This is a genomic window from Klebsiella sp. GB_Kp047, from assembly GCF_040065235.1.
GTDB lineage: Bacteria > Pseudomonadota > Gammaproteobacteria > Enterobacterales > Enterobacteriaceae > Klebsiella > Klebsiella quasipneumoniae.
Window position 1 is genome coordinate 57,672 of record NZ_JBEAJG010000005.1, and the last position, 49,625, is coordinate 107,296.

Here is a 49,625-nt window from a genome sequence, read left to right on the forward strand (position 1 = left end):
GAATTCTTGAGCCAGCAGATGGCTCATCAGCTTGGCGGCCCCACTGAGGTGCGGGTGGAGGTCAATAAAAGCTCCCCCGTGGTGTGGCTGAAGACCTGGCTCTCGCCCAATATTTGGGTGCGGGTGCCGCTGACCGAGATCCATCAGGGCGACTTCTCGCCGCTGTTCCGCTATACCCTGGCGATCATGCTGCTGGCGATAGGCGGCGCCTGGCTGTTTATCCGTATTCAGAACCGCCCGCTGGTGGATCTGGAGCATGCGGCGCTGCAGGTCGGGCGCGGCATTATTCCGCCGCCGCTGCGTGAGTATGGCGCCTCCGAAGTGCGTTCGGTGACGCGCGCCTTCAACCACATGGCCGCGGGCGTGAAGCAGCTGGCCGACGACCGTACGCTGCTGATGGCTGGGGTCAGCCATGATTTACGGACTCCGCTGACCCGCATTCGTCTGGCCACCGAGATGATGGGCGAGCAGGACGGCTATCTCGCGGAGTCGATCAACAAAGATATCGAAGAGTGCAACGCCATCATCGAGCAGTTTATCGACTATCTGCGCACCGGGCAGGAGATGCCGATGGAGCTGGCGGATCTGAATGCGGTGCTGGGGGAAGTGATCGCAGCGGAGAGCGGCTATGAGCGGGAGATCGCTACCGCCCTGCAGGCCGGCGAAATTCCGGTACGCATGCATCCTCTGTCTATCAAGCGCGCGCTGGCGAATATGGTGGTCAACGCGGCCCGCTATGGCAATGGCTGGATCAAGGTCAGCAGCGGCAGCGAAGCGAGCCGGGCCTGGTTCCAGGTAGAAGATGACGGACCGGGGATTAAACCTGAGCAGCGAGAGCACCTGTTTCAGCCGTTTGTACGCGGCGACAGCGCCCGCAGCACCAGCGGCACCGGGCTGGGGTTGGCGATTGTTCAGCGTATTATCGATAATCACAACGGGCGGCTGGAGATTGGCTCCAGCGAACGCGGCGGGTTACTGATCCGCGCCTGGCTGCCGGTGCACCGGGTACTGGCGCCGATGAAACCGGCCAAAGAGAGCTGATCGCGCCCGCGGTTGGTTGGTCAGAACGTTGCACAATAAAAAGCCGGGCAAGCCCGGCTTTTTCATCTTTGTGCCCGTTAGCGCTGCGGCCCTGCCGCCACCAGCGCGGCGCCCGCTGGCGTATCGGTATACTTCTCAAAGTTCTCAATAAACAGCTTCGCCAGCTGATCGGCTTTTTCCTGCCACTGCTCCGGGGAACCATAGGTGCTGCGCGGATCGAGGATCTGGGGATCCACGCCCGGGAGGGCCGTCGGGATCTGCAGGTTAAACATCGGCAGGGTAAAGGTCTCCGCGTTGTCCAGCGAGCCATTGAGGATGGCGTCGATGATGGCGCGGGTATCTTTAATCGAGATGCGCTTGCCGGTGCCGTTCCAGCCGGTATTGACCAGATAAGCCTGCGCGCCGGCCGCCTGCATGCGTTTGACCAGCACTTCGGCGTACTGCGTCGGGTGCAGCGACAGGAAGGCGGCGCCGAAGCAGGCGGAGAAAGTTGGCGTGGGTTCGGTCACGCCGCGCTCGGTGCCGGCCAGTTTGGCGGTAAACCCGGACAGGAAATGGTACTGCGTCTGATCGGCGGTCAGGCGGGAGACCGGTGGCAGTACGCCGAACGCATCGGCCGTCAGGAAGATCACTTTGGTGGCGTGACCCGCTTTGGAGACCGGTTTGACGATATTATCGATATGGTCGATGGGGTAGGAGACGCGGGTGTTTTCGGTCTTTGAGCCGTCATCGAAATCGATTGTCCCGTCGGCGCGCACTACTACGTTTTCCAGCAGGGCGTTGCGGCGAATGGCGTGATAGATATCCGGCTCGGCCGCTTCAGAGAGCTTGATGGTCTTGGCGTAGCAGCCCCCTTCGAAGTTAAACACCCCGTCGTCATCCCAGCCATGTTCGTCATCGCCAATCAGGCGGCGTTTCGGGTCGGTGGAGAGGGTGGTTTTGCCGGTGCCTGAGAGGCCGAAGAAAATGGCGACATCGCCTTTCTCGCCCACGTTGGCAGAACAGTGCATGGAGGCGATGCCCTTCAGCGGCAGCAGGTAGTTCATGATCGAGAACATCCCTTTCTTCATCTCGCCGCCGTACCAGGTGCCGCCGATCAGCTGAATGCGCTCGGTGAGGTTGAAAGCGATGAAGTTTTCCGAGTTCAGGCCCTGCTCTTTCCACTGCGGGTTGGTGCACTTCGCGCCGTTCATCACGATGAAGTCGGGCGTGAATTCCGCCAGCTCTTCGTCGCTCGGGCGGATGAACATGTTTTTAACGAAGTGCGCCTGCCAGGCCACTTCGGTAATGAAACGTACGCTGAGACGGGTATCGGCGTTAGCGCCGCAGAAGGCGTCGACGATAAACAGGCGTTTACCGGACAGCTGCTGTGTTACCAGCCCTTTCAGATGCTGCCAGGTTTCCTGCGAAAGCGGCTTGTTGTCGTTTTTACCCTTGCCTTTATCGGACCACCAGACGGTATCGCGGGTGGTGTCGTCGCGCACGAGGTACTTATCTTTCGGAGAACGACCGGTAAAAATGCCCGTGTCGACGGCGATAGCACCGAGACTGGTTAATACGCCACGTTCGTAGCCTTCCAGGTTGGGGTCGAGCTCTTCCTGAAACAACATGTCGTAGCTGGGATTGTGGACGATATCCTGAACGTCATTGATACCATAAGCCTTGAGATCCTGCGGGGTTAAACCATGATTAACGCGCATGTCACTGCTCCTTAGCCAAGATGTACTGCTGTAAATTGTAGGGTTTATTACCGGGTATTGACCGCGACCAGGCTCATAGATTTACGTATCTCGACATTCTTCAGAATGACGAAAAAAACGGTGACTCCTGTCACGAAGTGAAGTGGATTATCTCAGGAAATGGCTGGATGGTGGGGTTAGATGTTTCTCAATGGTTAAAAAGTAATTAAAAAAACTACTGAAATGTGAATGTAATCGCTTTCCTGGAATAAAATTACGTAACTCTTTCAGCGAAAATCGATTCAACTCGTGAATAAATAAAAGTCAGACACCGGGCGACAAACCACATCGCCGCCCGGTGCCTGAAGAAGAAGTGAGGATTAATGGACCTGCGGATCGGCCGGAGAGGCGTTATTACGGATCTCGGCGATGTCCATGGCGTTGAAGATATAGTGGTTACCGCAGTAGTCGCAGTGCATATCAATCTCGCCTTCGTCGGCAAGGATGCTATCTATCTCTTCGTCCGGCAGGGTTTTCAGCGCGCCGGCGCAGCGTTCGCGGGAGCAGGTGCACTTGAACTCCACGCTCTGCGGATCGTAGACCGTGACTTCTTCTTCATGGTACAGACGCCACAGCACATCGTTCGCCGGCAGGGTGAACAGCTCTTCAGCCTTGATGGTCTCGGTGAGCGTCGCCAGGTGCTCAAAGTCGGCAGTCTGGGCATCCTGCGCCGGCATCACCTGCAGCAGCATCCCGCCCGCCATCGGCTGACCTTCATGTTCGCCGGTGCGGATAATAAGGCGCGTCGGCAGCTGCTCTGAACGCTGGAAGTAATCTTCCAGGCAGGCGGCCAGCGTATCGCCTTCCAGACCGACCACGCCCTGATAACGCTCACCCTCTTCCGGGGAGATGGTGATGACCAGATAGCCGTTGCCGACCATCGCTTTCAGATCCGCATCGTCCGCAATCTCGCCCTGCACGCGCGCGACGCCGCGCAGCTGCTGCTGGTTATTGCCATTGATGACCGCCAGCTGTAAAGGCCCATCGCCCTGCAGCTGCACGGTGATGTCGCCGGCAAATTTCAGCGTCGCAGTCAGCAGACTGGTGGCGACCAGCAGCTCCGCCAGCACCGTTTTCACCGGCTGGGGATAAGTGTGATTCGCCAGAATCTGTTCCAGGGTTTCCGACACCGTCACCAGCTCGCCGCGCACGGCATAGTTTTCAAACAGATAACGATGTAATTGATCGTGTTGAGTCATAATCATCTCTCTTTCTGGCGCGAGTTACTCACTCTCGCCGTGTTTAAATCTCATCAGGTCGCGGCGCTCTTTCTTGTCCGGACGTCTGTCAGGGTGCGGCATGGTCAGGGCGTTCATTTTGCGCGCCAGGGCCATTTTTTCACGCTTCTCGATACTCTCAGCCGTCTCTTCATACAGGGTGACGGCTTCGCTTGCCGGGCGGCGCTGTTCGGTGATACCGACGATGCGCACCGTCCGCTCGTCGTTGCCCTGACGCAGCGTTAGCATGGCGTCCAGTTCGACGATTTTCCCGGGCTTGCTGCGTTGTCCGTTGTAATGCACCTTGCCGCCTTCAATCATCTCTCGCGCCAGCGCGCGGGTCTTGTAAAAGCGGGCGGCCCAAAGCCATTTGTCCAGTCTGACGGTTTCGGTAGGCTTCTCTTTCATCGCCTCTCCTTCGGGGTAAGCGAAGGGATCAGTCGTCGGTAATCATTCAGCCCCGGATGGCGCAGATACTGCTTTTCCGCCAGCCCGGAGTCGGGATTGGTAATGCCCAGGCAGTAACGAATGCCAAACTCCCTCGCGGCATCCAGAATTGCCTCGCTGTCGTCGACAAACAGCGTTTTATGCGCCTCAAGGCCGGTTTCCTCCGCCACGGCGCGCCACAGACGCTGATCCTCTTTCGGATAACCAAATGTGTGGGTGGAAAGTAATAAATCAAGGTGCGCATCCAGGCCGGTGTGTTTGAGTTTCACCGCCAGATTGTGGGGATGGGCATTGGTCAACAGAATACGTCGCTTACCGCTGGCCTTGAGCGCATCAAGGAACGGCACGGTATCCTCACGCAGCGTGGCGCGCGGACCCTGTTCGCTGGTCATCGCACAAATATCCAAACCCAGGCGCTCGCTCCAGTAATCCAGACAGTACCAGTTTAGCGTATGCTGCACGGCGTGATACTCCTGGTGCATGGCCTCTTTCGCCTGTTGCAGATTGAGGCCGCGGGCGGCCCCCCAGGTTTCCGGCACCAGCGTTTGCCAGAAATAGTTGTCGAAAGCGAGATCCAGGAGCGTGCCGTCCATATCCAGCAGAACGGTATCGACCTCCTGCCAGGCGATATCAAAATGCATGATGACTCTCCAGCGAGCGGGAAATGGGCGACAGGGTATCACACCCTGTCGCCGGGAAAATTAATCTTGCGGGTCAGACGAGGGGAGCAGCACCGGGTTCAGGCAGCTTTCGTAATATTTCTGAATCTCTTCCATACGCTGGCGATGGCGTTGATAACGACGCAGCGTCTGCACCCCGTGGTAAGCCATGCATCCCACCATCGACAGCAGCAGCAGGGTGATTCCCAGATAGCGCCACAGGCCGCTGCGGTCAGGAATGCGGTGCAGGTTGATATGCTGAGTGCCGTTGGCGTCAGTAAACAGATTGGTGACTATCCCTTCGGCATGGAAGGGGGTATGCATCAGCATACCGGCCAGCCGCCGCAGTTCCCCCCACTGCTCATGCGCCGGGTAATCATACAGGCTCACCGCCGGCCACGGCTGATTGACCAGCACGCTACCTTCGTCGCTGGCGATGACGAAGCCGCCCGGGGCCGGGCTGTTGAGCGCCTGCGCCGCCCGCGAGGTTTCACGCATGACAAAGGGGGCGGTTGAGGTGGTCACCAGATTCTCCAGCGACTCGGCGCTGACTGGCCGCAGCAGCACGTTCACGCCATCCAGTTTCCCGGCGGACGCACGCTTAGTTAACGTCTCCCAGTTACGGGTATTGCCGAGATTAACCAGCGCATTCTTCAGCCGCAGGCAATCATCGGCAGCGGAACAGAGATCGTTGGTTTTCTGAACGATATCGCCGAAATCATCCAGTAGCACCATGCCAGATTTCTGAATGGCGGAGCGCAGCGCCGGGCTGACGCGGGAGTCGTCGTCGGTTTCCGGGTGCAGCTGACGCTGGACGGACTGCATCAGAGCGGTCGCTTTGCTGACAATGTCAGACTCCGGCAGCGGCAGAGGAGGGGCATCGTTCCACACAATCTGCGAACAATCGAAAGGCAGGAACGGCGAATCCTCTTTGGCCGTCCAGCTGCCCGGCGTGCGGATGTTGCACATCCCGGTGCCGGTCAGGCGCAGCGTATCGCCAATGCGCACATGGGCCTTTTCCAGCTGGCTGACGGTCGTGGCTTCAATGGTCTGCGCCCCCTTCAGCCACGACAGGGTGAACTTAAACGGCATATTCAGCGGTACGCTGGCCCATAGCATGATTACCACCACCAGGGCGCCGGCGGCGATAATCGCGCTGCGCAGCCAGTACTGCAGCGGGAAGTTTTTCACTTCATCATGAAGCGACAAGTAGCGTCCCTGACGGGCTACATGGCGGTTGAGATAGATATCAATATCGGTCTGCTGTCCGAGGTCCTGGGCGATCCAGGGCTGCCAGTGGCGCGGATAGATGAGATCGATAATGCCCAGCGAGATATTATTGATATGCTCCTGATCGTTTTCGCCAAACAGCCCCCAGCGCTTAGGGACGCCGCGCAGGCAATGGATTTCGCGCAGCGAGGCGCGGCGCGGCGGGGCATAGATCCCCAATAGGCCGGCGGCGAGCAGCAGCAAACCGGCGGCCACCAGCCATGGGGTAAAGACGGCAGGCCCAATCAGACTGAAATAAAAGAACAGGAAAGAGGCGACGATCAGGATCGCTTCGCGCAGACCATCCGGGCGGTTCAGGGCGTGTTCTTCCGGGCTTTCCCGACGGATCTGCCGCAACTCTACCTGTTCGCTCTCTTCGCCGCGAATTGAGGCCTGGGTGGCCGAGGCGCGTTCCAGCGCGTAGCTTTGCGCTTCCTGACGATAGTCGCTCAGGGTATGGCCGTTAAGGGTGATAACCAGCGGCAGGCTGTCGGTGGGGATCAGCTCGACGCTGTTTTCATCGTTGATATGCTGTTCCCAGAACGGCGGCAGATGTACCTCCACCGAATCGAGAAAATAGCGCCATTTATTCGGCGCGTCGGTAGTGATCCCGTAGCGGGTGATGGCTCGCGTCACCCCATAGACGGTATCGCTCTGTTCGTTTAGCGCCAGAGCGACGGGCGCGCTGGTGGCGCCGGACGCGGGAACCTGCTGGGCGCGGCTCAGTTCGGCAAGATACTTTTCGATGGCCTGGCGCTCATCGGCCGCGATCGGCCGCGTGGTGGCATCGCTAAAGGCGTGCAGTAGAGGGAGCCGGCGGCGTCTGGCGTGCGTGCGATACCACCATCCAATGAGCAATACGCAGATTAGCAGAGCTGTAAGGAATATCAGAAAGGTGCCCATGCCCATCCCATCATAGTTATATTTTTCTTACGAAATCGTCGGTGAACGTGAAGACTAACGTCAAGCTGCAGTGTTAGCGGCGCACCTGCTTGCAGGGTAGTAAATATGTCATGCAGCAGCGTATTAGCTTACCAAAAACGTTAAAGGCCAGAAATCGGTAAATTCTCAAAGAGAATTCAAGCTATTGACTTTTTTATCTTTATTACTTTTCCCTTTGCAGGGAAAAGGTTACAACTCTGTAAATAAGTAGCGATTTGGATTGCCGAAAGCGTGTTGCGTATCGCACAATGACTGCTTAATCACAGCATAGACCGATGACAATGAGCAAATCATTACAAAAACCCACCATTCTCAATGTTGAAACTGTCGCCCGTTCGCGCCTCTTTAATGTCGAAAGCGTCGATCTGGAATTCAGCAACGGTGTGCGTCGCGTTTATGAACGTATGCGGCCTTCCACCCGCGAAGCGGTGATGATTGTGCCGATTGTTGATGATCATATTATTTTGATTCGCGAGTATGCCGTCGGGACGGAATCCTACGAACTGGGCTTCTCCAAAGGGCTGATTGATCCGGGTGAAACCGTGGATGAAGCGGCCAATCGCGAGCTGAAAGAAGAGGTTGGCTTCGGCGCCAATAAGCTGACGTTTCTGAAGAAGCTCAGTATGGCTCCCTCTTACTTCTCCAGCAAAATGAACATCCTGGTGGCGGAAGATCTCTATCCGGAGTCGCTGCCGGGCGATGAGCCCGAGCCGCTGCCGCAGGTGCGCTGGCCGCTGGCGCAGTTGATGTCGCTGCTGGATGAAGAAGATTTTAACGAGGCCCGCAACGTTAGTGCGCTGTTTTTAGTGCGGGAATGGTTGCAGGCCCAGGGCCGACTCTGAACGAGCGTTTACGCTAAGCAGCAATAAAAAAGCGCCCGCAGGCGCTTTTTTTGTCAGAACAGCTCGTGGGTTTCACCGCCGCCGTCAGTCAGGGTGGTGCCCACCTCATGGACCGCCTGCTGCGTGGGCTGGGTACCCTCAATAAAGTATTCCGCCCGGCTGTTGCCACCGTTCGCCAGCTGACCGGTGCTGCGATCGATATTCACCGTGACGATTCCCGGCGGCGGCGTTAATGGCTCTTCCGGAACGCCTTCCAGCACGCTCTTCATAAAGCTGTCCCAGGCCGGCTGGGCGCTTTTGGCGCCGCCTTCGTAGCCGGAGATCTGATCTTTAATCGCCCCCGATGCGGTGGTCCGGCCAAGATCGCGACGATGATCGTCAAAGCCGATCCAAACCGAGGTCACCACGCCCGGTCCGTAGCCTGAGAACCAGGCGTCCTTCGAGCTGTTGGTGGTCCCGGTTTTGCCGCCGATGTCATGCCGCTGCAGGTCACGTCCGGCGCGCCAGCCGGTTCCCATCCAGCCCGGTTCGCCAAAGATGTTGCTGTTCAGCGCGCTCTTGATCAGGAAGGCCAGCGGGGTGTTGATCACATGCGGCGCGTATTCCTGGGCGCCGCTCTGCGCCACCAGTGACTGATTGGCCTGCTCCAGCTGCGGCTGCGGCGGCACGGTGCCATTCTGCGGTTCCGTCGAGGTGGCGACATCTTCCACATCTTTGTTTTCCAGCACGTTGGATTTTGGCGTATCGCCGTAAATCACCGGTAAATCACACTGCGGGCAGGCGATTTTCGGACGCTCTTCGAAGAGGACCCCGCCCTGATCGTTCTCAATCTTACTGATAAAGAACGGGTTCACCAGGAAGCCGCCGTTGGCCATCACCGAATAACCGCGGGCGACCTGCAGAGGCGTAAAGGAGGCGGAGCCCAGCGCCAGTGATTCGGTGTGGACAATGTTTTGCGCCGGGAAGCCAAAGCGCTGCAAATACTCGGCGGCATAGTCAACGCCCATGGCGCGCATGGCGCGCACCATGACCACGTTTTTCGACTGCCCCAGGCCCTGGCGTAAACGAATCGGACCGGCATACTGCGGCGGCGAGTTTTTCGGCCGCCAGTCGGAACCGGCTCCGGCGTCCCAGCGCGAGATTGGCACATCGTTGAGCATGCTTGCCAGAGTTAAGCCTTTATCCATCGCAGCCGTGTAGAGGAATGGCTTGATGTTGGAGCCGACCTGGCGCAGCGCCTGAGTGGCGCGGTTGAACTTGCTCTGGTTAAAGTCAAACCCACCGACAAGGGCGATAATCGCGCCGTTTTGCGGGTTAATGGAGACCAATGCCGAGTTGACGTCCGGGACCTGCGACAGCCACCAGCTGTCTCCCACTTTGCGAACCCAGATCTGCTGCCCGGCCTGCACGACGTCGTTGACTTTACGCGGGGTTGCCCCCTGCTGCGTATCGGAGATAAAGCGGCGAGCCCAGCGCACGCCGTCCATCGTCAGCGAAACGGAGTCGCCGTTAGCCAACAGCGCGACAGCCTCCTGGGCATTCGCGGAGGTGACCACCGCAGGAGAAAGCGGGCCAAAGCCAGGCTGGCGCTTCAGGGCGTCAACGATCTTTTTCGCCTCCCACGGCGTTTCGCCGACCTTCCACAGCACGCTGGCCGGGCCGCGGTAGCCGTGACGCATATCGTAATCCAGCACGTTATTGCGGACCGCCTGCTGGGCCGCCTGCTGGTTTTTGCGGGTAATCGTGGTGTACACCCGGTAGCCATCTTCGTAGGCCTGCTCGCCGTAGCGATTCACCATCTCCTGGCGCACCATTTCGCTCAGATAGGGCGCGGAGAAGGCGATTTTCGGCGCGTGGTAGCTGGCGTCGATGGGTTCGCTGCGCGCCTCATCGTATTGCGCCTGGGTGATGTACCCCTCGCTCAGCATACGCGACAGCACCACGTTGCGCCGGGCTGTGGCGCGATCCATCGAATAGAGCGGGTTAAAAGTGGACGGGGCTTTCGGCAGACCGGCAATCACCGCCATTTCGCTGAGGGTCAGCTGGTCGATAGGTTTGCCAAAATAGACCTGCGCCGCGGCGCCGACGCCATAGGCGCGGTAGCCGAGGTAAATCTTGTTCAGGTACAGCTCAAGGATTTCATCTTTGTTCAGCAGCTGCTCGATGCGGATAGCCAGAAAGGCCTCTTTAATCTTACGCATCAACGTCTTCTCGGGGCTGAGGAAGAAGTTACGCGCTAACTGCTGGGTGATGGTGCTGGCGCCCTGCGAGGCGTGGCCTGAAAACATCGCCACGCTGGCTGCGCGGAAAATACCCACCGGATCGACGCCGTGATGCTCATAGAAACGACTGTCTTCGGTAGCGATAAACGCTTTCACCAGCTCGGGGGGAATTTGCTGCAACGTGACAGGGATACGGCGCTTTTCGCCGTACTGCGCAATAAGCTCACCGTCGGCGCTATAGACCTGCATCGGGATCTGCAAACGCACATCCTTCAGGGTTGCGACGTCGGGGAGTTGCGGCTCTATGTATTTGTAGAGGCCAAAAATCGAGCCTGCTCCCAGCAGTACGCAACAGACTGCAAGGATCAATAGATACTTTACGAACTTCACCGGTGTTTTCCCATTTAGTTTTATTTGGGCAGTTTATAAACAAACGCGCGGTAGTATAAAGGCAAGCCAGGTGCATTGATATAGCCGGACAGTTTTGCCGGATAAGGAGATCGTAAGCATGGCTTTCAGAAACTGGCGGATCGGAATGCATATCCAACAAGATAGCATTGCCATTGTCGCGCTACTGTTTGAGCGCTCACACTGGGCGCTGCGCCGCTGGTGGCGCATTCCGTTGCCGCCAGGCCTGGTGCGGCAGGGGATGGTGGCGGACGTCAGCGCCCTCGGCTCACGGCTGGCCGCCTGGCGGCGGGAGCTACCGGTACAGCATCAGATCAATATCGCCTTCCCCGCAGCTCGCACGCTGCAAAAACGCGTGCCTTATCCCCAGTTCGCCCTGCGAGAGCGGGAACAGGCGACGTGGATAGCCAGCGCCATGACCCAGCAGCTGGCGATGCCCGCCTCCTCTCTCTGTATTGATTATGCGCCCACCTCGCGAAATGACGGCTGGCAGGTTACGGCGGCGCAGCGGCTGGATATCAATGTTCTGCGGGAGCTGGCAGGGCGGCTGCGCCTGCGGGTAGCTGCCATCGTACCGGATGCCAGTGCGCTCGGCGCTTTTTTCCCCTGGGTGACGGCAGCAGAGCAAGGCCTGGCGTGGCGGGATGAAAAGCACTGGCTATGGGCGACCCATGAGGCCTGGGGCTGTGACGCCTGCGATGCGATAGGGTCCTTGAGCCAGCTGGCGGGGCAGCTTCAGGTTCCTCTGCGCTTGTGCGCTGACGCGGGCGACGAGGCCAGTCGTTTTGATGTCTGGCAGGTGGTTCACCGCCGGCAGCCTCCGCTGCCAGCCGACGGCGATCGCTACGCCATTGCCCTTGGGCTGGCGCTGGGGGGCGGGCGCCATGACGCATGTCGTTAATCTTCTCCCCTGGCGTGACCTGCGTCGCCGCCAGCGCCTGCGCTACACCCTGTTGTTAGCCATCGGTATCGTGCTGCTGGCGGGGATGACCCTGCTGGTGGGGCGAACGGCTGGTCTACAGCGCGACGCCCTGGCGAGGCTCCACGCGACGGCCGACGCAGCGCTGCTCGCCTCGCTCAAACAACGTGAACAGGCGATGCGCGAAGCGTGGCAGCAGCATCAACGCCAGCGCGAGCAGCACCAGCGCAGATCGACGATCGCCGCCTGGCAACCCCGACTAATGGCGCTCGCGGCGGACCTGCCTGCTCAGGCATGGCTGACGCGGCTGGAGTACCAGGGGGCGCGCCTGACGCTGGATGGCCTGGCCCTCAACCTGCAGGCGCTGGCTGGAGTGGAGGCTTCTCTGGCCAGCGTCACGGGATTCGCGCCGGCTAAAGCCGGCGGAACGCAGCGCGACGCCGAGGGGCGCTGGCGGTTCAGTTTCACCCTGTCGGGAGCGCGCGCCGATGAGGATTAATACCCTGCGCACCCGGGCGGGGCTGCTGATCCTGCTCGCGATGGGGCTGACGGGGGGCGGCGTGGCGCTCTGGCGCGATGCCCAGCCGCCGCTGGCGGCGCTGTCCCGCGATGGCGCTCTGCAAACGCAGTGGCGGCGGATCATGGCGCTGCGCATCCCTGACGGTGAAAGAGCCGGGGAGCGCATCGACAAGCAGCCGTTCTCGCCCATAGCCATTCCGCTCGCCGGGGCGAAGCTAATCGCCTGGCATCCGCAGGGGAGCGGCGGCGAGATGGAGCTGGCTCTCTCCTGGCCGACGGTACCCGCTCTGTTTTCATGGCTGGCGCGCAGCGGGATGAACCCGCGTTCGTTCTCTCTGGAGCGCGAGGGGCAGGCGCTGCGCATGCGGCTGCAGCTGGAGGCGGAAGATGGTCGGTAAATGCTGGGTTTTGCTGTGGTTGCCGCTGTCGCTGCTGGCGGTCGAGCGCGATCCTTTTCAGCCGGTTGAGGATCCCTGCCGCGCGGCGCAGCTGTCGCAATGGCGTTATGGCGGCGCGGCCGGCGATGGTGCAGGCTGGATGGGTTTTTTGCAGGACGGAAGCGGCACGTGGCGACGGGTGCGCCTGGATGACCAATTGCCCACGGGCTGGCGGGTGAACCGGCTGACGGACAGTGAACTGGACATCGTCACGCCTCCGGGATGTGAACCGCCAGCGTGGCGCTGGCAACGTAAAGGAAAACAAGATGATGCGATGGATAAGCCTGCTTTTGCTGCTACCGCTGGCGGTGGTCGCCGCGCGAAATGATAAGCCGGTTTCGCTGGTCGTTGACGACGCGCCAGTGGCCCAGGTGCTGCAAGCCCTGGCCGAAATGAACCAGAAGAATCTCGTTGTCGCACCGGACGTCAGCGGCACGCTCTCCCTGCGCCTGCAGAAGGTTCCCTGGACCCAGGCGCTGCGGGCAGTGGCGGATAGCGCAGGCCTCTCTTTGCAACAGCAGGGAACGGTCATCTACGCACATACGCAGGCCTGGCAAAAGGCCAACCTGGCGCAGCGCGAAGCGGAACAGGCGAAACGTCTGCAGAACCTGCCGCTGCGGGCGGAGAGCGTGACCCTGCACTATGCCGATGCCGAGGAGCTGGCTAAAAGCGGCGGTAAGTTGCTTAGCGCCCGGGGAAACCTGATGGCGGACAAGCGGACCAATCGGCTGCTGATCCGCGATGATGCCCGCCATCTGCCGGCGCTGAAGGCCTGGGCGCAGGAGATGGATCTGCCGGTCGGACAGGTGGAGCTGGCCGCCCATATCGTGTCAATGAGCGAAACCAGCCTGCGTGAACTGGGGGTGAAATGGCGGCTGGCGGAGGCTGAAAGCACGCCAGGATCCGGGCGCATTACCACCCTAAGCAGCGATCTGTCAGTTAACGACGCCAGCACCCGCGCAGGCTTTAACATCGGCAAAATTAACGGGCGCTTGCTTGAGCTGGAGCTTTCCGCGCTGGAGCGCAAGCAGCAGGTCGAGATTATCGCCAGTCCTCGTTTGCTCGCCTCTCATATGCAGCCCGCCAGCATCAAGCAGGGGAGCGAGATCCCCTATCAGGTCGCCAGCGGTGAAAGCGGCGCCACGTCGGTGGAGTTTAAAGAGGCGGTGCTGGGCATGGAGGTGACGCCGACGGTGCTGCAGCAGGGGAGAGTGCGGTTGAAGCTGCGAATAAGCGAGAACACGCCAGGCCAGGTGCTGAAGCAGGATAACGGCGAGGCGCTGGCCATTGATAAACAGGAGATCGAGACCCTGGTGGAAGTCCGCAGCGGCGAGACCCTGGCGTTGGGCGGCATCTTTTCGCAGAAAAACAAAACCGCCCGCGACAGCGTCCCGCTGCTTGGCGATATCCCGGTGCTGGGGCGTCTGTTTCGCCGCGACGGGAAAGATAATGAACGCCGTGAACTGGTTGTCTTTATTACGCCACGGATTCTGGCAGTACGTTAAGCAGGTTTTTCATGCTAAACACGTTTCAGGTGTTTGACGTGAGGACGGATTTAGCATACAAGGGGTACCGATTTGAGAGTCGGGTACGACATCAATCCTCCCTTTATTGTCCGGCGATTTTATTCAGTTGCCAAACCAGCCGGAGTATTGAGATAATTTTTAGTCTGACTCTCGCTCTATTGCATATGAGGTTTCAGTTCATGCCCTGCGGCGCTGGGTGTCTGCGAAGCGGGTTTATCATTAACGAATAGTCTTAGTAGTACCGAAAAAATGGCAGAGAAACGCAATATCTTTCTGGTTGGGCCCATGGGTGCCGGCAAAAGCACTATTGGGCGCCAGTTAGCCCAACAGCTCAACATGGAATTTTACGATTCCGATCAAGAGATTGAGAAACGCACTGGCGCTGATGTGGGCTGGGTCTTCGATGTTGAAGGCGAAGAAGGCTTCCGCGACCGTGAAGAAAAAATTATCAATGAGTTGACGGAAAAACAGGGAATTGTGCTGGCGACTGGCGGCGGCTCTGTAAAATCCCGTGAAACGCGTAACCGTCTCTCCGCCCGCGGCGTGGTGGTCTACCTGGAAACAACGATCGAGAAGCAGTTGGCCCGTACGCAGCGCGATAAAAAGCGTCCTTTGCTACAAGTCGATGCGCCGCCTCGTGAAGTACTGGAAGCGCTGGCTGACGAGCGTAACCCGCTGTATGAAGAGATCGCCGATGTGACTATCCGCACAGACGATCAGAGTGCGAAAGTCGTCGCGAACCAGATTATTCATATGCTGGAAAGCAACTGATTCTGGCTTAATAAAAGTGCGTCAGAGTAAAAGTCACTGAGGTGGATGTCGCGTTATGGAGAGGCTTACTGTTACCCTCGGGGAACGTAGTTACCCGATTACCATCGCGGCTGGTTTGTTCAACGATCCAGCTTCCTTCCTGCCACTTAAGTCGGGCGACCAGGCTATGCTGGTCACCAACGAAACGCTGGCGCCGCTTTATCTGGATACCGTCCGCTCTGCGCTTGAGCAGGCAGGGGTCAACGTTGACAGCGTAGTCCTGCCCGACGGCGAGCAGTATAAAAGCCTGGCGGTGATGGATACCGTATTTACCGCGCTGTTGCAAAAACCCCATGGCCGCGACACCACGCTGGTGGCGCTCGGCGGCGGTGTTATCGGTGATTTAACCGGTTTCGCCGCGGCAAGCTATCAGCGCGGCGTGCGTTTTATCCAGGTCCCTACCACCCTGCTGTCGCAGGTCGACTCGTCGGTCGGCGGCAAAACCGCAGTGAACCACCCTCTCGGCAAAAACATGATTGGCGCCTTCTGGCAGCCGGTTTCCGTGGTGGTTGATCTTAACTGTCTGAAGACGCTGCCGAAGCGCGAACTCGCTTCCGGACTGGCTGAGGTCATTAAGTATGGGGTGATCCTCGACGGCGCCTTCTTCAGCTGGCTGGAAAACAACATTGATGCCTTGCTGGCGTTGGATGAAAAGGCCATGGCGTACTGCATTCGCCGTTGCTGTGAGCTGAAAGCGGAAGTTGTGGCTGCCGACGAGCGTGAAACCGGGTTACGTGCTTTACTCAATCTTGGACATACCTTCGGCCATGCTATCGAAGCGGAAATGGGCTACGGTAACTGGCTGCACGGCGAAGCGGTGGCGGCAGGTATGGTGATGGCGGCGCATACGTCCGAACGGCTGGGGCAGTTCCGCGCGCAGGATACTCAGCGCCTTATCGATCTGCTCAAGCGTGCAGGCTTACCGGTACGCGGCCCGCAGGAAATGCGTGCGCAGGCGTATTTGCCCCATATGATGCGCGATAAGAAAGTACTGGCTGGCGAAATGCGGCTGGTGCTCCCGCTCGCAATAGGAAGCAGCGAGCTGCGCGGCGGAGTGCCGCACGATGTGGTTCTTGGCGCGATTGCTGACACTCAGCAGGCGCAACAATAAGAAGGTCTGGCCGCGTTCGCGCGGCGTTATCATTTCGGGTGATGTGCAATAATCGTGAGCATAAGCCTTTTAGTGGGGTGTTAAATGGATGATTTCAAACCAGAAGACGATATGAAAGCCGATCGCAACGATCGTCGTGCTGGTCGTTCCCGTCAGTCTTCCGAGCGTGATGCCGATCCGCAGATCAATTTTGACGATGTCGATCTTGATGCCGATGAAGGCCGTCCGACGCGCGCCGGCAAGGCCCGTCGTGAGCGTGAAGAGGAAGAATTCGAAGAAGAACTGGATGCGGAAGATGAGGAGATGCTCGAAGAGCAGCCTGTAGAGCGTCGTCCGCGTAAGCGTAAAAAAGCGCCGGCGAAACCCGCTTCCCGCCAGTACATCATGATGGGCGTGGGCATTCTGGTACTGTTGCTGTTAATCGTGGGTATCGGTTCCGCGCTGAAATCGCCATCTTCTTCCAGCCAGCAGACCGCTTCCGGCGAGAAGAGCATTAATCTGTCTGACGACCAGTCCACCAGCACGCCAGCTGCCGGCCAGGATCAGACTGCCGCCAATACCACCACACAGCAGGACGTCACGGTACCGCCTATTGCCGCGAACCCGACCCAGGGCCAGGCCGCGGCAGAGCCGCAGGGCCAGCAGCGCGTTGAAGTTCAGGGCGATCTGAATAATGCGTTGACCCAGCAGCAGGGCCAGCTGGACGGCGCCGTAGCTAACTCGACGCTGCCAACTGAACCGGCAACCGTCGCGCCGATCCGTAATGGCGCCAGTGGCACCGCGGCGCCGCGCCAGACGACCGAACGTCAGACGGCGGCAACGCCGCGTCCTGCTGAGCGTAAGCACACCGTCATCGAAGCGAAGCCGCAGCCGAAACCACAGGCGGTGGCAAAAGCGCCGGTAGAAACGAAGTCGGTTCAGCCGAAGCATGTTGAAAGCGCGGCGACCACTGCCCCGGCGAAAACGACCGTCGCGGAAAGCAAACCGGTAGCCACCGCGCAGAGTAAACCTGCAGCACCAGCAACCACGACCACTGCTGCGCCAGCCGCAACGGCGGCCGCGGCAGCGCCGGCGGCGAAGAGCGGTAAAACGGCAGGCGACGTCAGCTCGATGAAATCTGCGCCGTCGGGTAACTATACCCTGCAGCTCAGCAGCTCCTCTAACTATGAAAACCTGAACAACTGGGCGAAGAAAGAGAAGCTGGACAGATATGTTGTCTATGAAACATCGCGTAACGGCCAACCGTGGTACGTGCTGGTGAGCGGTATCTATTCATCGAAAGATGAAGCGAAACGCGCGGTCACCTCGCTGCCGCCGGACGTGCAGGCGAAAAATCCATGGGCAAAACCACTGCATCAGGTTCAGGCTGATCTGAAATAATGCCGTGGGGTAGTCTTAAGCGCAGGATGCTGTCGGAGCTTTCTCCACAGCCGGAGAACGTGTAATTAGTTAGGCAGCATGAAAAAGAATCGCGCTTTTCTAAAGTGGGCAGGGGGGAAGTACCCCCTGCTTGACGATATTAAAAAGCATTTGCCGGAAGGTGAGTGCTTAATCGAGCCCTTTGTGGGCGCCGGGTCGGTATTTCTCAATACCGACTTTTCTCGTTATATCCTCGCGGATATCAACAGTGATTTAATCGGCCTGTACAACATCGTCAAATTGCGCACCGACGAGTACGTCGCTGCCGCCCGCGAGATGTTTACCCCGGAAAATAACGTCGCTGAGCGCTACTACCAGTACCGTGATGAGTTCAATCAGAGCCAGGACCCGCTGCGTCGCGCGGTGCTGTTCCTGTATCTGAACCGTCACGGTTACAACGGCCTGTGTCGCTACAATTTGCGCGGCGAGTTCAATGTGCCGTTTGGCCGCTATAAGAAGCCCTATTTCCCCGAGGCTGAGCTCTATCATTTTGCCGACAAGGCGCAAAACGCTGAGTTTTACTGCGAATCTTATGAAGAGTGCATGCAGCGTGCGGATAGCCGCACGGTGGTGTATTGCGATCCGCCCTATGCGCCGTTGACGGCGACGGCGAACTTTACCGCCTACCACACCAACAGCTTCAACCTGGAGCAACAGGTGCTGCTGGCGCAAAAGGCGGAGTCGCTGATGAAGAAACGGATCCCGGTGCTGATTTCCAACCACCGCACGCCGTTGACGCAGGAGTGGTATAAAAACGCGGCAGAAACGCATATTGTGAAGGTTCGGCGCAGCATCAGCAGCAACGGTGGTACGCGTAAAAAGGTGGACGAGCTCTTAGCGCTCTACCGTCCGCCTAAGACCAAATAAATTTCAAGGAGATGCGGATGAAGCAGTATTTGATTGCCCCTTCGATTCTGTCGGCTGATTTTGCCCGTCTGGGTGAGGATACCGCGAAGGCGCTGGCGGCGGGTGCGGATGTCGTGCACTTCGACGTCATGGACAACCACTACGTGCCGAACCTGACGATTGGCCCGATGGTGCTGAAGTCGCTGCGTAACTACGGTATTACCGCGCCGATCGACGTCCACCTGATGGTGAAGCCGGTCGACCGCATCATTCCTGATTTTGCCGAAGCTGGCGCCAGCATCATCACCTTCCACCCGGAAGCCTCCGAACACGTCGACCGCAGCCTGCAGCTTATCAAAGAGCACGGCTGTAAAGCGGGCCTGGTGTTTAACCCCGCGACGCCGCTGAGCTATCTCGATTATGTGATGGATAAACTGGACGTGATCCTGCTGATGTCGGTTAACCCGGGCTTTGGCGGCCAGTCCTTTATTCCCCAGACGCTGGATAAACTACGTGAAGTGCGCCAGCGCATCGATGCGTCCGGCTACGACATCCGTCTGGAAGTGGATGGCGGGGTGAAAGCGAGCAATATCGGCGAAATCGCCGCGGCGGGCGCGGATATGTTCGTTGCCGGTTCGGCGATCTTCGGCCAGCCGGACTACAAGAAAGTGATTGATCAAATGCGTAGTGAATTAGCGAAGGTGAGTCATGGATAAATTACAGGCGATCCGCGGCATCGCGTTTGATCTCGACGGCACGCTGGTGGACAGCGCGCCGGGTCTGACCGCCGCCGTTGATAACGCCCTCTACGCCCTGGAACTGCCGGTGGCGGGAGAAGAGCGCGTCGTAACCTGGATCGGCAACGGCGCCGATGTCCTGATGGAGCGGGCGCTGAGCTGGGCTCGCCACGAGCGTGCCACGTTACGTGCGGCGATGGGCAAGCCTTCCGTCGACGATCATGATATTCCGCAAGACGAACAGCTGCGCATTTTGCGTAAACTGTTTGACCGCTATTACGCCGAAGCGGCGGAAGAGGGCAGTTTCCTGTTTCCGGCAGTGGCCGATACGCTCGGCGCGCTGCAGGGCAAAGGTCTGCCGCTGGCGCTGGTGACCAATAAGCCGACGCCGTTCGTCGCCCCGCTGCTGGACGCGCTCGATATTGCGAAATATTTTACCGTGGTGATCGGCGGCGATGACGTCCAGAACAAAAAGCCGCATCCGGAACCGCTGCTGCTGGTAGCGCAAAAGCTCGGCCTGACGCCGGAGGCGCTGCTGTTCGTCGGCGATTCACGTAATGATATTCAGGCGGCCAAAGCGGCTGGCTGCTGCTCGGTTGGCCTGACCTACGGTTATAACTATGGCGAACCGCTTGCGCTGAGCGAGCCGGACTATCTCTTCGACCAGTTTAATGAACTCTTACCCGCTCTCGGGTTACCGCACAGTGAAACTCAGGAATTGAAACATGACTAAGCCCATCGTTTTTAGTGGCGCACAGCCCTCAGGTGAACTGACCATTGGCAACTACATGGGTGCGCTGCGTCAGTGGGTAAACATGCAGGACGATTACCACTGCATCTATTGCATCGTGGACCAGCACGCCATCACCGTGCGCCAGGATCCGCAGCAGCTGCGTAAGGCGACGCTGGACACCCTGGCGCTGTATCTGGCCTGCGGCATCGACCCGCAGAAAAGTACTATCTTTGTTCAGTCGCACGTGCCGGAACACGCCCAGTTAGGCTGGGCGCTGAACTGCTACACCTATTTCGGCGAACTGAGCCGCATGACCCAGTTTAAAGACAAGTCCGCGCGCTACGCGGAGAACATCAACGCCGGTCTGTTTGATTATCCGGTACTGATGGCCGCTGACATCCTGCTGTACCAGACCAACCAGGTTCCGGTGGGCGAAGATCAGAAACAGCACCTTGAACTGAGTCGCGATATCGCCCAGCGTTTTAACGCCATCTACGGCGATATTTTTAAAGTGCCTGAGCCGTTTATCCCTAAATCCGGCGCGCGCGTGATGTCGCTGCTGGAGCCGACGAAAAAGATGTCCAAGTCCGACGACAACCGCAACAACGTCATCGGCCTGCTGGAAGACCCGAAATCGGTGGTCAAGAAGATCAAACGTGCGGTCACCGACTCCGACGAGCCGCCGGTGGTGCGCTACGACCTGAAAGAGAAAGCGGGCGTCTCCAACCTGCTGGATATCCTCTCCGCGGTCACCGGGAAAACCATTCCTGAGCTGGAGCAGCACTTCGAAGGCAAAATGTATGGCCACCTGAAAGGCGAAGTCGCCGAAGCGGTATCGGGCATGCTGATTGACCTGCAGGAGCGCTATCACCGTTTCCGTAACGACGAAGCGTTTCTCAATCAGGTGATGAAAGACGGTGCAGAAAAGGCCAGCGCGCGGGCTTCTCAAACCCTGAGAGCGGTATACGAAGCGATTGGCTTTGTCGCCAAGCCGTAAGCGACGCAACAGCTAAACAGGGCGGGATTATCCCGCCCTTTTTTATGCCTGTCGTTCACGCCGCGAGGCGAAGGTTAGTGGTTTGAGAACCAGTTAAGTTTATCCCGCAGGCCGACCACGCGGCCGACAATGATCAGCGCCGGGCTGGCCATCTGCTGCGCCAGAATATCCAGCTGTCCTAAGGTGCCGCTGACCACTTTTTGCGTCACGGCGGTGCCGTTCTCGACGATGGCGGCAGGCATATCTTCCGCCATGCCGTGGGCGATAAGCTTCTCGCGGATCGCCGGCGCCTGGTTCAGACCCATGTAGAACACCAGGGTCTGCTTCTCCACCGCCAGGTTCGCCCAGTCCAGCTCGCCGCCGGTTTTCAGATGGCCGGTGACCAGGCGCACGCCCTGGGCGAAATCGCGATGGGTCAACGGGATCCCCGAGTAGGCGGAGCAGCCGGAGGCGGCGGTGATGCCTGGCACAACCGAGAAGGGGATGCCCGCCTCGCAGAGGGTCTCCAGCTCCTCTCCGCCGCGGCCAAAGATAAAGGGATCGCCGCCTTTCAGCCGGACCACGCGTCTTCCTTTTTGCGCTTCGCGCAGCAGGATCTGGTTGATCTCCTCCTGAGGCACGCAGTGATAGCCTGAGCGCTTGCCAACGAACACCCGGTCGGCATCGCGGCGCACCAGATTCATGATGTCGTCGGAGACCAGTCGGTCATAGACCACCACGTCGGCCTGCTGGATCTGCTGCAGGCCTTTGAGCGTGAGCAGCCCGGCGTCACCGGGGCCGGCGCCAACCAGGACGACCTCGCCGCGATGCTCTAACGGCTCGGTCAGCAGTTGCTCGGTGGTATCCGCCACCGCCTGCCGATCGTCATTGGCCAGCGACTGCGCCAGGCGGTCGTTAACGAACAGCTTCTCCCAGAACCGTCGGCGTTCGCCTACGGTGGCAAACTGCTGCTTGACGCGAGCGCGCAGATGGCCGGCGTAGCGGGCCAGCTGACCAAGATGCAGGGGTAAGATTGACTCCAGCTTCTCGCGCAGCAGGCGCGCCAGCACCGGTGATGTCCCGCCCGAGGAGACGGCGACCATCAGCGGCGAGCGGTCGATGATCGACGGCATGATAAAGCTGGCCTGGCGCGGGGCATCCACCACGTTACAGAAAATACGCCGCGCTTCGGCCGCGTCGCTGACCTGCTGGTTCACCGTTTCATTATCGGTAGCGGCGATGGCCAGCCAGCAGTTGTCCAGCAGCGAGGGGATAAACTCCCCCTGCACCAGGGTCAGCATCTGTGAATCGGCCCACACCTGAAACTGAGGGGTAAAGTCGAGCGCATTGACCGTGACGTTTGCGCCAGCATCCAACAGCAGACGGGCCTTGCGTTCGGCGACATCCCCGCCGCCAACCAGTAAACAATCCCGCTGGCGTAACTGGCAGAATATGGGTAAGTGATCCACAGAATAACCTCATAAAAATAAGGGGTAGAAAGTGAGTGGTCGTAGAATAGCAGCAAAGGTAATACAAAACATGCGACATATCCCGCACTCATGCGCTGTCGGTCAGAAGTGTTACTTATATCTCCCCCCGTGACCGGGGGGAGGAAGCGGGACTCACGCTTTAAGCTGAACGTGGCCGTCTTTTACCCGGGCGTCGAAACGGGCGATAGAGTGGCTGGCATCTTCCATACACAGGCCATCGCTCAGGCGAAAGCGCTGCTTTTTCAGCGGGCTGGCAACCCACAGGGCGCCGTCATGCTCGGCGATAATTCCGCGAGACAGTACGCTGGCGTTAAAGAACGGATCAATGTTGCTGATGGCGAACACCCTGTCGTCATGGTACGGACGGAAGATCGCCACCTGCTGCTGACCGAGCAGGGCGCAGACGCCGGTGGCGGGCAGGATGTCGTCAATTTTGCAGATGTTTACCCACTGGCTCATGCTTTTTCCTCCACCAGAGTAACCGGGATACGCTCATACGGCGTGGCCGGGCGATGCTGGTCACGTTCCGGCACCACCTGAACGTTCGGGTCGCGCTGGTCGCTGTTGATAAAGTGTTTGAAGCGAGTCTGCGCCGCCGGGTTATTGACGGTCTCGGTCCACTCGCAGGCGAAGGCGGCGCGCAGGCGAGCCAGCTCCTCTTCCAGATGGTCGTTCAGACCGAGCTTGTCATCGATGATCACGCTGCGCAGATAGTCGATCCCGCCTTCCATGTTGTCCAGCCACGGCGCGGTGCGGGTCAGCTTATCGGCGGTGCGGATGTAGAACATCATAAAGCGGTCGAGATACGTAATCAGCGTCTCGCGATCGAGGTCCGCGGCCAGCAGATCGGCGTGGCGCGGCTTCATCCCCCCGTTACCGCATACGTACAGGTTCCAGCCTTTCTCGGTGGCGATGATCCCGACGTCTTTGCCCTGGGCTTCCGCGCATTCGCGGGTACAGCCGGAGACGCCGAACTTCATTTTGTGCGGGGTGCGGATGCCTTTGTAGCGGTTTTCCAGTTCGACGCCGAAGCCGACGCTGTCGCCGACCCCGTAGCGGCACCAGGTGCTGCCGACGCAGGTTTTCGCCATCCGCAGCGCTTTGGCGTAGGCGTGGCCGGTTTCGAAGCCCGCTTCAATCAGCTGCCGCCAGATCTCCGGCAGGTCGTCTTTCTGCGCGCCAAACAGGCCGATGCGCTGGGAGCCGGTGATTTTGGTGTACAGATTGAATTCACGAGCGATACGGCCCACGGCGACCAGCCCTTCCGGGGTGATTTCGCCGCCCGCGGAGCGCGGAATGACCGAGTAGGTGCCATCTTTCTGGATGTTGGCGAGGAAGTTGTCGTTGGTGTCCTGCAGCGGCGTGTGCTGAGGCTTGAGGATGTACTCATTCCAGCAGGAGGCCAGCAGGGAGCCGACGGTTGGTTTACAAACTTCACAGCCGTAGCCCTGGCCGTGTTTGGCCAGCAGTTCGTCGAAGGTTTTGATGCCTTCCACGCGGATCAGGTGGAACAGCTCCTGGCGGGAGTAAGCGAAGTGTTCGCACAGGTTGTTGTTGACCTCGATGCCCTGTTTCGCCAGCTCGGCGTTGAGCACCTGGGTGACCAGCGGGATACAGCCGCCGCAGCCGGTACCGGCCTTGGTTTCCGCTTTCAGCGCCGCGACGGTATGGCAGCCTTTGTTAATGGCGGCGATCAGGTCGCCTTTGCTGACGTCAAAGCAGGAGCAGATTTGCGCGCTGTCCGGCAGTTTATCGACGCCGATCGACGGTTTGCCGCTGCCGGCGTGGGCCGGGAGGATCAGCGAATCCGGATTCTCCGGCAGCTCAATGGCGTTGAGCACCAGCTGCAGCAGGTTGCCGTAGTCGCTGGTGTCGCCGACCAGCACCGCGCCGAGCAGGGTTTTGTTGTCGGCGCTGACGATCAGACGCTTATAGACTTCTTTGCTTTCGTCAAGATAGACGTAGCTGCGGGCGCCCGGCGTGCGGCCGTGGGCATCGCCGATGCCGCCCACGTCCACGCCCAGCAGCTTCAGCTTGGCGCTGAGGTCGGCGCCGGTGAAGCTGTTTTCACTGCCGAGGAGGTGATCGACGGCCACCTGGGCCATTTTATAACCCGGCGCGACGAGGCCATACACGCGGTTGTTCCAGCTGGCGCATTCGCCGATGGCATAGATATCCGGGTCGGAGGTCTGGCAGCTATCGTTGACCATGATGCCGCCGCGCTGGGCAACCGCCAGCCCGCACTGGGTGGCCAGTTTATCGCGCGGGCGGATCCCGGTAGAGAAGACGATGAAATCGACCTGCAGCTCGCTACCGTCGGCGAAGCGCATGGTTTTGCGCGCCTCGATGCCCTGCTGAACGATCTCTTTGGTGTTTTTACTGGTGTGAACTTTCACGCCCATGCTTTCAATTTTGCGCCGCAGCTGCTCGCCGCCCATCTGGTCGAGCTGCTCGGCCATCAGCATCGGCGCGAACTCGATAACATGGGTTTCCACGCCGAGGTTTTTCAGCGCGCCTGCGGCTTCGAGGCCGAGCAGACCGCCGCCGACCACCGCGCCGCGTTTACTGCGACGGGCGCAGGATTCAATGGCGTTGAGATCTTCAATGGTGCGATAGACGAAGCAATCCTGGGTTTCCGCGCCTTTAATCGGCGGGATCCAGGGGTATGAGCCGGTCGCCATGATCAGCTTGTCGTAGAACACCGTGCGCCCGGCGCTGGAGTGGATCACCTTCTCCTGGCGGTTGATGGTGATGGCCCTTTCGCCGACCAGCACCTTGACGCCGTGTTTCTCATAGAAACCTTCGCGGACCAGCGACAGCTCTTCTGCGGTATGGTGGGAGAAATAAGACGACAGGTGGACACGGTCGTAGGCGATACGCGGCTCTTCACAGAACACGGTAATGTCGAATTGTCCGGCAGGCGCCTTATCAAGAAGCTCTTCGATAAAGCGATGGCCAACCATGCCGTTACCGATAATAGCGATTCTGACTTTGCTCATTTTTGCCTCGATTTCTTTTCTATTACCGCCTACCTTAACGATTCAGCCATCAGGCTTATTGATGCAAATCAATGACAACTTCACCTACCACTTAATGGGTATATAATTGATTTGTCTGTATTTTTCTAAGTTGTGGAAAACGCTGGCTTTTCCTTTTTGCTGATTTTGTGTACAAGAATTGGGTGGGTCGCGATTGGGGTTGAGTAGAAAACAAGCCGTATTGAATGGAGAGGTTGATATGACAGCAGCGCCGCTTTGGTTGATTCAGAACGTACGCCTGGCAGACCGCGACGGCCTGTGGCAGATAGCGATAGATAAGGGGCGCTTTGGCGAGATCACGCCGATGGGGGAGGCGCGGGACGAAAGCTACGAAGTGTTGAACGCTCGCGGCGGGCTGGCGATCCCGCCTTTTATTGAGCCGCATATCCATCTGGATACCACCCAGACGGCCGGCGAGCCAAACTGGAACCAGTCCGGCACTCTGTTTGAGGGGATTGAGCGCTGGGCGGAGCGGAAAGTGCTGCTCAGCCATGAAGACGTTAAAGCCCGGGCGTGGAAAACCCTCAAGTGGCAGATCGCCAATGGCGTGCAGTTTGTCCGTACCCATGTCGATGTCTCCGATCCGACGTTGACGGCGCTGAAGGCGATGCTGGAGGTCAAACAGGAGGTGGCGCCATGGGTCGAGCTGCAGATTGTCGCTTTTCCGCAGGAGGGGATCCTCTCTTACCCCAACGGCGAGGCGCTGCTGGAAGAGGCCCTGAAGCTGGGGGCGGATGTCGTCGGGGCGATCCCGCACTTTGAGTTCACCCGTGAATATGGGGTGGAATCGCTGCATATCGCTTTCCGACTGGCGCGGAAATATGACCGCCCGCTGGATATTCACTGCGATGAAATTGACGACGAACAGTCGCGCTTTGTGGAAACCGTTGCCGCGCTGGCGTTAAAAGCGGGAATAGGGCCGCGGGTGACGGCCAGCCATACCACCGCCATGCACTCCTATAATGGCGCTTATACCTCGCGCTTGTTCCGCCTGCTTAAGCTCTCCGGCATCAATTTTGTCGCCAATCCGCTGGTCAATATTCATCTGCAGGGCCGGTTTGACGACTACCCGAAGCGACGTGGCATTACCCGGGTGAAGGAGCTGATGGCGGCGGGGATCAACGTTTGCTTTGGTCATGATGATGTCTTTGACCCGTGGTACCCGCTGGGGACCGGTAATATGCTGCAGGTCCTGCATATGGGGCTCCACGTTTGCCAGCTGATGGGCTACCAGCAAATTAACGACGGCCTGCAGCTTGTCACCGACAACAGCGCCCGCACGTTTGGCCTGACGGATTACGGCATCGTCAGCGGCAATCCGGCTAACCTGATCATTCTGCCGGCGGAGAATGGCTTTGAGGCGGTACGCTGCCAGGTGCCGGTGCGCTGGTCAATTCGCGAGGGAAGGGTGATTGCGACCACCCAACTGGCGCAAACCTGGATCCAGACCGACCGCGGTGGCGAGGAGCTTTCTTTTATGAGAAACAGCCCCCTTGCGGACGCAAAGGGGCCGAAGGCTTAGTGAGACGCCGCCTGAGCGTTGTTCTGGCGGTGACGGGAGACGAAGCCGAGGATAAAGCACATCACGAACACCACGGCGTAGAGGCCGTTAGCGGTGTGCAGCGCGGCCAGCGGACCGCTGGCCGCCACAATCGGGCCGGTGACCACGAAAGTCAGCATGGTGCCGATGGTGCCGCAGGTGAGGATAAAGTTCACCAGCTTTGGTGAAGCGACTTTAGTTTGCTGCGAACCGAGCGTAATGATCGAGGTGTAGATGGCGCTGGAGAAGAAGCCCAGGGTCAGAATAAACCACGGCATATGCTCCGGCGAACCATTGATAAACAGGTACATCAGCACCGTCGCGAGGCCGGCGAGGACGGTTAAGATGCGCTGCAGGTCGAAGAAGCGCAGGATAAAGCTGAATGACCACATGCCGATCATGTAGGACATCCAGAAATCGCTCACCAGCTTACCGGCATCGCCGAGGCTCATGCCAAGGCTCTTGGCATATTCCGGTACCCAGGAGATAAAGCCCAGCTGACCGAGGATATAGCACAGCGCCGCGACGGAGAGGAACAGCACGCCGATGCCCCACTTCTCTTTCACCACCGGCTGGCTGTTTTCGCTCTGCGCTTTTTTGCCGAGTACCGGGAAGTCACAGCCGAATGTCAGGACGAAAATAGCGACATACACCAGACCGATACAGGCGTAGACCCAGTACCACTCGATGCTGCGCGCCAGCAGGACCGCGGCGACCATCGGGAAAATCATTCCCGCCATGCTAAAAAAGGAGTCGGTAAACAGCAGACGTGCCCCGCGCTGACGGCCTTCATACATATGGGTGATCAGGAAGGTCCCGATCGACATGGTGATCCCGCTCACCAGGCCGAGAACGAACATTGATGCGGAGAACAGCGCCAGGCTGTGGCTGAGCATCAGGCCGGCCACCGCCAGCACCATCAAAATAAAGCCAAAACGCAGCTGAGTTTTCAGCGGCACGATCTCCATCAGCCAGGCATTGAGGAAGATGGAGATCAGAATACCGGCGTTCAGAAAGGTAAAGGTGTTGCTCATACTGGAAACGGGCAGATGGAAATAATCCGCAATGTTACCCATCACCATCCCGGTGACGATCACCAACGCGCCGGTCAGGGCGTAGGAGAAGAAGCTGATCCATGTGAGCTTAATACGGTTGCTGTTAGTCATGACTGGCCTGTGAATAGAAAGGTAAAGCGCGTTGACGCCGCGCCGGGCGGACAGATTTTAGTCGTTCAGGTGATGTAATTAAATGTTTATTGTGAAATACGTTATCTTTTGCATGTTTTAATGTGACTTTAATCACGTTTTTTCGACGACAGAGAGAACGTTTGCGCGGTTACAATTATTACAGCTAAGTAAAATTTGGTAAAAGGCTGGCCCAGGATGCAAAGGCTCTTTAGAATCAAGGCACTCGCTTTTATTCTGCTCCGTTAAGGATTTTCCATGCTCAAATCAACACTGGCGGCGATGGCTGCCGTTTTCGCCATTTCAGCGTTCTCCCCGGCCATGGCGGCAAAGGGCGATCCGCATGTGCTGCTGACCACCTCGGCAGGTAACATTGAGCTTGAGTTAAACAGCCAGAAAGCCCCGATTTCCGTGGATAACTTCCTGAAGTACGTTAACAGCGGCTTCTACAACAACACTACCTTCCATCGCGTGATCCCGGGATTCATGGTGCAGGGCGGCGGCTTCAACGAGCAGATGCAGCAGAAACAGCCTAACCCGCCGATCAAAAATGAAGCAGACAACGGCCTGCGCAACACCCGCGGCACCATCGCCATGGCGCGTACCGCCGATCAGGATAGCGCCACCAGCCAGTTCTTCATCAACGTGGCGGATAACGCCTTCCTCGACCATGGCCAGCGCGACTTTGGCTATGCGGTGTTTGGCAAGGTAGTGAAAGGCATGGACGTTGCGGATAAGATCTCCCAGGTTCAGACCCATAACGTCGGCCCATACCAGAATGTGCCGACTAAACCGGTTGTTATCCTCTCTGCGAAAGTGCTGCCCTAATCTTCCCACGGCGCGGTAGTCTATCGCCGCGCCGGTTGCCTCCCGGCATAACCTGTAATTGCTGCTTATACTTGTGGCACACAGGGGACGATAAGGGGGCGACGATGCGTCCACTCACCGATAAGCAAAAATCCCGACTCTGGGAACAGACACGTAATAGCAATTTTCAGGCCAGCCGTCGCCTCGAAGGCGTATCGGTGCCACTGGTTACGCTGACTGCCGAGGAGGCGCAGGCGCGCCTCGCGACGCTGCGGAGGGAGTATGAGCGATAAATTTGGCGATGAACGCGATCCTTACCTCTATCCGGCCCTGAACGTCCTGCGCAACCGCCTCGGCATCCGCCAGGCCAACACTCTGCAGCAGGCTGCCCTGGAGATGACATCGCTGCGGGCGGCTACCCTGCCGCTGGGTCCGCGGGTGCGCGGCTTACCCTATCTGTGCGCTATTCATCATCAGCTGTATCAGGATCTGTTTGACTGGGCGGGTAGGCTGCGTGAAGTGAACCTCTACCTGGGCGATACGCCGTTCTGTCACTTTGCCCGCATCGAAGAGGAAGGGAACGCCCTGATGCAGGCCCTGGAGCAGGAGGATTATCTCTGCGGCCTGCCGCGGGATACCTTTATCGAACGCCTGAGCTGGTTCTATGGTGAAATTAATGTGCTGCACCCTTTTCGTCTCGGCAATGGCCTGACCCAGCGCATTTTCTTTGAACAGCTGGCGATACATGCCGGCTACCTTCTTGACTGGCGTGACGTCGATCCTGCCGCCTGGAGCACCGCCTGCCAGCAGGGCGCGATGGGCGATCCGGACCCGCTGGCGGCGATCTTTCGCAAAGTGGTAAGCGAAGCGCGGGAATCTGAGTAGAATAGCCCGGTTTGATTGTTCCGGAGCCGCTATGATCCTGCTTATCGATAACTATGACTCTTTCACCTGGAATCTGTATCAGTACTTTTGCGAACTGGGGGCGGAAGTGCTGGTCAAGCGCAACGATGCGTTGACGCTGGAGGAGATAGCGTCGCTGGCGCCGGAGAAGATGGTGATTTCGCCCGGTCCCTGTACGCCGGGTGAAGCGGGGATTTCCCTCTCAGTAATCCGTCACTATGCAGGGAAAACGCCGCTGCTGGGCGTCTGCCTCGGGCATCAGGCGATAGCCCAGGCGTTTGGCGCGACCATTGTGCGGGCGGCGCAGGTGATGCATGGAAAAACTTCGCTTATCGAGCATAACGGCGAAGGGGTGTTTCAGGAGCTGAATAATCCTCTGACGGTGACCCGCTATCATTCGCTGGTGATTGACCCGCCGACGCTGCCGCCTGAGTTTATCGTCACCGCCCGCAGCGCCAGCGGTGAGATTATGGGGATCCGTCATCGCAACTGGGATCTCGAGGGCGTGCAGTTCCATCCGGAAAGCATCCTTAGCGAACAGGGCCATCAATTGCTGGCGAACTTTATTAAGCGGTGATTTCGGTTGCCATTGACTGACTTTCTATGCATATTTTGTGATTATATTATCATAATCATATCTGCATAACGAAGAGGGATGGGCAAGACATGGCAACTGAACAACCGGCAATCACCCGCGCCACATTCGATGAAGTTATTTTGCCAATTTATGCACCGGCAGAATTCATCCCGGTAAAGGGGAAAGGCAGCCGCGTCTGGGATCAGCAGGGCAAAGAGTATATTGATTTTGCCGGCGGTATCGCGGTGACGGCGCTGGGCCATTGCCACCCGGCGCTGGTGGCGGCGCTTCACGAGCAGGGCGAAACGCTGTGGCATACCAGCAACGTCTTTACCAATGAGCCAGCGCTGCGCCTGGGACGTAAGCTTGTCGATGCCACCTTCGCCGAGCGAGTGGTGTTTATGAACTCCGGTACCGAAGCCAATGAAACAGCCTTTAAGCTGGCGCGTCACTATGCGGTGACCCGCCATAGCCCATATAAAACTAAAATCATCGCCTTCCATAATGCCTTTCATGGCCGCTCTCTGTTTACCGTCTCGGTCGGTGGGCAGCCGAAGTACTCCGATGGTTTCGGCCCTAAACCGGCGGATATTGTCCATGTTCCCTTCAACGACCTGCAGGCGGTAAAAGCGGTGATGGATGACCACACCTGCGCGGTGGTGGTGGAGCCGATTCAGGGCGAAGGCGGCGTGACGGCAGCAACGCCGGCGTTCCTGCAAGGACTGCGCGAACTGTGCGATCAGCACCAGGCGCTGTTAGTCTTTGATGAAGTGCAGTGTGGTATGGGGCGTACCGGATCGCTGTTCGCCTATATGCACTATGGCGTAACCCCGGATATTCTCACCAGCGCGAAAGCGCTAGGCGGCGGTTTCCCGGTCAGCGCCATGTTGACCACCCACGAGATCGCCAGCGCCTTCCATGCCGGTTCCCATGGGTCAACCTACGGCGGCAACCCGCTGGCCTGCGCGGTCGCCAACGCCGCTTTCGATCTGATCAATACTCCGGCGGTGCTGGATGGCGTGAACGCGAAACGCGAACTGTTCGTCAAACACCTGCAGCAGCTGGATGCCGAGTTTGATCTGTTCAGTGATATTCGCGGGATGGGCCTGCTGATTGGCGCCGAACTTAAGCCGCAGCACAAGGGCCGCGCGCGCGATTTCCTCTATGCCGCTGCGGAAGCCGGCGTCATGGTGCTTAACGCCGGGCCGGACGTGATGCGTTTTGTTCCCTCGCTGATCATCGAAGAGCAGGATATCGCCGAGGGGATGGCGCGCTTTGCCCAGGCCGTGGCAAAGGTGATTAACGGCTGATCTTCCGTAGCCAGATGCCATGATGCGGCCGCTGACGCCATGCTACAGACGAGATAGTGTGCATGGTGTTCAGATGGCCCAGAATGCGTTGCAGATGCTGCTCCAGGGTGCTCAACGGACCGATCGGCACCTCGCTTTCCGGTGACTCCATAATATTGACATCCCCTGTGCTGCCGGGGCCATCGCTGTCCAGCCGCTGCTGACAGCGCTGCAGGGCAATCTCACAGGATTCGAGATAGCGCTGGGCAAGATCCGGGGTGAGCATCGTATGCTCCCGGGCCAGGGTGGTCATGGCGTTGATATGTTCGACGATAAACTGGCTGTGCGTCACCCATAGCTTCATATCTTCCAGGTAGTGGGTATTGAACCCCGGCTCCTGCATCGCCTGATTCAGGGAGTTGTAGAGCGCGTTGTGCGCCTGATTAACGCGCATACGTTGATAGGCCAGCGCGGGCGCTTTGGGATCGGGGCTGAGGATCAGGCGAATCGCCTGCTGGTCGGCCTCCAGCGCATCGTGGGCGTTTTTTTTCAGCAGGCCGCTCTGCCACTGCGGCCACAGCCAGACCATCCCGCCGAAGGCGATCAGGCAGCCGATCAGCGTGTCGATCAGCCGGGCGATAATAAACTGTTCGCCGTTGAGCGTCAGCAGCTGCAGGGTATATACCGCCGTCACCGTAAAGCCCACCATCGCCCAGCCATAGTGTTTGCGGATAATCAGATAGCTGAGCAGTGTGATCAGCAGCATCCCGCTCAGGGTGTAGCTCTCCGGAACGTGAAAGTGCAAGGTCAGCCCGGCGATGATCAGGCCGGCGAGCGTCCCCGCCGCCCGGTGGACAATACGAACCCGCGTGGCGCCATAGCCATTCTGGGTAACAAAGAGCACCGTCATCAGGATCCAGTAGGGCTTCGGCAAATGCAGGGCGTTGCCCATCAGGCTGGCGATGCTCAGCATCACGCTGATGCGGGCGGCATTGCGCAGCGCGGGCGATTTCAGCGACAGATAGTTTTTTAGCGCGGGAAACAGCGGTAAACGACGCTCTTTGTCAGCCATCAGATCCCGGGCATACAGCGGGCGCTGGGTATGCAGCACCCGGGCGATGCGGCTGAAGTGCCAGGCGCAGAAGTGGCCGACCGGGTTGTGCGGATGCTGGCGGGCGATCTTTTCCAGGGCGCCGATCTGTTTATCCATCTGGAAGCGCTGCGGAAAGCGATGATAGAGCATGTCATCCGCCAGCACCCGCAGACGGGCGGCGACGGTCTGCGCGTTCCAGCGGATCACCGCTTCGGCATGGCTGCGTTCTACCAGTTTTTGCACCTCTTCCGGCTGATGCAGGCTGACCGAAATATGCTCCTGTAGATCCAGCCCCATCTGGAACGCCCGCAGAAGACGTTTGTGGTCGTTACGTTGGTTGGCGGCCAGCATATGCATCTGCTGATAGCACTGGGTGATTAAATCGACCACCTTCTGCTGGCGGATGAGCAGCGGCGGCAGGGCGGTCGAGGGATCGGTATGCTGGGTCAACAGGCTATATTTGGCTTCGCAATAATTGGCCAGTTCCCGGTAGAGCAGACTGAGCGACTCCCGCAGCGGCTGTTCACGCCACAGCCAGAACCAGAACCAGTTAAACACGCCGTACCATAGCGTGCCGAAGGCGTAGATCAGCAGCGGCTCCCAGATGGGCATATTGCCCGCCAGGCTGAGGGTAAAAATGGCGGCGATCAGCGACGCGGGCAGCAGGCGCGCGTGCAGCGAACTGATCTCCGCGGTGACGCCGAGCAATAGCGCCAGGCCGCTGAGAATAAGCGGCAGGGGAATCGCCTGGGCGAGCAGCAGCTGCACCACCAGGCTGCATCCGGCAAACAAACAGCCGCCGATAATCAGACGTTTAAAAAAGCGCTTATGCGGGGTGTCGAGGCCGGCGATGTTGCAGCAGGCGGGGACTAAGGAGAACAGGAGGCCCTGCTGGAGATGGCCGAGCAGAAGACCGATGGCCACAGGCAGACACAGCACCAGCGTTTGCCGCAGTGCATAGTTAACTTCCGGGTGGTAAATCAGCCTGCGCCACATGAGGGAAAAACAAAAACGGCGTACTGCAGGAGCAATACGCCGCTTAGCAACTTAACGGGTACCGTAGACGACGATAGTTTTACCGTGGGCGGAAATCAGGTTCTGATCTTCCAGCATTTTCAAAATACGGCCAACGGTTTCACGAGAGCAGCCGACGATCTGACCAATTTCCTGACGGGTAATTTTAATTTGCATACCGTCCGGGTGGGTCATGGCATCGGGTTGCTTCGCCAGGTTCAGCAGCGTCTGGGCGATACGGCCCGTCACGTCGAGGAAGGCGAGGTTGCCCACTTTCTCAGACGTCACCTGCAGACGGCGAGCCATTTGCGAAGAGAGACGCATCAGAATGTCCGGGTTCACCTGGATCAGCTGACGGAATTTCTTATAAGAGATTTCGGCCACTTCACATGCGGTTTTCGCCCGTACCCAGGCGCTACGCTCCTGACCCTCTTCAAACAGGCCTAATTCACCGATGAAATCGCCCTGGTTGAGGTAGGAGAGGATCATCTCTTTACCTTCTTCATCCTTGATGAGTACAGCCACGGAGCCTTTAACGATGTAGTACAGCGTTTCTGCTTTCTCACCCTGGTGGATCAGCGTGCTCTTTGATGGGTACTTATGAATGTGGCAATGAGACAAGAACCATTCAAGGGTAGGGTCTGTTTGCGGTTTGCCAAGCACCATGCGCGGTTATCCTCTGTTATAAGCTATCTCCGGGCGCCGACACTACACGGCGTCCGGGCATGCAATCGTATTGTTTCCCTATACCTGGGAAGCTGGCTGATGATTTTTCGACAGCCCGTAATGTGAACTCCTCTGCATACATGCAGTACATCAATGTATTACTGTAGCATCCAGACTGTTTTAGCATAGCTTTCGCCGCATGTCTCCTGGTGTCTCGCTTCAGCATGACGCAGGTCGCCTTCCGTTGCGAGAATTGTTATGTGCGCGTAATCTGACAAGAATATTGCGATACTGGAGTTAAATTTTATGCAAGCGCGTGTGAAATGGGTTGAAGGGTTAACCTTTATCGGGGAGTCCGCGTCAGGACACCAGATTCTGATGGATGGCAACTCCGGGGATAAGGCGCCCAGTCCGATGGAAATGGTGCTGATGGCGGCGGGCGGTTGCAGTGCGATCGATGTGGTCTCCATTTTGCAAAAAGGTCGCCATGAGGTGACTAACTGCGAAGTGAAGCTGACCTCTGAACGCCGGGAAGAGGCGCCGCGCCTGTTCACGCATATTAATCTGCACTTTATCGTCACCGGTAAGGCGCTGAAAGATGCCGCGGTCTCCCGTGCGGTGGATCTGTCGGCAGAGAAATACTGCTCGGTGGCGCTGATGCTGGAAAAAGCGGTGAAGATCACCCATTCCTATGAAGTGATCGAGGCGTAGTCTTCGCCTGCTGTTGTGAATTTTCTTAACCCCGGCCTGGCCGGGGTTTCTTCTGTTAGCCGATCTTGCGGCCTTCCATCAGGCGTTCGACCAGCGGCGCCATAATAAGCTCCATCGCCAGCCCCATTTTACCGCCCGGCACCACCAGAGTGTTCATGTGCGAGATAAACGAGCCCTGTAGCATCGCCAGCAGCCAGGGGAAGTCGATGTTCTGCAGATTGCGGAAATGGATCACCACAAAGCTCTCGTCCAGAGAGGGGATCGCTTTCGCGGCAAACGGGTTGGAGGTGTCCACCGTCGGCACGCGCTGAAAGTTGATGTGGGTGCGGGAAAACTGCGGGGTGATGAAGTTGATGTAATCTTCCATCGATCGGACGACGGAGTCCATCACCGCCTCCCGGGAGTGGCCGCGCTCGCTGGTGTCGCGAATGAGTTTCTGTATCCACTCGAGATTAACGATAGGCACGACCCCGACCAGCAGGTCGACATGGCTGGCGACATCATGCTGCGGCGTGACAACCCCGCCGTGCAGCCCCTCATAGAACAGCACGTCCGTCGGCTCCGGCAGCGGCTGCCACGGGGTGAAGGTTCCCGGCACCTGATTCCACGGCACGGCTTCGTCATAGGTGTGGAGGTATTTACGCGACTGACCTTTGCCATGGCGGCCATAGTCGACAAAGGTCTGTTCCAGCAGACCGAAGTCGTTCGCCTCCGGGCCAAAGTAGCTGATATGTTTGCCCTGATCCCGCGCTTTGCGGATCGCCATGTCCATTTCCGGGCGGGTGTAGCGATGAAAGCTGTCGCCTTCCACCTCCGCAGCGTGCAGATTTAGCTGCGCGAAGATTTTGCGAAAGGCGAGGCTGGTGGTGGTAGTGCCCGCGCCGCTGGAGCCTGTGACGGCGATCACCGGATGTTTGGCAGACATAACAACTCCCTGGTTAAACGATGTAGTGGCGTCGCCTTAGCCGTTAAACAGGGCGCGCGGCATAATATTGACCGTCTCATGCAGTTCCGACCACACGAGGACTGCCTCTCCGCGTTTCAGCTGCTGTTTTACATCGGCGACTTTATCGGCAAGTGAACGTTCATGTTCACCATAATCGGTGCCTTCACGTAACACAAAGCTTTCAATCAGGTTATCCAGCGTTTCGGGATCCAGATCCTGCCAGGGAATAATCATACGGGAACCTCCAGCCAGCGGTTTAACCAGTCGGGAATGCGTCTTTCCAGCCACATCTCCGGTTTACGCAGGGTGCCGCCGACGAAGCCAACGTGGCCGCCTTGTTCAGTCAATTGATACTCGACGTTCGCCGGCAGTTGTTCCTGCGGGGGAATGGAATGGTGGTCCATAAACGGATCGTCTTTCGCGTGAATGATGAGCGTCGGCTTAGTGATATCGCTGAGCCGCGGCATGGCGCTGCATTGCCGGTAGTAATCCAGCGCATCGGCAAAGCCATGGATTTTGGCGGTGATCATATCGTCAAATTCCCGGATGCGGCGCATCCCTTTGAGCTGACGTAAATCGACGGGCAGCGAGCCAGGATACGCTTTCAGCTTGCGTGAGGCGTTGGCTTTTAACAGATTGAGCAGGTAGCGCTGATAAACCCGCGAGAAGCCCTTATCCATATGATAGCTGCAGGCTTCCAGCATGAAAGGCGCGGAGACGATCACCGCCGCATCCAGCGGGCAGCGGTCGCCTTCTTCTGCCAGCAGGCAGCCCAGCATATTGCCGCCCAGCGAATAGCCGACGGCGGCGGTCGGCGCGGGGCCAAACTCGCGCTGCAGCCAGTGCAGAAACCAGGTGCCATCTTCCGTTTCGCCGGAGTGATAGATGCGGTGATTGCGGTTAGGTTCGCCGCTGCAGCCGCGAAAATGCATGACTACGCCAAGCCAGCCGCGCTGCATCGCCGCGTGGATCAGTCCATGGGCATACGGGCTGTGCAGACTCCCTTCCAGACCATGAAAGACGACGAGGCGCGGCTTGTGGCACGCCTGGTGCGGGTCTTCGCTCCAGGCGAGATCGACAAAATCGCCGTCTGGCAGCTCAAGGCGCTGCCAGTGCGGGGTAAAGCGCAATTTACGGCGGATCAGCCGCGGCAGCATGGTTTGCAGATGACGATTGCCCGCGCCGCGCATGGGATGGAACTCACGCGAATCGTTTTCGGGGGGCGTCATGTCTGTGGGGATGATTTCAACCATAGCACCAGAATAATTAATAAACGTGATGATGACTATACCGCGCAGGGCGCGCAGGAGTTAGCCAATATGTGGTCTTGTGGCCAGTGACGCCAGGTTACACCACAACAAACCATTGATGTCACTGATGGCCAGACCGCGAGGGCGGGCAGAAATACACTCTGCCCGCGCCGTAGTAGGCGCAGGCAGAATGATGACGCGGCGATTAGCCTTCCTGAAGCATGCGCTCCAGCTGCTCCTGTGCCTCCAGCCAGGCCATTTCGCACTCCTCCAACCCGGATTTCGCGCTGGCCTGCTGCTGCAGGCATTCAGTTAGTTCTGCTTTACGCGAGGCGTCGTAGAGTTCGCTGTCGCCAAGTTTCTCTTCTGCACTGGCCAGCTGCGCGTTGAGCTTATCCATCTCTTTTTCCAGACGGGCGATCTCTTTGCGCAGCGGTTGGGTCTGGCTGCGTAGCTCCGCTTCCCGACGCTTCTGGTCTTTGCGCGCTTGCGCGCTGTTGCCGCTCTCTTTTGGCGCGTCGCCGCTCTGGGACTCCTGTTTTTGCGAGTCGCTGAGCCACTGCTGATAATCTTCCAGATCGCCGTCGAACGGTTCGACTTTGCCATCGTGGACAAGGTACAGATCGTCGGTGGTGGAGCGGATCAGGTGGCGATCGTGCGATACGACCACCAGCGCCCCTTCAAAGTCGATCAGCGCTTCGGTTAAAGCCTGACGCATATCGAGGTCGAGATGGTTGGTCGGTTCGTCGAGCAGCAGCAGGTTAGGGCGCTGCCAGACGATCAGGGCCAGCACCAGACGCGCCTTTTCTCCACCGGAGAAGCGGCGGGTCTCTTCGCTGACCTTATCGCCCTGGAAACCAAAGCCGCCCAGATAATCGCGCAGCTTCTGCTCCAGCTCCTGCGGCGCCAGGCGCGCCAGGTGCTGCAGCGGCGACTCATCGGCGCGCAGAAACTCCAGCTGATGCTGGGCGAAGTAGCCGAGCTTGATGCCTTTGGCGAGGCCGATCTCCCCGCTTACGGGCTGGAGTTCGCCAGCCAGGAGCTTAATCAGCGTCGATTTCCCGGCGCCGTTGCGGCCCAGCAGGCCGATACGCGACCCCGGCACCAGATTGAGCTTGATGGAGTCGAGGATAATACGCTCGCCATAGCCGGCGCTGACTTTCTCCATCTTCAGCAGCGGGTTAGGCAGGCTCTCCGGCTGGCGGAAGCTGAAGTGGAACGGGTTATCCACGTGCGCCGGGGCGATGAGCTCCATCCGCTCCAGCATTTTAATACGGCTCTGCGCCTGCTTGGCTTTGGTGGCTTTGGCGCGGAAGCGATCGATATAGCTTTGCAGATGCGCGACACGCTGCTGCTGGCTTTCGTACATCGCCTGCTGCTGAGCGAGCCGGGTGGCGCGCTGCACTTCAAACGAACTGTAGTTGCCGGTGTACTCAAACATCGTCTGCTGTTCGATGTGGATAATTTTGTCGACGATAGGATCGAGGAAATCGCGATCGTGGGAGATCAGGATCAGCGTCCCCGTGTAGCCCTTCAGCCACTTCTCCAGCCAGATCACCGCATCAAGGTCGAGGTGGTTAGTCGGTTCATCGAGCAGCAGCAGATCGGAGCGGCAGATCAGCGCCTGCGCGAGGTTAAGGCGCATACGCCAGCCGCCGGAAAAATCGCTGACCGGCCGCTCAAGCTGTTCATTGCTAAAACCCAGGCCGTGCAGCAGGCTGGCGGCGCGGGAGCGGATGGTCCAGGCGTCGATGGCGTCCAGCTTGCCGTGGACGGTGGCGATGGCATGGCCGTCGTTGCGCTCGTTAGCCTGCTGGAGCGCGGCTTCCAGCTGGCGATATTCACGATCGCCGTCAATGACATAATCGATTGCCGGCTGCGGCAGGGCCGGGGTTTCCTGATTCACCCAGGCCAGCTGCCAGTTGCCGGGAAAGGTCATACTGCCGCCGTCAGCGCTTATCTCGTTTTTCAAAAGCGATAGCAGCGTCGATTTCCCGCAGCCGTTTTTCCCCACCAGACCGACCTTCTGGCCAGGGTTGATGGTAGCGGTGGCGTTGTCCAGCAGTACGCGTACGCCGCGACGAATTTGTAACGAGGAGAAAACAATCATAAGGCGCCGTATGTTCAGACTATGTTAATTTGTCATTATGATAATGTAGTTTGGAAGCGAATCGCTTCACCGGGCCGCCATGGTAGCCCAAAACGAAGACGATACACAAAGTCATTCTGGCTGTGTCAAAAAGCCGGGGCTGTGCAGGCCGCCAGAAGACCTAGGGGAGGGGAATGATGTCTCAGACAGCGAAAGTGTTGCTGCTGTATGCCCACCCAGAATCTCAGGATTCCGTGGCCAACCGGGTTTTATTACAACCCGCCTTACAGTTGCCGAACGTCACCGTGCACGATCTCTACGCGCACTATCCGGATTTTTTTATCGATATTGCTCACGAACAGGACCTGCTGCGCCAGCATGAGGTGATTGTTTTCCAGCATCCTTTATATACCTGGAGCTGTCCTGCGCTGCTCAAAGAATGGCTGGATCGTGTCTTAAGCCGCGGCTTCGCCAGCGGCGCCGGAGGGAACGAACTGGCGGGAAAGTACTGGCGCAGCGTGATCACCACCGGCGAACCAGAGAGCGCTTACCGTCGCGATGCAAATCGCTATCCGATGAACGATATTCTGCGTCCTTTTGAACTGACCGCCGGTATGTGCCGTATGCACTGGATGAGCCCCATCATTGTCTACTGGGCCCGGCGGCAGCAGCCAGAGGAGCTGCGCAGCCGCGCCCTGGCCTATCGGGACTGGCTGGCCAACCCCCTTGCCGCCGGAGGTGTCCATGGCGGGATTTGATCTGCTGCTGGCGGGGGTGCTGTTTTTGTTCGCGGCCGTCATCGCCGTCCCTCTGGCTTCAAGACTGGGGATTGGCGCGGTGCTGGGCTATCTGCTGGCCGGGATCGCCATTGGTCCGTGGGGGCTCGGATTTATCAGCGATGTGGATGAAATTCTCCATTTCTCTGAACTCGGCGTGGTGTTTCTGATGTTTATCATCGGCCTGGAGCTCAATCCCGCCAAGCTATGGCGGCTGCGAAGCTCCATCTTCGGCGTTGGCGCGGCGCAAGTGATGCTCAGCGCGGCGATCCTCGGCGGTCTGTTGATGACGACAGGGTTTTCATTGCAGGCGGCGGTGGTCGGCGGGATTGGCCTGGCGATGTCCTCTACCGCGATGGCACTGCAGCTGATGCGCGAGAAGGGAATGAGCCGCAGCGAATCAGGGCAGTTAGGCTTTTCGGTCCTGCTGTTTCAGGATCTGGCGGTGATCCCGGCGCTGGCGCTGGTGCCTCTGCTGGCTGGTTCCGCGGATGAGCATGTGAACTGGCTGACAGTCGGCATGAAGGTCCTGGCGTTTGCCGGGATGCTGATTGGCGGTCGCTATCTGCTGCGGCCGGTATTCCGCTTTATCGCCAGCTCCGGGGTCAGGGAAGTGTTCACTGCCGCCACGCTGCTGCTGGTTCTCGGATCCGCCCTGTTTATGGAGGCGCTGGGACTGTCGATGGCGCTGGGTACCTTTATCGCCGGCGTGCTGCTGGCGGAAAGCGAGTATCGCCATGAACTGGAGATCGCCATCGATCCGTTCAAGGGGCTGCTGCTTGGGTTGTTCTTTATCTCCGTCGGTATGGCGCTGAACCTTGGCGTGCTGTACACCCATCTGCTGTGGGTGGCGGTGAGCGTGGCGGTGCTGGTGGCGGTAAAAATGCTGGTGCTTTATCTGCTGGCCCGTCTCTATGGCCTGCGGAGTTCCGAACGTATGCAGTTTGCGGGCGTATTAAGCCAGGGCGGCGAGTTCGCGTTTGTCCTCTTTTCGCTGCCCGCCTCGCAGCGGTTGTTCCAGCACGACCAGATGGCGCTGCTGCTGGTAGCCGTCACCTTGTCGATGATGACCACGCCGCTGCTGATGAAAGGGATCGATAAGATATTGTCGCGACGCCTGAATCCAGCGGAGGATACCGATGAGGCGCCGTGGGTAGAGGATGATAAACCGCAGGTGATTATTGTTGGCTTTGGCCGTTTCGGCCAGGTGATCGGTCGCCTGCTGATGGCTAATAAGATGCGTATTACGGTGCTGGAGCGAGACATCAGCGCGGTAAATCTGATGCGCAACTATGGCTATAAAGTCTATTTTGGCGACGCTACCCAGCTGGAGCTGCTGCGCTCGGCAGGGGCGGAGGAGGCGCAGTCGATCGTCATTACCTGTAATGAGCCGGAAGACACCATGCGGCTGGTGGAGATGTGTCAACAACACTTTCCACATCTGCACATCCTGGCCCGCGCTCGCGGGCGCGTCGAGGCGCATGAGCTGCTGCAGGCCGGCGTGACGCAGTTTTCTCGTGAGACTTTCTCCAGTGCGCTTGAGCTGGGGCGTAAAGCCCTCATTACCCTGGGGATGCATCCTCACCAGGCCCAGCGCGCGCAGCTGCACTTCCGACGCCTCGATATGCGAATGCTGCGTGAGTTAATGCCGGTGCATACTGATACGGTACAGATATCACGCGTGCGGGAAGCCCGGCGCGAACTGGAAGAGATTTTTCAGCGCGAAATGCAGAAAGAGAGCCGGCAGCTGGACGGCTGGGACGAGTTTGAATAAAGGTAAATCATATGGCAGTGCGTAAACGTTTTATTGCCGGGGCGAAATGTCCGGCGTGCCAGGCGCAGGATTCACTGGCGATGTGGCGTGAGAATAATGTCGATGTTGTTGAATGCGTTAAGTGCGGTCATCAGATGCGTGAGGCGGATAAAGAGGCCCGTGAGCATGTACGCAAAGAGGAGCAGGTGATTGGCATTTTTCATCCCGACTAGCGTTATCCGTCGGCTTTTTTTAAGCTAAAGGGTACACGGCAGCAGAATTCCGCTACAATCTGCGCCACTATTCTTCCCATCTCAGGAGATATCATGAAAGTAGCAAAAGACCTGGTGGTCAGCCTGGCCTATCAGGTACGTACAGAAGACGGTGTGTTGGTTGATGAGTCTCCGGTAAGCGCGCCGCTGGATTACCTGCACGGTCACGGCTCCCTGATTTCCGGCCTGGAAAACGCGCTGGATGGCCACGAAGTGGGCGACAAATTTGACGTAGCCGTCGGCGCTAACGACGCTTACGGTCAGTATGACGAAAACCTGGTGCAGCGTGTACCGAAAGACGTCTTCATGGGCGTTGATGAACTGCAGGTTGGCATGCGCTTCCTGGCGGAAACCGATCAGGGTCCGGTACCAGTAGAAATCACTGAAGTTGAAGACGACCACGTTGTGGTTGATGGCAACCACATGCTGGCAGGCCAGAACCTGAAATTCAATGTGGAAGTTGTCGCCATCCGCGAAGCGACCGCTGAAGAGCTGGAGCACGGTCACGTGCACGGCGCGCATGGTCACGATCACGACCACGATCATGGTCACGATGGCTGCTGCGGCGGTCACGGTCACGGTCACGGTCACGACCACGATCATGGCCACGACCATGGTAAAGGCGGCTGCGGCGGCCACGGTGGCTGCGGCTGCCACTAATCTTTGCGCCTCGGCACGAAGACGACAAAAAGCGGGGAAACCCGCTTTTTTTACGCCTCAATAGTGCGGCGGTGGCGTTTCTTCAGCCTGGGAGGCGATATGGGAGGGTTGGGTCGCCTTCAGCTTCTCGATCATCAGACGCATATGCTCCCGCATCTTCGCCATCTCGATCTCGTGGGCGGTCACGGTTTTGTTGAGGTCTTCGATGGTGATTTCCTGAAACGCCAGCCGGCTTTCCAGCTCCGCAAGGCGCGTTTCTAATGTGCTATCGTGCATGGGTAACCTCTTTAGTCTGATCCTGCGGGCGGATTCTACTTAAGTTTCCCCCGGCGCGCAGCATCGCTGCGTCCTACAGGAAACTTATTCATACAAAAATAGTCCTAAAAGAGGCGATATTCAGGAACGTCCGTATGTAGATTTTAACGGCGACGTTCTATAGTACGTTTTTTGCTTTTTACGATAACCCTGGGGTGAGAGGCCCCGGCCCTGGAGAAATGGATGAAATCACTGTTTAAAGTAACGCTGCTGGCGACCACAATGGCCGTCGCCCTGAATGCACCGCTGACCTTTGCTGCAGATACCGCGGCGAAAGCAGCCCCGGCGGCTGAGAGTAAATCGGCATTTAAAAATGACGATCAGAAATCAGCCTATGCGCTGGGCGCGTCCCTGGGGCGTTACATGGAAAACTCCCTGAAAGAACAAGAAAAACTGGGCATTAAGCTGGATAAAGCCCAGCTGATCGCCGGCGTACAGGACGCGTTTGCCGATAAGAGCAAACTGTCCGACCAGGAGATCGAACAGACTCTGCAGGCCTTTGAAACACGCGTGAAGACCGCAGCTCAGCAGAAAATGGAAAAAGACGCTACTGAGAACGAAACCAAAGGTAAAGCTTTCCGTGACAGCTTTGCCAAAGAGAAGGGCGTGAAAACGTCTAAGACTGGCCTGCTGTATAAAGTCGAGAAAGAAGGCACTGGCGATGCGCCTAAAGACAGCGACACCGTGGTGGTTAACTACAAAGGTACGCTGATCGACGGCAAAGAGTTTGATAACTCTTATACCCGCGGCGAGCCGCTCTCTTTCCGTCTCGACGGGGTGATCCCGGGCTGGACTGAAGGCCTGAAGAACATCAAGAAAGGCGGCAAAATCAAGCTGGTCATTCCGCCAGATCTGGCCTACGGCAAAACCGGCGTCCCGGGGATCCCGGCCAACTCCACGCTGGTCTTTGATGTAGAGCTGCTGGATATCAAACCGGCGCCGAAAGCAGATGCTCAGCCGGAAGCCGCTGGCGATGCGAAAGCCGCAGACGCGAAAGCTGACGCTAAGAAGTAATCGGGTTCAGGCCGCCGTCTCGTTAGAGGCGGCGGCTTTTTTATTGCGCGCAGATATAATTAAAACTGGAAAGATCCTCAGGCGCTGTATTACTTTAGATAGCTTAATAATGATGATGAGCCTGCCCTGACAATAACGACAGGCTCCTGAAAAGGAGTGCTTTTTTTCATGTCCAGGTCGCTTTTAACCAACGAAACCAGCGAGCTTGACCTGCTGGATCAACGTCCCTTTGACCAGACCGATTTCGATATTCTTAAATCTTATGAAGCGGTGGTGGACGGGTTGGCGATGCTCATCGGTTCGCACTGTGAAATCGTGCTGCATTCTTTGCAGGATCTGAAATGCTCTGCCATCCGTATCGCCAATGGTGAACATACCGGCCGCCAAATCGGTTCACCGATTACCGATCTTGCGCTGCGCATGCTGCACGATATGACGGGCGCCGATAGCAGCGTTTCCAAATGCTACTTTACCCGCGCCAAAAGCGGCGTCCTGATGAAGTCGGTGACGATTGCCATCCGCAACCGCGATCACCGGGTGATTGGTCTGTTGTGCATCAACATGAATCTGGATGTGCCGTTTTCGCAGATCATGAGCACCTTTATTCCACCAGAAACGCCTGAGGTTAACTCGCCGGTGAACTTTGCTTCCTCGGTTGACGATCTGGTCGCCCAGACTCTGGAATTCACCATCGAAGAGGTGAATGCCGATCGCAGCGTGTCGAACAATGCTAAAAACCGTCAAATCGTGCTGAATCTCTACGAGAAAGGGATCTTCGATATTAAAGACGCCATTAACCAGGTGGCCGATCGTCTGAATATCTCCAAGCACACCGTCTACCTCTATATTCGCCAGTTCAAAAGCGGTGATTTCCAGGGGCTGGATAAGTAATGCGTTTTGCCCTCACGGTGACCGGACCTGCCTATGGCACGCAGCAGGCGAGCAGCGCCTGGCAATTTGCTCAGGCCGTGCTGCAGGAAGGCCATGAGCTGGCGTGCGTTTTTTTCTATCGCGAAGGCGTGCTTAACGCTAACCAGTTGACGGCGCCCGCCAGCGATGAGTTCGATCTGGTGCGCGGGTGGCAATCCCTCCACAATGAGCACGGCGTCGCGCTGCATATCTGCGTGGCGGCCGCCCTGCGTCGTGGCGTAACGGACGAACGCGAAGCGCAACAGCTCGCTCTGCCTGGCCATAATCTGCAGCCGGGTTTTACGTTAAGCGGACTTGGCGCGCTGGCGGAAGCGGCGCTCACTTGCGATCGGATGGTACAGTTCTGATGAAACGTGTGGCTTTCGTTTTTTCTTCCGCACCGCACGGCAGCGCCGCCGGCAGGGAAGGCCTCGATGCCTTATTAGCCACCTCCGCCCTCACCGACGAGATTGGCGTGTTTTTCGTAGGCGACGGCGTGTTTCAGCTGTTGCCCGCCCAGCGGCCTGGTGCTGTGCTGGCCCGCGACTACATCGCCACCTTTAAACTGCTGTCGCTATACGATATCGACCAGTGCTGGCTGTGCGCCGAGTCGGCGCGAGAGCGCGGCCTGGATCCTGCGACCCCGTGGGTGGTGGATGCCGAATGCCTGGCGCCGGATGCCCTGCGCGCCCGTCTGCATGAATTTGATGTGATTTTGCGTTTCTGAGGCCCCCATGCTCCATACGCTCAGTGTTTCTCCCTGGCATGCCGATATCGCAGCAATGCTTCGCTTGATGGAGCAAGGTGACGATCTGTTACTGCTGTCTGATGGCGTCGCGGCGGCTATCGCCGGCGGCCGCTTCCTTGAGATCCTGCAATCCGCCCCCATAACCCTTTACGTGCTGCAAGACGACGTTGACGCCCGCGGGCTAACTGGTCAAATTGCGGACAGTGTCGGCAGGGTTAGCTATACTGATTTCGTCAGACTCACAGTCAAACATGCCGGTCAGTTGGCCTGGTGATGGCGGGATCGTTGTATATTTCTTGACACCTTTTCGGCACCGCCCTAAAATTCTGCGTCCTCATAATATATGAGGCGATTTATTACGTGTTTACGAAGCAAAAGCTAAAACCAGGAGCTATTTAATGGCAACAATTAACCAGCTGGTACGCAAACCACGCGCGCGCAAAGTTGCAAAGAGCAACGTGCCAGCGCTGGAAGCCTGCCCGCAGAAACGTGGCGTATGTACTCGCGTATATACCACCACTCCTAAGAAACCGAACTCCGCACTGCGTAAAGTTTGCCGTGTGCGTCTGACTAACGGTTTCGAAGTCACCTCCTACATCGGTGGTGAAGGTCACAACCTGCAGGAGCACTCCGTGATCCTGATCCGTGGCGGTCGTGTTAAAGACCTTCCGGGTGTTCGTTACCACACCGTTCGTGGTGCGCTTGACTGCTCCGGCGTTAAAGACCGTAAGCAGGCTCGCTCCAAGTACGGCGTGAAGCGTCCTAAGGCTTAATGGTTCTCCGTTAAGTAAGGCCAAACTGATTTATCTTAATGTCATACTAAACTCTTAGAGTTTTGGACAATCCTGAATTAACAACGGAGTATTTCCATGCCACGTCGTCGCGTCATTGGTCAGCGTAAAATTCTGCCGGATCCGAAGTTCGGATCAGAACTGCTGGCTAAATTTGTCAATATCCTGATGGTAGATGGTAAAAAATCTACTGCAGAAACTATCGTATACAGCGCGCTGGAGACCCTGGCTCAGCGTTCTGGTAAATCTGAACTGGAAGCCTTCGAAGTTGCGCTCGAAAACGTGCGCCCGACTGTCGAAGTTAAGTCCCGCCGCGTAGGTGGTTCTACTTATCAGGTTCCAGTTGAAGTTCGTCCGGTCCGTCGTAATGCCCTGGCAATGCGTTGGATCGTTGAAGCTGCTCGTAAACGCGGTGATAAATCCATGGCTCTGCGCCTGGCGAACGAACTCACTGATGCTGCAGACAACAAAGGTACTGCAGTTAAGAAACGTGAAGACGTTCACCGTATGGCCGAAGCCAACAAGGCGTTCGCTCACTACCGTTGGTAATCCCTTCGGAGTCATAGTCACCAGGCGGGCGCTTCAGATGAGTCGCCCGCTCTGGATAACTTAACTGAACGCCTAAAGAAATAAACGAGGAATCAAATGGCTCGTACAACACCCATCGCACGCTACCGTAACATCGGTATCAGTGCGCACATCGACGCCGGTAAAACCACTACTACCGAACGTATTCTGTTCTACACCGGTGTAAACCACAAAATCGGTGAAGTTCATGACGGCGCCGCTACCATGGACTGGATGGAGCAGGAGCAGGAACGTGGTATCACCATCACTTCCGCTGCGACTACTGCATTCTGGTCTGGTATGGCTAAGCAGTATGAACCGCACCGTGTAAACATCATCGACACCCCGGGGCACGTTGACTTCACTATCGAAGTAGAACGTTCCATGCGTGTTCTTGATGGTGCGGTAATGGTTTACTGCGCAGTTGGTGGTGTTCAGCCGCAGTCTGAAACCGTATGGCGTCAGGCAAACAAATATAAAGTTCCGCGCATCGCGTTCGTTAACAAAATGGACCGCATGGGCGCTAACTTCCTGAAAGTTGTTGGTCAGATCAAAACCCGTCTGGGCGCGAACCCGGTTCCGCTGCAGCTGGCAATTGGTGCTGAAGAAGGTTTCACCGGCGTTGTTGACCTGGTGAAAATGAAAGCCATCAACTGGAACGATGCAGACCAGGGCGTAACCTTCGAATACGAAGATATCCCGGCTGACATGCAGGACCTGGCTGACGAATGGCACCAGAACCTGATCGAGTCCGCAGCTGAAGCTTCTGAAGAGCTGATGGAAAAATACCTGGGTGGTGAAGAACTGACTGAAGAAGAGATCAAAAAAGCTCTGCGTCAGCGCGTTCTGAACAACGAAATCATCCTGGTAACCTGTGGTTCTGCGTTCAAGAACAAAGGTGTTCAGGCGATGCTGGATGCGGTAGTTGACTACCTGCCATCCCCGGTTGACGTTCCGGCGATCAACGGCATCCTGGACGACGGTAAAGATACTCCGGCTGAGCGTCACGCAAGCGACGACGAGCCGTTCTCTGCACTGGCGTTCAAAATCGCTACCGACCCGTTCGTGGGCAACCTGACCTTCTTCCGCGTGTACTCCGGTGTGGTTAACTCTGGTGATACCGTACTGAACTCCGTGAAAGCTGCACGTGAGCGTTTCGGTCGTATCGTACAGATGCACGCTAACAAACGTGAAGAGATCAAAGAAGTTCGCGCGGGCGACATCGCTGCTGCAATCGGTCTGAAAGACGTAACCACTGGTGACACCCTGTGTGACCCGGATGCGCCGATCATTCTGGAGCGTATGGAATTCCCTGAGCCGGTAATCTCCATCGCCGTTGAGCCGAAAACCAAAGCTGACCAGGAAAAAATGGGTCTGGCTCTGGGTCGTCTGGCTAAAGAAGACCCGTCTTTCCGCGTATGGACTGACGAAGAGTCTAACCAGACCATTATCGCCGGTATGGGTGAGCTGCACCTCGACATCATCGTTGACCGTATGAAGCGTGAATTCAACGTTGAAGCGAACGTCGGTAAACCTCAGGTTGCTTACCGTGAAGCGATTCGCGCGAAAGTTACCGATATCGAAGGTAAACACGCCAAGCAGTCTGGTGGTCGTGGTCAGTACGGTCACGTTGTGATCGACATGTACCCGCTGGAGCCGGGCTCTAACCCGAAAGGTTACGAGTTCATCAACGACATCAAAGGTGGTGTAATTCCTGGCGAATACATCCCGGCCGTTGATAAAGGCATCCAGGAACAGCTGAAAGCTGGTCCGCTGGCAGGTTACCCGGTAGTTGATATGGGTATCCGTCTGCACTTCGGTTCTTACCACGACGTTGACTCCTCTGAGCTGGCGTTTAAACTGGCTGCGTCTATTGCCTTTAAAGAAGGCTTTAAGAAAGCAAAACCAGTTCTGCTTGAGCCGATCATGAAGGTTGAAGTAGAAACTCCGGAAGAGAACACTGGTGACGTTATCGGTGACTTGAGCCGTCGTCGCGGTATGCTGCGCGGTCAGGAATCCGAAGTAACCGGCGTTAAGATCCACGCTGAAGTACCGCTGTCCGAAATGTTCGGTTATGCAACTCAGCTGCGTTCTCTGACCAAAGGTCGTGCATCATACACCATGGAATTCCTGAAGTATGATGATGCGCCGAACAACGTTGCTCAGGCCGTTATTGAAGCCCGTGGTAAATAATCCACAGGATTAAAACCTAAGTCCCGTGCTCTCTCCGAAGGGGAGAGCACTATAGTAAGGAATATAGCCGTGTCTAAAGAAAAATTTGAACGTACAAAACCGCACGTCAACGTTGGTACTATCGGCCACGTTGACCATGGTAAAACTACCCTGACTGCTGCCATCACTACCGTTCTGGCTAAAACCTACGGTGGTTCCGCTCGCGCATTCG

General features: G+C 57.7%; 51 protein-coding genes (1 of these 51 only partly in view). 34 read left to right on the forward strand and 17 right to left on the reverse strand.

Annotated elements, in window-relative coordinates; translation table 11 throughout:
- A protein-coding gene (gene envZ, locus ABLV76_RS04125) for a two-component system sensor histidine kinase EnvZ (RefSeq protein WP_004202158.1) crosses the window boundary here: on the forward strand, positions 1-1,041 show its 3' portion. It extends 315 nt beyond the left edge of the window; only the last 1,041 of its 1,356 coding nucleotides appear in the window; its start codon lies off the left edge, out of view; the stop codon is at positions 1,039-1,041.
- Between the two features lie 77 nt (positions 1,042-1,118).
- Here the strand turns inward: envZ and pckA are convergent, their stop codons facing one another.
- From pckA to ABLV76_RS04150, 5 genes are all read right to left on the reverse strand, one after another.
- Entirely contained in the window at positions 1,119-2,741 is a 1,623-nt protein-coding gene (pckA, locus tag ABLV76_RS04130; RefSeq protein ID WP_004202159.1) for a phosphoenolpyruvate carboxykinase (ATP), read from the reverse strand.
- Between the two features lie 359 nt (positions 2,742-3,100).
- Complete coding sequence (gene hslO / locus ABLV76_RS04135; protein ID WP_017899960.1) at positions 3,101-3,985, reverse strand: Hsp33 family molecular chaperone HslO; 885 nt, start codon at positions 3,983-3,985, stop codon at positions 3,101-3,103.
- 18 nt (positions 3,986-4,003) lie between these two features.
- A complete protein-coding gene (hslR, locus tag ABLV76_RS04140; protein WP_017899959.1) occupies positions 4,004-4,405 on the reverse strand; it encodes a ribosome-associated heat shock protein Hsp15 in 402 nt (133 codons plus the stop codon).
- A complete protein-coding gene (yrfG, locus tag ABLV76_RS04145) occupies positions 4,402-5,085 on the reverse strand; it encodes a GMP/IMP nucleotidase (protein ID WP_004202162.1) in 684 nt (227 codons plus the stop codon). The genes hslR and yrfG overlap by 4 nt, the downstream gene beginning before the upstream one ends.
- 60 nt (positions 5,086-5,145) lie before the next feature.
- Positions 5,146-7,275, reverse strand: a complete 2,130-nt coding sequence (locus tag ABLV76_RS04150; RefSeq protein ID WP_348878193.1) for an intracellular growth attenuator family protein — start codon at positions 7,273-7,275, stop codon at positions 5,146-5,148.
- Positions 7,276-7,595: 320 nt separating this feature from the next.
- Between ABLV76_RS04150 and nudE the strand changes: the two genes are divergently transcribed.
- On the forward strand, positions 7,596-8,156 hold the full coding sequence (gene nudE, locus ABLV76_RS04155) for an ADP compounds hydrolase NudE (protein ID WP_004202164.1): 561 nt from the start codon (positions 7,596-7,598) through the stop codon (positions 8,154-8,156).
- Between the two features lie 53 nt (positions 8,157-8,209).
- Here nudE and mrcA read toward each other — a convergent pair whose 3' ends face one another.
- Positions 8,210-10,768, reverse strand: a complete 2,559-nt coding sequence (gene mrcA, locus ABLV76_RS04160) for a peptidoglycan glycosyltransferase/peptidoglycan DD-transpeptidase MrcA (protein WP_023319249.1) — start codon at positions 10,766-10,768, stop codon at positions 8,210-8,212.
- Positions 10,769-10,886: 118 nt separating this feature from the next.
- Between mrcA and ABLV76_RS04165 the strand changes: the two genes are divergently transcribed.
- From ABLV76_RS04165 to trpS, 12 genes are all read left to right on the forward strand, one after another.
- A complete protein-coding gene (locus ABLV76_RS04165) occupies positions 10,887-11,687 on the forward strand; it encodes a hypothetical protein (protein WP_004202166.1) in 801 nt (266 codons plus the stop codon).
- A complete protein-coding gene (locus tag ABLV76_RS04170; protein ID WP_048295662.1) occupies positions 11,671-12,204 on the forward strand; it encodes a PilN domain-containing protein in 534 nt (177 codons plus the stop codon). The genes ABLV76_RS04165 and ABLV76_RS04170 overlap by 17 nt, the downstream gene beginning before the upstream one ends.
- A complete protein-coding gene (locus ABLV76_RS04175) occupies positions 12,194-12,622 on the forward strand; it encodes a hypothetical protein (RefSeq protein WP_043522605.1) in 429 nt (142 codons plus the stop codon). Before ABLV76_RS04170 ends, ABLV76_RS04175 begins: the two co-directional genes overlap by 11 nt.
- The gene (locus ABLV76_RS04180; protein WP_049093776.1) at positions 12,612-12,989 is read left to right on the forward strand and encodes a HofP DNA utilization family protein; all 378 of its coding nucleotides are present in this window, start codon (positions 12,612-12,614) and stop codon (positions 12,987-12,989) included. Before ABLV76_RS04175 ends, ABLV76_RS04180 begins: the two co-directional genes overlap by 11 nt.
- The gene (hofQ, locus tag ABLV76_RS04185) at positions 12,928-14,166 is read left to right on the forward strand and encodes a DNA uptake porin HofQ (RefSeq protein WP_348878194.1); all 1,239 of its coding nucleotides are present in this window, start codon (positions 12,928-12,930) and stop codon (positions 14,164-14,166) included. The genes ABLV76_RS04180 and hofQ overlap by 62 nt, the downstream gene beginning before the upstream one ends.
- Before the next feature lie 270 nt (positions 14,167-14,436).
- Entirely contained in the window at positions 14,437-14,958 is a 522-nt protein-coding gene (gene aroK, locus ABLV76_RS04190; RefSeq protein ID WP_002920267.1) for a shikimate kinase AroK, read from the forward strand.
- A gap of 55 nt (positions 14,959-15,013) precedes the next feature.
- Positions 15,014-16,108 (forward strand): 3-dehydroquinate synthase, encoded by a 1,095-nt coding sequence (gene aroB, locus ABLV76_RS04195; protein WP_004202175.1) that lies wholly within the window; start codon positions 15,014-15,016, stop codon positions 16,106-16,108.
- 84 nt (positions 16,109-16,192) lie between these two features.
- The gene (gene damX / locus ABLV76_RS04200) at positions 16,193-17,488 is read left to right on the forward strand and encodes a cell division protein DamX (RefSeq protein ID WP_060656631.1); all 1,296 of its coding nucleotides are present in this window, start codon (positions 16,193-16,195) and stop codon (positions 17,486-17,488) included.
- Positions 17,489-17,566: 78 nt separating this feature from the next.
- Positions 17,567-18,394, forward strand: a complete 828-nt coding sequence (dam, locus tag ABLV76_RS04205) for an adenine-specific DNA-methyltransferase (RefSeq protein ID WP_004202178.1) — start codon at positions 17,567-17,569, stop codon at positions 18,392-18,394.
- Between the two features lie 17 nt (positions 18,395-18,411).
- Positions 18,412-19,089 (forward strand): ribulose-phosphate 3-epimerase, encoded by a 678-nt coding sequence (rpe, locus tag ABLV76_RS04210; RefSeq protein ID WP_004202179.1) that lies wholly within the window; start codon positions 18,412-18,414, stop codon positions 19,087-19,089.
- Complete coding sequence (gph, locus tag ABLV76_RS04215; protein WP_135683816.1) at positions 19,082-19,843, forward strand: phosphoglycolate phosphatase; 762 nt, start codon at positions 19,082-19,084, stop codon at positions 19,841-19,843. Before rpe ends, gph begins: the two co-directional genes overlap by 8 nt.
- Complete coding sequence (gene trpS / locus ABLV76_RS04220) at positions 19,836-20,840, forward strand: tryptophan--tRNA ligase (RefSeq protein ID WP_017899952.1); 1,005 nt, start codon at positions 19,836-19,838, stop codon at positions 20,838-20,840. Before gph ends, trpS begins: the two co-directional genes overlap by 8 nt.
- 74 nt (positions 20,841-20,914) lie before the next feature.
- On the opposite strand, the gene cysG is transcribed toward trpS, so the two are convergent.
- The 3 genes from cysG to nirB form a co-directional block, all read right to left on the reverse strand.
- Positions 20,915-22,288 (reverse strand): siroheme synthase CysG, encoded by a 1,374-nt coding sequence (cysG, locus tag ABLV76_RS04225; protein WP_004202185.1) that lies wholly within the window; start codon positions 22,286-22,288, stop codon positions 20,915-20,917.
- A gap of 153 nt (positions 22,289-22,441) precedes the next feature.
- A complete protein-coding gene (gene nirD / locus ABLV76_RS04230; protein ID WP_004202186.1) occupies positions 22,442-22,768 on the reverse strand; it encodes a nitrite reductase small subunit NirD in 327 nt (108 codons plus the stop codon).
- Positions 22,765-25,308, reverse strand: coding sequence for a nitrite reductase large subunit NirB (nirB, locus tag ABLV76_RS04235; RefSeq protein WP_017899950.1), 2,544 nt, complete (start codon positions 25,306-25,308; stop codon positions 22,765-22,767). The genes nirD and nirB overlap by 4 nt, the downstream gene beginning before the upstream one ends.
- Positions 25,309-25,546: 238 nt before the next feature.
- Between nirB and ABLV76_RS04240 the strand changes: the two genes are divergently transcribed.
- Positions 25,547-26,869: a cytosine deaminase gene (locus ABLV76_RS04240; RefSeq protein ID WP_064178586.1), complete on the forward strand. Its 1,323-nt coding sequence runs from the start codon at positions 25,547-25,549 to the stop codon at positions 26,867-26,869.
- On the opposite strand, the gene tsgA is transcribed toward ABLV76_RS04240, so the two are convergent.
- The gene (tsgA, locus tag ABLV76_RS04245; RefSeq protein ID WP_004202192.1) at positions 26,866-28,053 is read right to left on the reverse strand and encodes an MFS transporter TsgA; all 1,188 of its coding nucleotides are present in this window, start codon (positions 28,051-28,053) and stop codon (positions 26,866-26,868) included. The two genes, ABLV76_RS04240 and tsgA, sit on opposite strands and share 4 nt — an antisense overlap.
- Positions 28,054-28,329: 276 nt before the next feature.
- Here tsgA and ppiA point away from each other — a divergent pair, with 276 nt between their 5' ends.
- The 5 genes from ppiA (at position 28,330) to ABLV76_RS04270 (ending at position 31,668) form a co-directional block, all read left to right on the forward strand.
- A complete protein-coding gene (gene ppiA / locus ABLV76_RS04250) occupies positions 28,330-28,899 on the forward strand; it encodes a peptidylprolyl isomerase A (RefSeq protein WP_002920238.1) in 570 nt (189 codons plus the stop codon).
- A 104-nt stretch (positions 28,900-29,003) separates the two neighbouring features.
- Positions 29,004-29,171: a YhfG family protein gene (locus tag ABLV76_RS04255; RefSeq protein ID WP_004202194.1), complete on the forward strand. Its 168-nt coding sequence runs from the start codon at positions 29,004-29,006 to the stop codon at positions 29,169-29,171.
- Positions 29,161-29,763, forward strand: a complete 603-nt coding sequence (locus tag ABLV76_RS04260) for a putative adenosine monophosphate-protein transferase Fic (protein WP_049116368.1) — start codon at positions 29,161-29,163, stop codon at positions 29,761-29,763. The genes ABLV76_RS04255 and ABLV76_RS04260 overlap by 11 nt, the downstream gene beginning before the upstream one ends.
- A 31-nt stretch (positions 29,764-29,794) precedes the next feature.
- A complete protein-coding gene (gene pabA, locus ABLV76_RS04265; protein ID WP_341807163.1) occupies positions 29,795-30,358 on the forward strand; it encodes an aminodeoxychorismate synthase component 2 in 564 nt (187 codons plus the stop codon).
- An 89-nt stretch (positions 30,359-30,447) separates the two neighbouring features.
- The gene (locus ABLV76_RS04270) at positions 30,448-31,668 is read left to right on the forward strand and encodes an aspartate aminotransferase family protein (protein WP_004202198.1); all 1,221 of its coding nucleotides are present in this window, start codon (positions 30,448-30,450) and stop codon (positions 31,666-31,668) included.
- On the opposite strand, the gene ABLV76_RS04275 is transcribed toward ABLV76_RS04270, so the two are convergent.
- Together ABLV76_RS04275 and crp are read right to left on the reverse strand one after the other, a co-directional pair.
- Positions 31,658-33,736: a YccS/YhfK family putative transporter gene (locus tag ABLV76_RS04275; RefSeq protein WP_348878195.1), complete on the reverse strand. Its 2,079-nt coding sequence runs from the start codon at positions 33,734-33,736 to the stop codon at positions 31,658-31,660. The genes ABLV76_RS04270 and ABLV76_RS04275 overlap by 11 nt on opposite strands.
- Positions 33,737-33,787: 51 nt before the next feature.
- A complete protein-coding gene (crp, locus tag ABLV76_RS04280) occupies positions 33,788-34,420 on the reverse strand; it encodes a cAMP-activated global transcriptional regulator CRP (RefSeq protein ID WP_000242758.1) in 633 nt (210 codons plus the stop codon).
- Positions 34,421-34,726: 306 nt separating this feature from the next.
- On the opposite strand from crp, the gene ABLV76_RS04285 reads away from it, so the two are divergent.
- Positions 34,727-35,131: an OsmC family protein gene (locus ABLV76_RS04285; protein WP_004202200.1), complete on the forward strand. Its 405-nt coding sequence runs from the start codon at positions 34,727-34,729 to the stop codon at positions 35,129-35,131.
- A 55-nt stretch (positions 35,132-35,186) separates the two neighbouring features.
- Here the strand turns inward: ABLV76_RS04285 and ABLV76_RS04290 are convergent, their stop codons facing one another.
- The 4 genes from ABLV76_RS04290 to ABLV76_RS04305 all read right to left on the reverse strand — a co-directional run bounded on the left by ABLV76_RS04290 (position 35,187) and on the right by ABLV76_RS04305 (position 39,437).
- Entirely contained in the window at positions 35,187-36,056 is an 870-nt protein-coding gene (locus ABLV76_RS04290; protein WP_004202201.1) for a phosphoribulokinase, read from the reverse strand.
- 36 nt (positions 36,057-36,092) lie between these two features.
- Positions 36,093-36,311: a YheU family protein gene (locus ABLV76_RS04295; protein ID WP_002920151.1), complete on the reverse strand. Its 219-nt coding sequence runs from the start codon at positions 36,309-36,311 to the stop codon at positions 36,093-36,095.
- The gene (locus ABLV76_RS04300) at positions 36,308-37,306 is read right to left on the reverse strand and encodes a hydrolase (RefSeq protein ID WP_072206932.1); all 999 of its coding nucleotides are present in this window, start codon (positions 37,304-37,306) and stop codon (positions 36,308-36,310) included. The genes ABLV76_RS04295 and ABLV76_RS04300 overlap by 4 nt, the downstream gene beginning before the upstream one ends.
- Before the next feature lie 226 nt (positions 37,307-37,532).
- Positions 37,533-39,437: an ABC transporter ATP-binding protein gene (locus ABLV76_RS04305; protein WP_017899944.1), complete on the reverse strand. Its 1,905-nt coding sequence runs from the start codon at positions 39,435-39,437 to the stop codon at positions 37,533-37,535.
- 173 nt (positions 39,438-39,610) lie between these two features.
- On the opposite strand from ABLV76_RS04305, the gene kefG reads away from it, so the two are divergent.
- From kefG to slyD, 4 genes are all read left to right on the forward strand, one after another.
- Positions 39,611-40,174, forward strand: coding sequence for a glutathione-regulated potassium-efflux system ancillary protein KefG (gene kefG / locus ABLV76_RS04310; protein WP_004202208.1), 564 nt, complete (start codon positions 39,611-39,613; stop codon positions 40,172-40,174).
- Entirely contained in the window at positions 40,161-41,966 is a 1,806-nt protein-coding gene (gene kefB / locus ABLV76_RS04315; RefSeq protein ID WP_348878196.1) for a glutathione-regulated potassium-efflux system protein KefB, read from the forward strand. The genes kefG and kefB overlap by 14 nt, the downstream gene beginning before the upstream one ends.
- 11 nt (positions 41,967-41,977) lie before the next feature.
- Positions 41,978-42,178, forward strand: coding sequence for a YheV family putative zinc ribbon protein (locus tag ABLV76_RS04320; RefSeq protein WP_002920143.1), 201 nt, complete (start codon positions 41,978-41,980; stop codon positions 42,176-42,178).
- Positions 42,179-42,271: 93 nt separating this feature from the next.
- Positions 42,272-42,877 carry a peptidylprolyl isomerase gene (gene slyD / locus ABLV76_RS04325; protein ID WP_043522629.1) on the forward strand — a complete coding sequence of 202 codons (606 nt, stop codon included), beginning with the start codon at positions 42,272-42,274 and terminating at the stop codon, positions 42,875-42,877.
- A 57-nt stretch (positions 42,878-42,934) separates the two neighbouring features.
- Here slyD and ABLV76_RS04330 read toward each other — a convergent pair whose 3' ends face one another.
- Entirely contained in the window at positions 42,935-43,153 is a 219-nt protein-coding gene (locus ABLV76_RS04330; protein WP_002920136.1) for a protein SlyX, read from the reverse strand.
- Positions 43,154-43,375: 222 nt separating this feature from the next.
- Here ABLV76_RS04330 and fkpA point away from each other — a divergent pair, with 222 nt between their 5' ends.
- The 9 genes from fkpA to ABLV76_RS04375 form a co-directional block, all read left to right on the forward strand.
- Entirely contained in the window at positions 43,376-44,206 is an 831-nt protein-coding gene (gene fkpA, locus ABLV76_RS04335) for an FKBP-type peptidyl-prolyl cis-trans isomerase (protein ID WP_004202215.1), read from the forward strand.
- A gap of 168 nt (positions 44,207-44,374) precedes the next feature.
- The gene (locus tag ABLV76_RS04340) at positions 44,375-45,097 is read left to right on the forward strand and encodes a transcriptional regulator (protein WP_002920130.1); all 723 of its coding nucleotides are present in this window, start codon (positions 44,375-44,377) and stop codon (positions 45,095-45,097) included.
- The gene (gene tusD / locus ABLV76_RS04345) at positions 45,097-45,483 is read left to right on the forward strand and encodes a sulfurtransferase complex subunit TusD (RefSeq protein ID WP_004202218.1); all 387 of its coding nucleotides are present in this window, start codon (positions 45,097-45,099) and stop codon (positions 45,481-45,483) included. The genes ABLV76_RS04340 and tusD overlap by 1 nt, the downstream gene beginning before the upstream one ends.
- Positions 45,483-45,842, forward strand: a complete 360-nt coding sequence (gene tusC, locus ABLV76_RS04350; protein ID WP_004202220.1) for a sulfurtransferase complex subunit TusC — start codon at positions 45,483-45,485, stop codon at positions 45,840-45,842. Before tusD ends, tusC begins: the two co-directional genes overlap by 1 nt.
- 7 nt (positions 45,843-45,849) lie before the next feature.
- On the forward strand, positions 45,850-46,137 hold the full coding sequence (tusB, locus tag ABLV76_RS04355) for a sulfurtransferase complex subunit TusB (protein WP_004202221.1): 288 nt from the start codon (positions 45,850-45,852) through the stop codon (positions 46,135-46,137).
- A 124-nt stretch (positions 46,138-46,261) separates the two neighbouring features.
- Positions 46,262-46,636, forward strand: coding sequence for a 30S ribosomal protein S12 (gene rpsL, locus ABLV76_RS04360; protein ID WP_002920115.1), 375 nt, complete (start codon positions 46,262-46,264; stop codon positions 46,634-46,636).
- Between the two features lie 96 nt (positions 46,637-46,732).
- Positions 46,733-47,203 (forward strand): 30S ribosomal protein S7, encoded by a 471-nt coding sequence (rpsG, locus tag ABLV76_RS04365; protein ID WP_002920113.1) that lies wholly within the window; start codon positions 46,733-46,735, stop codon positions 47,201-47,203.
- Between the two features lie 96 nt (positions 47,204-47,299).
- On the forward strand, positions 47,300-49,414 hold the full coding sequence (gene fusA, locus ABLV76_RS04370; RefSeq protein ID WP_004202222.1) for an elongation factor G: 2,115 nt from the start codon (positions 47,300-47,302) through the stop codon (positions 49,412-49,414).
- A gap of 69 nt (positions 49,415-49,483) precedes the next feature.
- A partial coding sequence (locus tag ABLV76_RS04375; protein WP_074437493.1) for a GTP-binding protein occupies positions 49,484-49,625 on the forward strand: 142 nt, incomplete at its 3' end.

What these genes read in the sequence shown, in the direction of transcription:
- dam (WP_004202178.1), top strand. Translation starts at nt 17,567, where the DNA reads ATGAAAAAGAATCGCGCTTTTCTAAAGTGGGCAGGGGGGAAGTACCCC.
- fkpA (WP_004202215.1), top strand. Translation starts at nt 43,376, where the DNA reads ATGAAATCACTGTTTAAAGTAACGCTGCTGGCGACCACAATGGCCGTC.
- yrfG (WP_004202162.1), bottom strand. Translation starts at nt 5,085, where the DNA reads ATGCATTTTGATATCGCCTGGCAGGAGGTCGATACCGTTCTGCTGGAT.
- ABLV76_RS04180 (WP_049093776.1), top strand. Translation starts at nt 12,612, where the DNA reads ATGGTCGGTAAATGCTGGGTTTTGCTGTGGTTGCCGCTGTCGCTGCTG.
- tusC (WP_004202220.1), top strand. Translation starts at nt 45,483, where the DNA reads ATGAAACGTGTGGCTTTCGTTTTTTCTTCCGCACCGCACGGCAGCGCC.
- nudE (WP_004202164.1), top strand. Translation starts at nt 7,596, where the DNA reads ATGAGCAAATCATTACAAAAACCCACCATTCTCAATGTTGAAACTGTC.
- gph (WP_135683816.1), top strand. Translation starts at nt 19,082, where the DNA reads ATGGATAAATTACAGGCGATCCGCGGCATCGCGTTTGATCTCGACGGC.
- tusD (WP_004202218.1), top strand. Translation starts at nt 45,097, where the DNA reads ATGCGTTTTGCCCTCACGGTGACCGGACCTGCCTATGGCACGCAGCAG.
- ABLV76_RS04330 (WP_002920136.1), bottom strand. Translation starts at nt 43,153, where the DNA reads ATGCACGATAGCACATTAGAAACGCGCCTTGCGGAGCTGGAAAGCCGG.
- pabA (WP_341807163.1), top strand. Translation starts at nt 29,795, where the DNA reads ATGATCCTGCTTATCGATAACTATGACTCTTTCACCTGGAATCTGTAT.
- ABLV76_RS04255 (WP_004202194.1), top strand. Translation starts at nt 29,004, where the DNA reads ATGCGTCCACTCACCGATAAGCAAAAATCCCGACTCTGGGAACAGACA.
- ABLV76_RS04270 (WP_004202198.1), top strand. Translation starts at nt 30,448, where the DNA reads ATGGCAACTGAACAACCGGCAATCACCCGCGCCACATTCGATGAAGTT.
- ABLV76_RS04275 (WP_348878195.1), bottom strand. Translation starts at nt 33,736, where the DNA reads ATGTGGCGCAGGCTGATTTACCACCCGGAAGTTAACTATGCACTGCGG.
- ABLV76_RS04305 (WP_017899944.1), bottom strand. Translation starts at nt 39,437, where the DNA reads ATGATTGTTTTCTCCTCGTTACAAATTCGTCGCGGCGTACGCGTACTG.
- nirD (WP_004202186.1), bottom strand. Translation starts at nt 22,768, where the DNA reads ATGAGCCAGTGGGTAAACATCTGCAAAATTGACGACATCCTGCCCGCC.
- ABLV76_RS04175 (WP_043522605.1), top strand. Translation starts at nt 12,194, where the DNA reads ATGAGGATTAATACCCTGCGCACCCGGGCGGGGCTGCTGATCCTGCTC.
- hslR (WP_017899959.1), bottom strand. Translation starts at nt 4,405, where the DNA reads ATGAAAGAGAAGCCTACCGAAACCGTCAGACTGGACAAATGGCTTTGG.
- ABLV76_RS04170 (WP_048295662.1), top strand. Translation starts at nt 11,671, where the DNA reads ATGACGCATGTCGTTAATCTTCTCCCCTGGCGTGACCTGCGTCGCCGC.
- hofQ (WP_348878194.1), top strand. Translation starts at nt 12,928, where the DNA reads ATGATGCGATGGATAAGCCTGCTTTTGCTGCTACCGCTGGCGGTGGTC.
- ABLV76_RS04320 (WP_002920143.1), top strand. Translation starts at nt 41,978, where the DNA reads ATGGCAGTGCGTAAACGTTTTATTGCCGGGGCGAAATGTCCGGCGTGC.
- ABLV76_RS04295 (WP_002920151.1), bottom strand. Translation starts at nt 36,311, where the DNA reads ATGATTATTCCCTGGCAGGATCTGGATCCCGAAACGCTGGATAACCTG.
- ABLV76_RS04165 (WP_004202166.1), top strand. Translation starts at nt 10,887, where the DNA reads ATGGCTTTCAGAAACTGGCGGATCGGAATGCATATCCAACAAGATAGC.
- rpsG (WP_002920113.1), top strand. Translation starts at nt 46,733, where the DNA reads ATGCCACGTCGTCGCGTCATTGGTCAGCGTAAAATTCTGCCGGATCCG.
- fusA (WP_004202222.1), top strand. Translation starts at nt 47,300, where the DNA reads ATGGCTCGTACAACACCCATCGCACGCTACCGTAACATCGGTATCAGT.
- slyD (WP_043522629.1), top strand. Translation starts at nt 42,272, where the DNA reads ATGAAAGTAGCAAAAGACCTGGTGGTCAGCCTGGCCTATCAGGTACGT.
- pckA (WP_004202159.1), bottom strand. Translation starts at nt 2,741, where the DNA reads ATGCGCGTTAATCATGGTTTAACCCCGCAGGATCTCAAGGCTTATGGT.
- aroB (WP_004202175.1), top strand. Translation starts at nt 15,014, where the DNA reads ATGGAGAGGCTTACTGTTACCCTCGGGGAACGTAGTTACCCGATTACC.
- trpS (WP_017899952.1), top strand. Translation starts at nt 19,836, where the DNA reads ATGACTAAGCCCATCGTTTTTAGTGGCGCACAGCCCTCAGGTGAACTG.
- ppiA (WP_002920238.1), top strand. Translation starts at nt 28,330, where the DNA reads ATGCTCAAATCAACACTGGCGGCGATGGCTGCCGTTTTCGCCATTTCA.
- hslO (WP_017899960.1), bottom strand. Translation starts at nt 3,985, where the DNA reads ATGATTATGACTCAACACGATCAATTACATCGTTATCTGTTTGAAAAC.
- ABLV76_RS04240 (WP_064178586.1), top strand. Translation starts at nt 25,547, where the DNA reads ATGACAGCAGCGCCGCTTTGGTTGATTCAGAACGTACGCCTGGCAGAC.
- ABLV76_RS04285 (WP_004202200.1), top strand. Translation starts at nt 34,727, where the DNA reads ATGCAAGCGCGTGTGAAATGGGTTGAAGGGTTAACCTTTATCGGGGAG.
- tsgA (WP_004202192.1), bottom strand. Translation starts at nt 28,053, where the DNA reads ATGACTAACAGCAACCGTATTAAGCTCACATGGATCAGCTTCTTCTCC.
- damX (WP_060656631.1), top strand. Translation starts at nt 16,193, where the DNA reads ATGGATGATTTCAAACCAGAAGACGATATGAAAGCCGATCGCAACGAT.
- aroK (WP_002920267.1), top strand. Translation starts at nt 14,437, where the DNA reads ATGGCAGAGAAACGCAATATCTTTCTGGTTGGGCCCATGGGTGCCGGC.
- kefG (WP_004202208.1), top strand. Translation starts at nt 39,611, where the DNA reads ATGATGTCTCAGACAGCGAAAGTGTTGCTGCTGTATGCCCACCCAGAA.
- rpe (WP_004202179.1), top strand. Translation starts at nt 18,412, where the DNA reads ATGAAGCAGTATTTGATTGCCCCTTCGATTCTGTCGGCTGATTTTGCC.
- kefB (WP_348878196.1), top strand. Translation starts at nt 40,161, where the DNA reads ATGGCGGGATTTGATCTGCTGCTGGCGGGGGTGCTGTTTTTGTTCGCG.
- ABLV76_RS04150 (WP_348878193.1), bottom strand. Translation starts at nt 7,275, where the DNA reads ATGGGCACCTTTCTGATATTCCTTACAGCTCTGCTAATCTGCGTATTG.
- ABLV76_RS04300 (WP_072206932.1), bottom strand. Translation starts at nt 37,306, where the DNA reads ATGACGCCCCCCGAAAACGATTCGCGTGAGTTCCATCCCATGCGCGGC.
- rpsL (WP_002920115.1), top strand. Translation starts at nt 46,262, where the DNA reads ATGGCAACAATTAACCAGCTGGTACGCAAACCACGCGCGCGCAAAGTT.
- crp (WP_000242758.1), bottom strand. Translation starts at nt 34,420, where the DNA reads ATGGTGCTTGGCAAACCGCAAACAGACCCTACCCTTGAATGGTTCTTG.
- nirB (WP_017899950.1), bottom strand. Translation starts at nt 25,308, where the DNA reads ATGAGCAAAGTCAGAATCGCTATTATCGGTAACGGCATGGTTGGCCAT.
- ABLV76_RS04290 (WP_004202201.1), bottom strand. Translation starts at nt 36,056, where the DNA reads ATGTCTGCCAAACATCCGGTGATCGCCGTCACAGGCTCCAGCGGCGCG.
- ABLV76_RS04340 (WP_002920130.1), top strand. Translation starts at nt 44,375, where the DNA reads ATGTCCAGGTCGCTTTTAACCAACGAAACCAGCGAGCTTGACCTGCTG.
- tusB (WP_004202221.1), top strand. Translation starts at nt 45,850, where the DNA reads ATGCTCCATACGCTCAGTGTTTCTCCCTGGCATGCCGATATCGCAGCA.
- ABLV76_RS04260 (WP_049116368.1), top strand. Translation starts at nt 29,161, where the DNA reads ATGAGCGATAAATTTGGCGATGAACGCGATCCTTACCTCTATCCGGCC.